Here is a 56916-nt window from a genome sequence, read left to right as displayed (position 1 = left end):
CATGGACGTTGCGGACCTTCGCCGCGGGGCGCCGTCGGCGAACCGGCTCTGGGGCAACTCGGTGGCCATCCTCGTGGGCGATTTCCTGTTCGCGCGCGCGTCGACGACCGTCGCCGAGCTGGGTGTCGAGTACGTGATGCTGCAGGCGGAGACTTTTGCCCGCCTCGCGCAGGGACAGATCGCCGAGACGAAGGGCCCGGCGGACGGACAGGACCCGTTGGAGCACTACATCCAGGTGATCGCGGACAAGACCGGGTCCCTCATCGCGGCATCCGCGCTGTTCGGCGGCATGGTGGCGGGCGCGGACCGGACCGTGCTGGAGGCGCTCGCGGCCTTCGGTGAGGAGGTCGGCCTGGTGTTCCAGCTCTCGGACGATCTCATCGACATCACCTCCACCAAGACGGGCAAGACTCCCGGGACAGACCTGCGGGAGGGCGTGCCGACGCTGCCGGTGCTCATGCTCCGCGCGTCGAAGGATCCGGCGGACGCCGAGTTGTTGGCCCTGATCGACGGAGACCTGAGCGGAGACGCAGCCCTCGCCCGGGTGCTGGCCGCTCTTCGCAGTCACCCCGTGATGCATCGGGCGAAGGCTGAGGTGGAGCGTCGCGCGGACCTCGCCCGCAACCACCTGGCACCGTTGCCCGACGGCGTCGCCAAGGATGCGCTGCTCAAGGTCTGCACGGACCTGGTGGACCGCACCGCCTGACTCCCCTCCGGTTGCCCTGAGGAACCACGGCGGGGGCCCGGCCGGCGTCACCAGATGGTGACGCGGTCCTCCTCGGGAAGCCAGAGGGCGTCCTCAGGGGTGACACCGAACGCCTCGTAGAAGGGGTCCAGGTTGCGCACGATCTGGTTGCAGCGGAACTCGCCGGGGGAGTGGGGGTCGGTGGCGAGGAGTACCTTCATCGCCTCGGGGCGGCGCTTGCCGCGCCACGCCTGGGCCCAGCCCACGAAGAAACGCTGTGCGGGGGTGAGCCCGTCGATCGGCTCCCCGTCAGGGTCCCCGCCGGCCAGCAGCCACGCGCGGTAGGCGATACCGAGCCCACCCAGGTCGCCGATGTTCTCACCGACGGTGAGCTTCCCGTTGACCGAGCCGCTGTCGACGCCCTCCGGCACCAGGCCGTCGAACTGCCCGGTGAGCCGGTCGGCGAGCGCTTCGAACGAGTCGCGGTCCGCAGGCTGCCACCAGTCGCGCAGCCGGCCGTCACCGTCGCACGTGGAACCCTTGTCGTCGAAACCGTGGCCGATCTCATGCCCGATCACCGCGCCGATGGCGCCGTAGTTGACCGCGTCGTCGGCGTCGGCGTTGAAGAACGGCGGCTGCAGGATGGCGGCCGGGAACACGATCTCGTTGCGCAGCGGGTGGTAGTAGGCGTTGACGGTCTGCGGGAACATCTGCCACTCGTCGCGATCCACGGGTGCGCCGATCCGGCCGAGCATGTAGTCCAACTCGAACGAGTTGGCCGCCAGCACGTTGGGCACCAGGGAGTCCGGAGACACCTCGAGGGCGGAGTAGTCGCGCCACTTCGACGGGTACCCCACCTTCGGGGTGAACTGGCCGAGCTTGCGGAGCGCCTCGGCGCGGGTCTCCTCCGTCATCCAGGTGAGCCGCTCGATGGACTCGCGGTATGCCGCCAGCAGGTTGGCGACGAGCACGTCCATCGCCTGCTTGGCCTCTGGCAGGAAGTGACGCGCCACGTAGGCCCGACCCACCGCCTCGCCGAGCACGCCCTCGACGAACGCGATGCCACGCTTCCAGCGCGGCCGCTGCTCCTCGTTGCCGTTGAGGGTGCGTTCGTAGAAGTCGAACCGGGCCTCGACGAACTCCGACGACAGGTACGGCGACAGTGCGGCGATCGCCTTCCAGCGTGCCCAGCTGCGCCACGCGTCCAGCGGCGTCGAGTCCAGCAGGGGGGCGGTGCCCTCGAGGAACGACGGCTGCGAGACGATCACCTCGGTCAGCTTCTCCCGGGGGATGCCTGCCCCGGCGAGGAATGCGTCCCAGTCGAAGCCGGGTGAGGCCGCCACGACGTCGTCGTAGGAGGTGGGGTTGTACATGGCGCGGAGGTCGCGGAGGCGGACGCGGTCCCAGTGGTGGGCCGCGATGGCGGTCTCCAGGTCCATGACCGCCCGGGCCTGGTCCGCGGCGTCGGCGAACCCGGCAAGTGCGAGGACCCGGGTCACGTGGGCGAGGTACAGCTCGCGGATCTCGGCGTGCCCCTCCTCGCGGTAGTACGCCTCGTCGGGCAGGCCGAGCCCACCCTGGGAGGAGAAGACGGCGTAGCGGGTGGGCTCGCCGGGGTCGGACTCTTCGTAGAGGTGGACCAGAGGGCTGAGGCCGTGGCGCAGCGACCAGCCGAGGTGGCCCGCCAGGTCGCTCGTCGAGCCGATGGCGTCGATCGCGGCGAACACGGGCTGCAGGGGCGTGGCGCCCAGGGCCTCGGCGCGCTCCGTGTCCATGAAGGACGCGTACAGGGCCGCGACCTTGCCCTCGTCGGTGGCGACATCTCCTGCCGGCAGCTCGGTGACGAGCGCCAGCACGTCCTTCTCTGCCTGCTCCACGAGATCGACGAAACCTCCCGCCGACGACCGGTCCGGCGCGATGGTCGCGCTGCGCAGCCAGGTCCCGTTGACGTGACGGAAGAGGTCGTCGCGGGGCCGGACGGCCGGGTCGAAGTGCTCGAAGGTGATGGCAGAAGTCATGCCCGCCAGCCTAGCGAGCGGGCGAAGCCCTGAACCGCGGCGACCGTCGGGGATCAGCGCTCGTCGGCCTCCCACGTGTCCGGGCCCGCGATCACAGCGGCCAGCGCGGCGCCCGTGTCTTCGGCCCGGACTGCCGCGATCTGGTCGCGCAGCAGGTCGTCGTAGCTGGGGCGGGGTACGCGGCGGAAGATGCCGATGGGCGCCTGCCGGAGGACGCCGGTCTCCGTGAGCCGCGACAATGCGAACGCCTGCGACGGGTCCGCCCGCGTCTCGTCGTGGATGACGATGCGGGATTGATCCGCGGTGGCGGTGTCGACGATCTTGAGGTCCCCGTCGGCGTCCCGGATCACGCACTGCTCGCCGCCGGCGAACACGATGGGCTGCCCGTGCTTGAGCGAGATCAGCGCGCCCTCGGGGCCCTTGAGCGTGGCGAAGGCGTCGTCGTTGAAGATGGGGCAGTTCTGGTAGATCTCCACCAGTGAGGCGCCGCGGTGCTGCGTGGCGGCAGTCAGCACCTCGGTCAGGTGCGCGCGGTCCGAGTCGATGGTGCGGGCCACGAACGAGGCCTCGGCGCCCAGCGCCAGCGACACCGGGTTGAAGGGCGTGTCCAGCGAACCGTACGGGGTGGACTTCGTGACCTTGCCCAGCTCGGAGGTGGGGGAGTACTGGCCCTTGGTCAGCCCGTAGATGCGGTTGTTGAACAGCATGATGGTGATGTTCACGTTGCGGCGCAGGGCGTGCACGAGGTGGTTGCCTCCGATGGACAGCGCGTCGCCGTCGCCGGTGACCACCCAGACGTTCAGATCCGGCCGGGTCACCGCGACACCGGTGGCGATGGCCGGCGCGCGCCCGTGGATCGAGTGCATCCCGTAGGTGTCCACGTAGTACGGGAACCGCGACGAGCAGCCGATGCCCGAGACGATGACGGTGTTCTCCCGCTTGATGCCGAACGTGGCCATCATCGACTGGAAGGTGGACAGGACGGCGTAGTCGCCGCACCCGGGGCACCAGCGCACCTCCTGGTCGCTGGTGTAGTCCTTCTTGCCCAGTGGCTGAAGGCTCAGCGGAACTCCGACGAGGCCGGTGGTCATCAGTTCTCCTCCTGAAGTGCGTCGATCTCGGCGATGAGGTCCACCTCGAGCTCGCTGAGCGAGATCGGGAGGCCGCGGACGCGCGAGTAGCTGGAGATCTCGACGAGATAGCGGGCCTGCAGGACGGAGGCGAGCTGGCCGAGGTTCATCTCCGGCACCACCACCTTGTCGTAGGCGCGCAGCACGTCGCCGAGGTTGGCGGGCATGGGGTTGAGGTGCCGCAGGTGGGCGAGCGCCACGTGGCGTCCGCTGAGGCGGACGCGGCGGGCGGCGGCGGTGATCGGCCCGTAGGTGGAGCCCCAGCCGAGCACGAGGACGCGCGCCTGTCCGCTGGGGTCGTCGACGACGACGTCTGGGATGTCGGCGACGATCCCGTCGATCTTGGCCTGCCGGGTGCGGGTCATGAGCTCGTGGTTGTCCGGGTCGTAGGACACGTTGCCGGTGCGGGCAGCCTTCTCGATGCCGCCGATGCGGTGCTCGAGGCCGGGGGTGCCGGGGACGGCCCAGGCGCGGGCGAGGGTGTCCGGGTCCCGGTCGTAGGGGAGGAAGACGTCCTTGCCCTTCTCGTCGGTGGCGTTGGGGCCGACGGCGAACCCGGGCTCGATGGGGGCGATGGCGTCCAGGTCGGGGATCTTCCACGGCTCGGCGCCGTTGGCGAGGTAGCCGTCGGAGAGCATGATGACGGGCGTGCGGTACTTCACCGCGATGCGCACCGCCTCGATGGCGGTCTCGAAGCAGTCCGTCGACGACTTGGCGGCCAGCACCGGCACGGGGGCCTCGCCGTTACGCCCGTGGAGCGCCTGCATGAGGTCCGCCTGCTCCGTCTTGGTGGGCATGCCGGTGGAGGGCCCGGAGCGCTGCACGTTCACGATCACCAAGGGCAGCTCGGTCATCACCGCCAGGCCGATGGCCTCACCCTTGAGTGCCATGCCTGGGCCCGACGTCGTGGTGACGCCCAGCGCGCCGGCGAACGAGGCGCCGATGGCAGCCCCCACGCCGGCGATCTCGTCCTCGGCCTGGAAGGTCATCACGCCGAGGTCCTTGCGCCGCGACAACTCGTGCAGGATGTCCGAGGCGGGGGTGATGGGATACGAGCCGAGGAACAGCTGCATCCCTGCCTTGTGGGCGCCGGTGATGAGGCCGTAGGCGGTGGCGATGTTGCCCGAGATCTGGCGGTAGCGGCCCTGTGGCATGGGGGCGGGCGCCACGTGGTAGCGCACCTCGAACGCCTCCGTCGTCTCGCCGAAGGCGTAGCCGGCGTTGAAAGCCGCGATGTTCGCGTCGCGGATGAGCGGCACCTTCGCGAACTTCTGCGTGAGGAACTTCACCGTGCCCTCCGTGGGGCGCGAGTACAGCCAGCTCAGCATCCCGAGGGCGAACATGTTCTTGGTGCGCGACGAGTCCTTGCGGGAGAGGTCGAACTCGGCGACGGCGCCGGTGGCCAGGCCCGTGAGGTCCAGGGCGTGTACCGAGTAGTTGGCGAGCGTGCCGTCCTCGAGCGGGTTGCTCGCCCATCCGATCTTGGCGAGGTTGCGCTTGGTGAAGTCCGCGGTGTCGACGATGATCACTCCGCCGCGGGGCAGGTCACGCAGGTTGGCCTTCAGCGCTGCGGGGTTCATCGCCACGAGCACGTCCGGCACGTCACCGGGGGTGACGATGTCGAAGTTGGCGAAGTGCAGCTGGAAGCTGGAGACGCCGGGAAGCGTGCCCTGGGGCGCGCGGATCTCGGCGGGGAAGTTGGGCAGCGTGGCAATGTCGTTGCCGAAGCTCGCCGTCTCTGCCGTGAACCGGTCGCCGGTGAGCTGCATGCCGTCGCCGGAATCGCCGGCGAAGCGGATGACTACTCGGTCGAGGGGGAGCTGGTCAGCCACGTGCTATCTACCTCAGGGAATCTCGGGGTCAGTCGTCTGGCCCAGTGTACGGTTCTCGCCCCCAACCCCCGGCCTCGTTGGTTGCGCTGAGGGTGAACGGGCAGAAGTAGACTGCCCCTCATGCTGGCTGCCCGCGACTGGTTCGACGACGCGACGGTGTTCGTCGTCGACGTGCCGTTGGCCTGCTGCGCGCTGGAGACGCAGGCCGCAGCGGGGGAGCGTCCCGCCGTCGATCCGTCGTCGATTCCGCCGGGCGCCGCCCTGGTCGTGACGCTGTCGGGCACCCTCACGGCGCCGCTCGTGCCCGCCGTGCAGGACGCCCTGGATCGGCTGCGGGTCGATCGGACGGTGGTGGCGTTCGGGGCGTGCGCCAGTGCCGGAGGCCCGTACTGGGACTCCTACTCCGTGCTCGCGGGGGCCGGGTCGGTGGTGGCCGTGGACCATTTCATCGCGGGCTGCCCGCCGCCGCCGGAGGCGCTCGACCACTTCCTCGAGGGGGTCCGCCGTGCGCGCCTCGACCTCTGAGCGCCTGGCCGCCCACCCGAACGTGGAGATGGTGGACGCGGGGGCGTGGCGCGGCAGGGTCGCCGCCGCGCGCGCCGAGGGGTTCACGTTCCTGGCCAACCTCACCGCCGTCGACGACGTGGGCCTCTCGGACCACATCCGCGTGCTGCTGTGGCTGGAGAACCCAGACGACGGCGCCCGCACCCACCTGGGCGTCCTCACTCCGCGCGACGATGCCCACCTGCCGGATGTCGCGGACCTGTACCCCGGTGCCGCGTGGCTGCAGCGCCAGGTGCACGACTTCTTCGGCGTGCAGTTCGACGGCGCGGACAACCGTCCGCTCATCCACCACGCCGGAGGTGCCCCGCTGCGCAAGGACGCCCTGCTGGAGCCCCGGCAGACCCGCCACTGGCCGGGGGCGCTGGAGCCCGGCGAGTCCGAGCAGTCGCCTGGCCGGCGGAAGCTGGTCCCACCCGGGGTCCCGGACCCCGCGGTCGTGGCGGATCCGGCCGCGACACCGGCCGACATCGCGCTGTCGGCGACCGGGAGCCGGGTCAGGAGGGTCACGTGAGCGTGGCCCACGGCTCCATCGCGCTGATCGAGGAGCGCTGTACGTCCTGCATGATCTGCGCGCGCGAGTGCCCCACGTGGTGCATCACGCTGACGTCCCACCTCGAGCAGAGCGTCCCAGCGCCCGGGGCTCGTCCCCGCACGCACAACGTGCTCGACACCTTCGCCATCGACTGGGCGCTGTGCATGTACTGCGGGGTGTGTATCGAGCAGTGCCCCACCGACGCCCTGGAGTGGGGAGGCGGTCACGTGCCCTCCGCGGACCGGTTGGTGGACCTGGTGCACCGCCGCGATCAGTTGGCCCCCCGACGGGAGGGCGGTGAGTAGCCCTCTCGCGCAGGCGGCCCGTGATCTCAGACAGGCGGCGTCCACGCGCGCCGTCTGGTTCGGCTTCATCGGCACCTTCGGCATCCTCCTCGGCTCGCTGAGCCCGGCCTATCTCCCGCAGGCCTCGCCCATGTGGGACGTGCTGCGCGGCCTGGGAATCGAGGGAGCCACCACGAAGGTCGTCGGCACCGTCACCACACTGGTGGGTCTGGCGCTGCTGCTGGAGGCCTGGTTCCGGCTGCGACCGGCCCGGCGCCGGGCGATGGGGCAGCCGCAGCTCAGGCACTGGGCGGTGCTCACCATCATGGCCCTGCCGTTGGCGGCCGGGCCGCCGATCTTCTCCCACGACGCGTACTCCTACGCCGCGCACGGGTGGCTGATCCACAACAACCTCAGCCCGTACCAGGTGGGACCCGGGATTCTCCCCGGGTACTACGCGGACCAGGTGGCGTGGGTGTGGCGGGAGACGACGGCGCCCTACGGGCCGCTGTCGCTGTGGATGAGCCACGGGATCGTCCTGGTGGCGGGCCTCGACCCGTTCGTGTCCGCCGTTCTCATGCGGGTGCCGGCGCTCGTGGGCGTGGTCCTGATCGGCGCGCTGGTGCCCCGGATCGCCCACCGGGTCGGGGTGGACCACGCCGCCGCCAGTTGGTTCGCCGTCCTCAACCCCATCCTGATCATCGACTTCGTGGGTGGCGCCCACAACGACGCGCTCATGGTGGGCCTGATGGTGCTGGGCATCTGGCTGGCGATGCGCTGGCGACGGTGGTGGGCGGCGGCGCTCGTCATCGGGGTGGCCGCCGCCATCAAGCAGCCCGCCTTCCTCGCGGCGGTGGCGTTGCCCTTCCTGGTCACGCCGTGGACGTCGTGGCATCCCCGCGACGTCGCCTGGGCGGCCGGGAAGGCACTCGCGTCGCTTGCGCTGGCCGTGGGGGTGTTCGCCCTCATCTCGGTGGGCTCAGGCATGGGATTCGGATGGATCAACGCCATGAACGTCCCCGGGATGGCCGAGACCGTCTCGCCCTTCACGCTGCTGGGGCACGCCCTCCAATACCCCGCCACGCTTCTGGGTCTGGACCCGAGCGGGCGGGCTGTGGTCACCGTCGTGCGCGCCGTCGGCGCCGTGGTGTCGGTGGCGGGCATCGCCGTGTTCGCGTACCGGCACCTGGGGCGCCGGCCGCTGCACTTCCTCGCGTACTCGTTCCTCTGGTTCGCCCTCTGCGCGCCGGCGCTGCACTCGTGGTACCTGCTGTGGGGGGCGGTGCTGCTGCCCATGGCGCACCCGTCGTCCAGGCTGTTGCGGGCAGCGATCGTCATCACGGTCGTCCTGCTGGGATTCGCGGCCATGACGTTCGGGCTGCGCAACGGCCCGTGGATCCTGGTGCTGGTCCTGTTCGCGGCGGCCTACTGGATGATGCACACCCATGAGCTGAGCCAACCGATGGAGGAGCCGCAGCCGGTCAGGGCGTGAGAGGCGTCGTCGGGGGCGCGTAGTCCACGACGACGGGGGAGTGGTCGCTGACGCGCTCGTCGTAGCTGGGCTCGCGGCCCACCCAGGCGGCCGTGGCGCTCCTGGCCAGCGCGGCCGAGGCCAGGTGGTAGTCGATGCGCCAGCCGGCGTCGTTGGCCCAGGCCTGGCCACGCCAGGACCACCAGCTGTACGGACCCTCCGCCTGCGGGTGCACGTGACGCACCACGTCGACGAGGCTCCGGGGGCTGAGGATGGAGCTGAACCACTCGCGCTCCTCCGGCAGGAACCCCTCGGACCGCTGGTTGGTGCGCCAGTTGCGCAGGTCCTGGCGGGTGTGGGCGATGTTGAAGTCCCCCATGACGAGGAACTCGCGCCCCTCGGCCGCCGCCTCCCGCCGCGACGACGTCAGGAGCCGGGCGAACCCGCGCATGAAGCGCATCTTGCGCTGGTACTTCACCTCGCCACCCTCCTCGTGGGGCCACGCGGCGCCCTTTGGGAGGTAGACCGACGCGACGCGCAGTGGTGCGTCGGCCAGGTCGACCTCGAGGTAGCGGCCCTCGGTGGCGAAGCGGGCGAGGTCGCGGTTGACGATGCGTTCGGCCGGCACGTACTCGGGCTGGAGGTCAGGTCCGAACTGGCACGCCGTGCCGTCGAGCGCCCGGACGCGTGCCGGCCTCACCCGGGTCAGTACCGCGACGCCGTTGCGCCCTGCCGTGAGTCCGGTGTCGAGGGTGACGTGGTAGCCGTGGAAGGCCTCGAGCGGCAGGTCGTCGACGCGGCACCGGACCTCCTGCAGGGCGATCACGTCCGCGGCGGTACGGTCCCAGTAGGGGCGGAACCCTCGCCTGAGGGCGGCGCGGATGCCGTTGACGTTATGGGTGCCGATGCGCATGGGGGAGAGTCAGCGGTAGTTGACGTACTGGACCGCGAAGTCGTAGTCCTGCTCCTTGATGAGCGTCTGCACGGTCTGGAGGTCGTCGCGGCTCTTTGAGGTGATGCGCAGTTCGTCGCCCTGAATCTGGCACTTGACGCCCTTGGGGCCCTGGTCGCGCAGCAGCTTCGAGATCTTCTTCGCGTCCTCCTGCTGGATGCCCTGCTTGGTGGTGGCGGTGATCTTCCACAGCTTGCCGGACGCGCGGGGCTCCCCGGCGTCGAGCGCCTTGAGGCTCACGCCCCGGCGCGCGAGCTTGGACTGGAACACGTCCAGGACGGCCTTGACCCGCTCCTCGGACACGGCCTCCATCTCGATGTTCTCGCCCGACCAGACGATTCTGGCGTCGGTGTTCTTGAAGTCGAAGCGCTGGCTGACCTCCTTGGCGGCCTGGTTGAGGGCGTTGTCGACCTCCTGACGGTCGACCTTGCTCACGACGTCGAACGAGCTGTCTGCGGCCATGGGTGTGCCTCCTGCGGGGCTCTGTAGGTGTCCGACCATTCTGCCAGCCGCGCGGGTGGGAGGGTGCGTTGGCGATGTGGCGCGGGCGCTGATATGCTCGTGCGTCGCCGGGATTCCCGGCATGGCAGGTTGCCCGAGTGGCCAAAGGGAGCGGTCTGTAAAACCGTCGGCGTAGCCTACGTTGGTTCAAATCCAACACCTGCCACTAGGCCTCGAATCGGATTGGTTCGGGGCCTAGTTCTGCTTCACCCACCGCCAGAGAGGGGCCGACGATGGCCACCCCACACATCGCCTGCGAGCCCGGCGACATCGCACCACTCGTGATCATGCCCGGAGACCCCCGGCGGGCCGAGCGCATCGCGAACACCCGCATGCGCGACGTCCGACTCGTCTCGGACGTCCGCGGCATCGCGGCCTGGACGGGCACCGTCGACGGGGTGCCGATGACGGCGATGGCCTCCGGCATGGGCGTTCCGTCACTGTCGATCTACGCCACCGAACTCTTCTCGCAGTTCGGCGTGAAGCGGATCTGCCGCGTCGGAACCTGCGGCGGCATCTCGTCGAAGGTCGCGGTGAAGGACGTGATCGTCGCGTCCTCGGCGCACACCAACTCGGCGGTGTCGACGATCGACATCCCGGGGGTGTCCCTGTCGCTGGCCGCGTCCTACGACATGCTGCGCGGCGCCGTCGAGTTCGCACGCGGCCAGGGTCGGCCGGTCCACGTGGGCGCCGTGTTCACCAGTGACCTCTTCTACTCCTCCCGCACGGACGTGATCCCCGGCCTCGACAGGTTGGGCACGCTGGGAGTCGAGATGGAGGCCGCCGGCCTGTACGCCTGCGCGTTGGCCAACAACGCCGAGGCGCTGGCCGTGCTGACCGTCTCGGATCACCTGAAGGACGGCTCCTCGGACCTCTCCGCGGACGAGCGGGAGACCTTGTTCCAGGGCGCCCTCGAGGTGGCGGTCGCGGCGTTGAAGGCCTGACCCACGGCGATTTGTGGCCGCTGGCGGACGGCGTGTATGGTTGGTCGTCGGCTGGCCCCTATAGCTCAGTAGGTAGAGCGTCTCCATGGTAAGGAGAAGGTCTGCGGTTCGATTCCGCATGGGGGCTCGGTTCTTTCCCGGAACATCGGGACGGAACTCTGACGGGGTAGCTCAGTCGGTAGAGCAAGCGGCTCATAATCGCTGTGTCGCGGGTTCGAATCCCGCCCTCGTCACCACAACCGCCACACCAGCGCTCCGCGCGAAGCCAACTAAGGAATGTGACCATGGCCAAGAAGAGTCAGGACGTTCGTCCGAAGATCACGCTCGCGTGCACCGAGTGCAAGGAGCGCAACTACATCACCAAGAAGAACCGCCGCAACGATCCTGATCGCCTCGAGATCAAGAAGTTCTGCCCGCGTTGCCGCACCCACAGGGCGCACCGCGAGACCCGCTGAGCTCCTCCCCCGCATACGCCGAGACCGGCCACCCCACGGTGGCCGGTCTCGTTGCGTATTACACGCCGACCGCGCAACTGTGCAGGGCCGACGCGGCGCCGCGGGTGCCGGTAGCCTTGCGCCCATGCCCATCACCTCCGAGCATGTCGGGCGCCGCTATCCGGCCGCCCCGCCCTATGTGGTCAGCCACGCCAAGATCGCCGAGTTCGCCGAAGCGCTGCGTGACGCCAACCCCGCCTACTCCGGGGAGGATCCCATCGCTCCGCCCACCTTCGCCGCCGTCATCGCGGCCCAGGCATGGGGGAGCCTCTTCGCCGACGACGAGCTGGGCCTGGCGCTCAACCGCACCATGCACACGGACCAGACGTTCACGTTTCACCGGCCGCTGCGCCCGGGGGACGCCGTCGTCGCCGAGCTCAGCATCGAGAAGGTGCGCGGGCGTGGCGCCCTGGACATGATCACGGTCCTGGTGGACCTCGCCGTGGACGGCGTCACGGCCTGTGAGGCCCGCTCCACCCTCATGCACACCCGGGAGGATGACGATGCCTGAGGCATACGCCGGCCTTGAGCTGCCGCCCCTGCGGGTCCGCGTCACCCGCTCGACGGTGGTGCGCTACTCCGGGGCCTCCACGGACTTCAACGAGATCCACTTCTCGGACCGCCACGCCCGCGCCATCGGACTGCCCGGAGTGGTGGCCCACGGGATGTGGACCATGGGGGCCGGCCTGACGGTGGTCACGGACTGGATCGGCGACCCGGCGCGCGTGGTCAGCTACTTCGTCCGCTTCACGCGCCCCGTCGTCGTGCCGGACACGGACGAGGGCACCGAGGTGCTGTACGCCGCGACGGTCACGCACGTGGCCGACGGCCTGGCCACCGTCTCGCTGACCGCCACGTGCGGCGACGAGGCGGTCCTGGGTGCGGCCAGGGTCCAGGTGCGGGTTGACTGAGTGCCGGATCGACCGGCTGTCGGTGGACACCGGCAGCCCGGAGGTCGCGGCCTCGGCCCGCCTGGCGGACCACACGACGCTGCGCGTCGGCGGTGAGGCCCGGCGGTTCGAGGTGGCGACGACGGAGCGCGAGCTGATCGACCTGGTCACGGCTTGCGACACCGCCGGAGAGCCGCTGCTCATCCTCGGCGGTGGCTCCAATCTGCTGGTCGCCGACGACGGCTTCCCCGGCACCGTGGTCCGGGTGGCGCTCAGCGGCCTCGACGCGGACGTGTCCACCTGCGGCGGGGCGGCGATCAGGGTCGCGGCGGGCGAGAACTGGGACGACGTGGTGGCGTACGCCGTCGAGCAGGAGTGGAGCGGGCTGGAGACGCTCTCCGGCATCCCGGGCTCGGTCGGTGCCACCCCCATCCAGAACGTCGGCGCCTACGGCGCGGACGTCTCGCAGACCATCACGTCGGTGCGCACCTGGGACCGCCGGGACCGCACCCAGCGCACATTTCCCCTCAGCGACTGCGGCTTCGCGTACCGCACATCCCGGTTCAAGCGCGAACCCGGCCGCTTCGTCGTGCTCGAGGTGGGCTTCCAGCTTCCCCTCGGGTCCCTCGGCGCGCCGATCGCCTATCCGGAGCTGGCCCGGCACCTGGGCACCGAACCCGGACGGCGCGCACCCGCGGCGCGGGTCCGCGAGTCGGTCCTGGCGATCAGGGCGGGCAAGGGCATGGTGCTCGACGAGGCCGATCACGACACGTGGAGCGCGGGGTCGTTCTTCACCAACCCGCTCCTCACCCCCGATCAGGCCGCCGCGCTGCCGGACGACGCCCCCCGCTACCCGACCGACGAGGGCACGGTCAAGACCAGCGCGGCGTGGCTCATCCAGCACGCCGGCTACGCCAGGGGGCACGGCAACGCCCGCGCCGCCCTGTCGTCGAAGCACGTGCTGGCCCTCACCAACCGGGGCTCCGCGACCGCGGCAGACCTGGTGGCGCTGGCCCGCGAGGTCCGCGACGGGGTGGAGCAGCGGTTCGGGGTCCGACTGGTCCCGGAGGTCAACCTGGTGGGGCTCAGCCTCTGACCCGGGATGCGGTGCGGGGCACGCGTCAGTCCCGACGCTCCAGCACCGCCTGCGCCGCCGCGACGTAGCCCGCTGCGAAGGTGTGCGCGGCGAGCCGCAACGCGTCCCGGCCGGGCAGGAAGGCGCCGTGGTGCAGGCCCACCCCGTCGGCCCGCCCCGTCCCGATGAAGCACATCACGGAGGCGGTGGCCAGGCCGTACTCCCCGAAGTCGTCCGAGCCGCAGGACCGGAACGGCGTCTCCGCCACGATGACGCCCATGGCCGCGAGGATGGGATCGAGCCGCCGCACCAGCCCCGGGTCGTTGACCAGCGCCGGCCCGCCGTGGATGAAGCGCGTCCCCGCCGCAGCGCCCCGCGCCAACGCCACGGCGTCGGCGGTGCGGGCGATGGCGTCGTGCAGGAGGGCGCGGTCGTCGTCGGAGTAGGTCCGGATGGTGCCACGGCAGCGGGCCTCGTCGGCGATGATGTTGGCCGCCGTCCCGCCGGAGATCTGGCCGATGGACACCACCGTTGGGTGGGTGGGGTCGATGATCCGCGTGGGCAGCCCGGAGACGGCGGTCACGATGCTGGCCAGTGTGGTGATGGGGTCGATGGCCACGTGCGGGTAGGCGCCGTGCCCCGGGCGCCCGCGCACCACGATCTCGAACTCGTCGTAGGCGGCGTTGACCGCGCCGGCGCCGGTGGACACCACGCCGCGTTCGACCTGCGGCTGGACGTGCACGCCGACCATGGCCTCGATCTCCTGATCGTCCAGCAGCCCGGAGGCGACGATGTCCCCGGCGCCCGCCGGGGTCACCTCCTCCCGGGGCTGCAGGATGGGCACCATGCCGACGGGCAGATCAAGATCCCGGGCCGCCGTGATCAGGGCCCAGAGCGCGCCGAGATGCACGTCGTGGCCGCAGGCGTGCATGACGCCCGGCCGCCGCGACTCCCATTCGATCCCCGTCGACTCCGTCACCGGGAGCGCGTCCAGTTCGGCGCGGAGCCCCACCGCCGGCCCCGCCGGCCCCAGCCGGGCCCAGGCGCCCGTGTGCGCCAGGTGGGTCCAGTGGGTCCACTCGGCCGCCCGGACGAACGTGTCGCGGGTGGGTTCCTCCTCGCCGCTCAGGTGCGGCTCGGCGTGAATGGCGCGCCGCAGCGCCGCCGCGTCGGGAAGCACCCGGTCGATGCCCTCGATGAGGGCGCTGAGCAGGGCCGACGTCATAGCCACCCAGTCTAGGCCTTCGACGATGAACGGGGGCCGCAGTAGCCTGTCCGGGTGCCTCAGCCCCTCACCAACCCGGTTCGCCCCGCCGCGCCCCGTCGCTCCAGCCTGGTGCGGTTGCTGCCCTACCTGCTGCCGTTCTGGCGGCAGTTCGCGCTGGCTCTGGCCCTGGCGCCCATCGGTGTGGCCATGGCCGTGCTCATCCCCCTGCTGCTGGGCCGCATCGTCGACGGCCCCATCGCCGGGCGGGATCCGTGGGGGGTGGCGCTGTACGCGCTGCTGATCCTGGCGGCCGGGGCCGTGGACGCGTCCATCAACCTGGCCCGGCGATGGATGCTCACCCGGGCCACGTCGTCCCTGGAGGCCAACATCCGCCTGGACCTGTTCGACACGCTGCAGGCCCTCCAACTCGGCTTCCACAAGCGCTGGGAGTCGGGGCAACTGCTGTCGCGGATCATGAGCGACCTCGGGTTGCTGCGCCGCTTCATGTCCTTCGGCGTGCTCATGCTCATCATGAACACCATCCAGATCGTGGTCGTGGTGTCCATCATGGTGGCCATGCACTGGCCGCTCGGGGTCGCGGTGCTGGTCTCGGTGGTGCCGGTGGTGGCGGCCACCACCTACCTCGTCCACCGCTTCGGGCTGGTGTCGCGGCAGGTGCAGGATCGCACCGGAGATGTGGCCTCCGCGGCGGAGGAGGCGCTGCACGGCGTCCGGGTGATCCGCTCCTTCGGCCGGGTGCCCTTCGCGTTCAGTGGTTTCGACCGCCGCGCCGTGGCGCTCCGCGACGCGGGGGTCCACAGGATGAGGCTCGCCTCCGTGCTCTGGACGCTGCTGGAGGTGTTCCCCTCGGTGCTGCTGGTGGTGGTGCTCGGCGGCGCCGCCGTCGCCTCAGCGGACGGGCTCCTGACGCTGGGCCAGGTGGTGGCGTTCGTCACCCTCCTGCTCTCGCTGGCGTGGCCCGTGGGGTCGCTGGGGTTCCTCCTGTCCTTCATGCGTGAGGCGCAGACCGCGGCGGACCGGGTGTGTGAGGTGTTCGACGCGCCCGTGACGATCACCTCCGGCACCCGCCGCATCGCGCGGCCGCGCGGCGCCCTGAGCCTGCGCCACGTCCAGTTCCGGTTCGACGACGCCGACGCTCCCACGCTCACGGACGTGACCCTCGACATCGCCCCCGGTGAGACCGTGGCCCTCGTCGGCGGCACCGGATCCGGCAAGTCCACGATCGTCTCGCTGATCCCGCGCCTTCAGGACGTCACGGGGGGAGCCATCCTCCTCGACGGCGTGGACATCCGTGAGCTGGAGCTCACCCAGCTGCGGTCCCTCGTCGCCACCGCCTTCGAGGACCCGATCCTCTTCTCCATGTCGGCCCGCGAGAACCTGACCCTGGGCCGGCCCGACGCGTCGGACGGGGACATCGCGGAGGCGCTCCGGGTGGCGTCGGCGGAGTTCGTCCACGACCTGCCGTGGGGCCTCGACACCAGGCTGGGCGAACAGGGTCTCAGCCTCTCCGGCGGCCAGCGCCAGCGGCTCGCCCTGGCCAGGGCCATCCTCGTCTCACCCAAGGTCCTCGTCCTCGACGACACCCTCAGCGCGCTGGACATCCACACCGAGGCCGAGGTGGAGGCCGCGCTCAAGGCCACCCTGGTGGGGGTGACCGGCATCGTCGTGGCCCACCGGGCCTCGACGGTGCTGCTCGCGGACCGCGTCGCGATGCTCGTCGAGGGCCGCATCGCCCACGTCGGCACGCACCAGGAACTCCTGGCGACCGTGCCGGAGTATCGAGAGCTGCTGTCCGCCGATTACAGCATCGAGCCCGACCTGGCAGAGGAGGCGGCCCGATGACCGATACCCGCGACACGGCGCTCGAGGACTGGCGCGGCGTCAAGCAGGAGATCTCGGAGGAGACCGACTCCACGGTGGCCCTCAGACCCGCGAGCCGGAGGCTGCTGGCGGACCTGGTCCGCCCCTACCGACGCTGGGGTGCCGTCCTCGTCGTCGCCGTGGTGCTGGAGTCGCTGGCTCGCCTCGCCGTCCCCGTCCTGGTCCAGCGCGTGCTCGACGACGGCATCCCGGCGCTGCAGGGCGGCGTGTCCTCGACGCTGGTCACCCTCCTCGGGGTGATGGTGGGCGCCATCGTCGTGCAGGTCACCTGCCGCTCGTTCTTCCTGCGGAGGTCCGGCGTGATCGGCAACGACCTGCTGCTGACCCTCCGCCGCCGGCTGTACCGGCAGTTCCAGCGGCTGAGCGTCGGGTTCCACGACCGGTACACCTCCGGCAGGGCGGTGTCGCGGATGACCAGCGACGTCGAGGCCGTCCAGGAACTCGTCCTCCAAGGCATCGACGTGGTGGTCGCGGCCCTGCTCACCATCGTCGGCTCCACCGTCATCCTGCTGCTGCTCGATTGGCGGCTGGCGCTGGTGGCGTTCTTCACCTATCCGTTGCTGTGGCTGCTCATGAGGTGGTTCGCCAAGGCGTCCACGCGGGCCTTCCGGCACGTGCGGACCCTGTCGGCCATCGTGATCGTCCAGTTCATCGAGACGATGACCGGCATCAAGGCCGTGCAGGCCTTCCGCCGCGAACCGCGCTCCCGCGAGATCTTCGAGGCGGTGGCGCTGCAGTACCGCGACGCCAACACCACGGCCCTGCGGGTGTTCGCGCGCGCCATGCCGGGCATCCAGTTCGTCGGTCACGTGGGCGTCGTGGTCGTGGTGGCGGTCGGTGGTTTCATGGCGCTCGGTGACCAGTTGAGCGTCGGCACCCTCGCGGCGTTCGTGCTGTACGTGAGGATGTTCTTCGATCCCATGCAGGACATCGGGCAGTTCATCTCGTCGCTGCAGTCCGCGCTCACCGCGCTGGAGAAGGTGGCGAGCGTGATGGACGAGGAGCCCGACGTCCGCGACCCTGAGCACCCCGTCGCCCTGCCGACCGCGCGCGGGGAGGTGGCGCTCGACGGCGTCACCTTCTCCTACATCGAGGGCGCCACCGTGCTCCCGGGGCTCTCGCTCTCCATCGACTCCGGCCAGACCGTCGCCCTCGTCGGGACCACCGGGGCGGGCAAGACCACCATCGCCAAGCTCGTGGCGCGGTTCTACGATCCCCAGGCGGGATCGGTGCATCTCGACGGCGTCGATGTGCGTCACCTCGCCGACGACACCCTGCGCCGCCACGTCACGCTCCTCACGCAGGAGAACTTCATCTTCGCCGGCTCCGTGGCGGACAACATCGCATTCGGCAGGCCCGGGGCAACCCGCGAGCAGGTGGTCGCGGCGGCCCGTGCGGTGGGGGCCGACACGTTCATCGAGGCCATGCCGAGGGGATACGACACGGACACCGGAAAGCGGGGGTCGCGGCTCTCGGCGGGCCAGCGCCAGCTGGTGGCCTTTGCCCGCGTGGTGCTGGCCGATCCGCGGGTCCTCATCCTCGACGAGGCCACGTCCTCGCTCGACGTCCCCACGGAGCGGCTCGTCCAGCGCGCGTTGCGCACCATCCTCGCGGATCGCACGGCGATCATCATCGCCCACCGTTTGTCGACGGTGGAGATCGCAGACCGCGTGCTCGTCCTCCAGCACGGCCGCGTGGTGGAGGACGGAAGCCCGGCGGACCTCGTCGCCGGCCAGGGAAGGTACGCGGATCTGCACCGGGCATGGCTGTCGTCACTGGCCTGACCTGGTTCGCATCTGGGGTGCAAACCGCATATAGTTGGGGATCACCGGTAGTTATTGCCATGGTCGTCGTGTGCTCAAAAGCACCCGGCGCGTGGCGGTCCAACCGCCAAAGGGTAGTAGCTCAATTGGCAGAGCAGCGGTCTCCAAAACCGCAGGTTGGGGGTTCGAGTCCCTCCTGCCCTGCTAGGTAGCCGTCGATTCCGGCCGCCTCGCACGCCTGCCGACACACGTGGTCGGTGAGGCATTTTGTTTGTATATGCGAAGGGAAGTCCAGCGTGAGCGACAAGTCGCGCGACGCAGAGCCGGAGGGCCAGGAGTTCGTCTCCGAGGACGCCAGCGCGCCCGACGCGGACGAGATCGTCGCTGACGAGGACGCCCTCGCGGCCGCCGAAGCCGACGCCATGGCAGCCGACGAGGACGTGACCCTTGTGGGCGCGGAGTCCGAGGACGAGATCATCGCCGGGCTCGAGCACGAGTTCGACGACGAGGACCTCGCCGCGGCGCCCGTCATCGCGCGCAAGACAGCCAAGGCGCCGGTGCGCAAGAGCGCCCCCACCCGGAAGCGCAACGCCGCCCTCGCGGAGGGCGAAGACCCGTACGCCGCCCACAACCCCGCCGAGTTCGTCCGGCAGTCCGCCGGCGAGCTCAAGAAGGTTGTCTGGCCCACATGGCCGCAACTCGTCACCATGTTCGGCGCGGTGCTGGTCTTCGTGCTCATCATGATTTTCTTCGTGGGAGTGCTGGACATGGCGTTCGGCTGGTCACTTCTGCAGATCTTTGGGAGCAATGCATGACCGACTCTGACAACAACGACATCAACTTCGAGATCGACCTCGGCAGCTTGGAGGACGCCGCCACCGACGACGTGGAGATCGACCTCGGCGACCTGTCGGCGGACGCTGACGCTGACGAGTCGCCCGTGCTGCTGGCCGAGGAGCCCGCCACGCCGGAGGAGGACCAGGCCGAACAGGACGCGGACGACGCGGTCGCGGCCGCACTGGCCGAGTTGCGCGAAGAGCTCGAGTCGAAGGTCGGCGAGTGGTACGTGATCCACACGTACTCGGGCATGGAGAACCGCGTGAAGCAGAACGTGGACTCCCGCGCGCAGACCCTCAACATGGAGGAGTTCATCTTCGAGACGGTCGTCCCCACCGAGGAAGTCGTCGAGATCCGCAACAACGCCCGCAAGACGGTCACGCGCTGCGTGCTGCCGGGCTACGTGCTCATCCGGATGGAACTGACCGACGACTCGTGGAGCGTCGTGCGCCAGACCCCCTCCGTCACCGGCTTCGTCGGCCACGGACAACAGCCGGTGGCGCTGTCCATCGACGAGGTCCTCAACATGCTGACCCCGTCCGTGCATGCGAAGGTGAACGCCGAGCAGGCGGGCGCCGCCGTCTCGCGGAAGCGCAAGGTGGAGGTCGTGGACTTCGCAGTCGGCGACTCCGTCATGGTGACCGACGGCCCCTTCACCGGGGTCCACGCCACGATCACCGAACTCAATCCGAACAATCAGCGGCTCATCGCCCTCGTCGAGATCCTGGGGCGCGAGACACCCGTCGACCTCGAATTCAAGCAGGTCGAGAAAGTCGTCTAAGATTGTGCGTTGCGCCCGCCTGCGGGCACTTCCACCCATTTAGGTAAAGGACCCACCCATGCCTCCCAAGAAGAAGGTCGCGGCCCTCGTCAAGGTCGCTCTGAACGCCGGCTCAGCCACGCCCGCGCCCCCGGTCGGTACCGCACTCGGTCCGCACGGTGTCAACATCATGGAGTTCGTGAAGGCGTACAACGCCGCCACGGAGTCCCAGCGCGGCAACGTCATCCCCGTCGAGATCACGATCTACGAGGACCGCACGTTCACCTTCATCACGAAGACGCCGCCCGCCGCTGAGCTGATCAAGAAGGCCGCCGGCATCAAGAGCGGTGCTGCGAACCCGCTGACCACCAAGGTCGGCAAGCTCTCCAAGGACCAGATCCGCGAGATCGCGCAGACCAAGCTCCCTGACCTCAACGCCAACGACATTGAGGCCGCCATGAAGATCGTCGAAGGCACCGCCCGCTCCATGGGCGTCACCGTCGACTGATCCACCCCCCGTTCACTCTCCCTGGTAGGGGACAGCACCCCGCACCAGAACTGGTGGACCGGCCTACGAGGCCGGCAGACAAGAAGGAACCAGCATGAAGCACAGCAAGGCATACCGAGGCGCCGCAGAGAAGCGCGCCGAAGCACAGGCGTACAGCCCCGACGAGGCGCTTCGCCTCGTCAAGGAGATGGCCTCGGCCAAGTTCGACGAGACCGTCGACGTCGCCGTCCGCCTGGGCGTCGACCCCCGCAAGGCGGACCAGATGATCCGCGGCACGGTCAACCTTCCGCACGGCACAGGCAAGACGGCTCGGGTCCTCGTCTTCGCCGCCGGTGACAAGGCTGACGCCGCCCGGGCCGCTGGCGCCGACGAGGTCGGCACCGACGAACTGATCGAGAAGGTGGCCGGCGGCTACCTGGACTTCGACGCCGTCGTCGCCACCCCGGATCTCATGGGCAAGGTCGGCCGCCTCGGGCGCGTCCTCGGCCCGCGCGGTCTGATGCCCAACCCCAAGACCGGCACCGTCACGATGGACGTCGCCAAGGCCGTGGCCGACATCAAGGGCGGCAAGATCGAGTTCCGCATCGACCGCCACGGGAACCTGCAGTTCCTCATCGGGAAGGTGTCGTTCACGCAGGAGCAACTCACGGACAACTACTTCGCGGTGATCGAGGAGATCGTGCGTCTGAAGCCGTCCGCGTCGAAGGGCCGCTACGTCCGCAAGATCGCGGTCTCGGCCACCATGAGCCCCAGCGTGCTCGTCGACACCTCGATGACCAAGCCCCCCGAGGCCTGAGCTCCACCACCCACACCGCGCTCTCGGGGCGGGCACCATCGCGGTGCCCGCCCCGAGGCGCGTCTGGTGACAGGATGGCCCCATGGCCACCGTCGACCTCCGCCGCCAGGGCAGCATCGCCGTCATCACGCTCAACAACCCCGGCAAGCGCAACGCGATGACCGACGACATGTGGCGCCGTGTGCCCGCGCTGATGCGGGACCTCGACGCAGATCCGGAGGTGGCCGTCGTGGTCCTCACCGGTGCGGAGGGAACCTTCTGCGCCGGGTCGGACATCGGTGGGCTCGATGAGCTCCACCATGCCGAGCGCCCCATCAACGCCGAACTGGCCATCGCCCGGAGCCCCAAGCCCGTCATCGCCGCCATCGAGGGCGCGTGCTACGGCGGGGGCCTGGAGTTGGCCCTGGGCTGCGACCTGAGGATCGCCGGGGCCACGGCCACCTTCTCCGTCCCCCCGGCCACGCTGGGGATCGTCTACCCGGTGTCGGCCACCGAGCGGATGATCCACCTCATGGGCCCAGCCGTGACCAAGGAGTTGCTGTTCACCGCGGCCCGCGTGGACGCGGAGCGCGCGCTGGCGGTGGGCCTGCTCAACCGGGTCGTGGACGCCGGAGACGCCCTGTCAGCGGCCATCGGAGTGGGTGAGCAGATGGCGGGCCTCTCGCAGCTCACGCTCCGGGCCTCCAAGGAGATCGTCGACGGCCTGGTCCACCGCGACCTGGAGGCGGAGACGGCCATCTCCTGGGTCCAGCGGGCGAACGCCGGCCCGGACAAGGAGGAGGGGATCGCCGCCTTCCGTGACCGCCGGCCGCCACGCTTCACCTGGCGGCCGGACTGACGCGCGTCCTGGCCGTGGGCGCGGCCGCGTCGTAGGGTGGGGGACCAGCACGACGGAAGGGACGCCCATGACCACTGTCGCCACCGAGGGCTCCGCGACGGGACCGGCCGAGATCGTCCTGGTCAGGCATGGCCAGAGTCTCGGCAACGTTGCCGACCACGCCGCCATAGCCGCCAAGGCGCACCGCCTCGACCTGCCCACCAACGACGAGCTGATCGACCTGTCGGGTGAAGGCCGGCGCCAGGCCGAGGCACTGGGGCGCCACATCGCCGCGCTCCCCGCCGGCGAGCGGCCCACCGTCGTCGTGAGCTCACCCTTTCGCCGAGCCCGAGCCACCGCAGAGCGCGCACTGGCGGCCTTGCAGGGGACGGAGATCCTGCTCGACGAGCGCCTTCGGGAGCGTGAACTCGGCATCTTCGACGGCGTGACGTGGTACGGCATCAAGGCGGAACACCCGGAGGAGTCCGAACGCCGCGACAGGGTGGGGAAGTTCTACTACCGGCCGCCCGGCGGCGAGTCCTGGGCAGACGTGATCCTGCGGATCCGCAGCCTCCTGGTGGAACTGCAGGCGCGCTACGCGGGGGAGCGGGTCTGGCTGTTCAGCCACGAGGCGGTCATCCTCGCCTTCCGCTACGTTCTGGAGGGTCTCGAGGCGGCGCAGGTGGTGGCCCTCCAGAAGGAGGAGCCCGTGGCCAACTGCTCCATGACGCGCTACATCGAGCGCGACGGCGCCCTGCAGCTGGCGGCCCGCGACGACGTGAGTGCGCTGCTGGGCAGCGGCGAGGCCCGCGTGACGCGCGAGCCCGGCCATGCCCGGGAGGGCGGCGACGGAGGCGCCGAGGCGCAGCCGTCGCGGAGGGGGGAGGGATGACCGACGCGCGGGACCGGCCGACCGTCATCACCCCTGCCGTGCTGCGCGACTGGCCCCTGCCGTCGCCGCGGGGGAGCAAGGACGCCCGGGGGCGCGCGCTGATCGTCGGTGGCAGCGTGCCCAATCCAGGCGGTGTGCTGCTGGCGGCGCGTGCCGCCATGCGATCGGGCGCTGGCAAGACCCAGCTCGTGGTGCCTGAGCCGGTGGCGGTGCCCATGGCCGTGGCGATGCCCGAGTCGCTGGTCCGCGGGGCGCAGTGCTCGGCGGAGGGCGATCTCACCTGGGCGGCCGCGACGGTGGTGGTCGACTACTCTCCGGGCGCGGACGCCACGCTGATCGGCCCCGGCATGCTCGACGTCGGCCGAGCGGTCGCGTTGATGGAGGCCGTGGCTCCCCTGCTCCGCGGGACCGTGGTGCTCGACGCCCTGGCGCTGGCCTGGCTCACGGAGGACCCGTCGCGAGGGGGTGCCCTCGACGCGCTGGTCCTCTCGCCCAACCTGAGCGAGCTGGCGTTGACCTTGGGCGTCGACGAGGAAGAGGTGCGCCGGGACCAGGGGGCCGCGGTCCTCCGCCTGGCCGAGGCCACCGGGGCCGTGGTGAGCTCAGGATCCTCCAGCACCTTCATCGGCACTCCCGACGGGCGGCTCTGGCGCAGCGACGAGGGCAACGCGGGGCTGGGAGTCGCGGGTTCGGGCGACGTGAAGGCCGGCATCGTGGTGGGTCTGTGCGCGCGGGGCGCGGAGCCGGCCCAGGCCGCGGTCTGGGCGGCCTATCTGCACGGCACGGTGGGCGGGAGGTTGGCGTCCAGATTCGGGCCGACGGGCTACCTCGCGGGCGAGTTGCCCTCCGAGATCCCGCTGGCCCTCCTCGAGATCGGCTGAAGCCCGGCGGCGGGTGCCCTCAGAGGACCTTGGCGAAGAAGTCCCGGGTGCGCTGCTGCTGTGGGTGGTCGATGACCTCGGCCGGGGTGCCGCGCTCGACGACGACGCCGTCGTCCATGAACACCACCTGGTCCGCCACCTCGCGGGCGAAACCCACCTCGTGGGTCACCACGATCATGGTCATGCCGCTGGCCGCCAGCTCCTGCATGACGCTCAACACCTCGCCCACCAGCTCGGGATCAAGGGCAGAGGTGGGCTCGTCGAACAGCATCAGCTCCGGCTCCATGGCCAGGGCGCGGGCGATCGCGACGCGCTGCTGCTGACCACCGGAGAGCTGGGACGGGTAGTGGTCCGAGCGGTCCGAGAGGCCCACGCGCTCGAGCTGGTCACGGGCCAGGGACTCGGCCGCGGGCTTGGACAGCCCGCGCACCTGACGTGGCGCCTCCATCACGTTCTCGAGAGCGGTCATGTGTGGGAACAGGTTGAAGCGCTGGAACACCATGCCCACCTTGGACCGCTGCTGCGCGATCTCCTTGTCGCTGCGGCGATGCAGGCGGCCGTTCACCTCGCGCAGCCCCATCAGCTCCCCGCCGACGAACATCCGGCCGGAACTGATCTGCTCCAGCTCGTTGATGCAACGGATCAGGGTGGACTTGCCGGACCCCGACGGGCCCAGCACCACGCACACTTCGCCCCTGCCGACGGTGAGGTCCACGCCCTTGAGGACGTGCAGGTGACCGAAGAGCTTGTGAACACCCCGTGCCTCGACCATCGCGCTCATGGGGTCACCTCCAGATTCGGATCGGTGTGCACCGTGCCCGCGGCGAGGATGGCCTGCTGCCGCCGTGACATGCCCTTGGCCGGCTTCGCGCGCCCCGTGGTGTCGGTGTCGAAGCCGCGACCGTAGTACGCCTCCAGGTAGGACTGGCCCACCATCAGGATCGACGTCACCACCAGGTAGTAGATCGCGGCGACGATGAGCAGCGGGACGGGGAGGAAGTTCTTGTTGCCGATGGCGTTGGTGACGAACGTCAGCTCCAGGCTGAACGGGACCGCGAGCACGAGCGAGGTGGTCTTCAGCATGGAGATGGTCTCGTTGCCGGTGGGCGGCACGATGACGCGCATGGCCTGCGGGATGATCACCCGGCGCAGCGTCGTGGAGCGCTTCATGCCCAGCGCCGTCGCAGCCTCCCACTGTCCCTTGTCCACTGAGTTGAGGCCCGAGCGCACGATCTCCGACAGGTACGCGCCCTCGTTGAGCCCCAGGCCCAGGATGGCCGCGACGCCCGCGTTGATGACGTCCTGCGTGGTGAACTCGAAGAACTCGGGGCCGAACGGGATGCCGAGGCTGAGCCGCGGGTAGAGCACCGGCAGCAGGCCCCAGAAGACCAGCTGGGTGTAGACGGGGGTGCCGCGGAAGAACCAGATGTAGGCCCATGCCACCGCCTGCAGGATGGGGTTGGTGCCCATCCGCATCATCGCCGTCGTCACCGCCAGCGTGATGCCCAATGCCATGGCGCCGACGGTGAGCAGCAGTGTCCAGCCCAGGCCGGAGATGATGCGCGGATCGAGCAGGTGCCCGGCGACCACGTCCCAGTGGTAATTGGGGTTGGTCAGCAGGCCGTGGACGAGCATGCCCACGAGCACCAGCACGACGCCGGCCCAGATCCACAGGCTGGGCCTGGGGACCGGGCGGGCGTGGATCAGCTCCGGCGTGGGCTGGCGCATGCTCAGGCCTGCGGGTGGATCTCGGCCATGTCGAGGCCGGCCTCGGTGACACCCCAGCTGTCGAGGATCGCGGCCCATGTGCCGTCGTCCATGAGCGACTGGACCGCCTGCTGGATGGCGGCGGTGAGCTCGACGTCGTCCTGCGCCACGACGATGCCCTGCGGGGCCGCGTCACGCACGCCCCCGACCACCTCGAGCTGGTCGTTGGTCAGCGCCACCGCGTAGGAGGCCACCGTCGAGTCCGCGTAGAAGGCCTTCACCTTGCCGCCCACGAGGTTGGTGGTGACGTCTGACTGCTTGGCGTAGGGGAGGACCTCGATGGGCTCCTGGCCCTCGTCCTCGCAGGCCTGCGTGAACCCGGCGAGTTCCTCCTCCTGCCAGGTACCGGTCTGGACGCCGATCGTCTGGCCGCACAGGTTCTCCGGGTCGAACGCCTCCGGGTTGCCCTTCTTCACGGCGAAGCTGGAGCCCACCGTGATGTAGGAGATCATCGTGAAGTTCGCGGTGCGCTCCTCGGTGACCGTGAACGAGGAGATGCCGATGTCGTACTTGGTGCCGATGCCGGGCAGCAGGGAGGCGAACTCACCGTCGACCACCTCGGTCTCGACCCCGAGCACCTTCCCGATCGCCTTGCCGAGGTCGACGTCGTAGCCGATGGCGGTGGTGAGATCGTCAGCGCGGAACTCGGCCGGCGCATAGTCGGTGGCGGCACCGATGGTCAGCGTGCCCTTGTCTGCGATCTCCTGCGGCAGCAGGGCTGCGATGTCGTCCACCTTTGCCACGCCTGAGACGTCGTAGGTGCGGTCGGTGGAGTCCGCCGGAGCGGAGGAGGGGTCGGTGGTGGTCGACGGGGCGCTGCAGGCGCTCACGGCGAGGGTGGCCAGTAGGCCGGCGGCGAGGATGCGACGCATGAGGGTCCTCTCGGAGTGGAACAGATCAACATGTCGAGGTTAGTGCACGCCGCTCAAGTCGACACGCCCGGGCTCACGGGGCAGCCCGCGTGCCCGATTTGGGGCGGCGTCGGCTCCTGGGTATAGTTCGCAGAGCCGAAGACCGCAGGTGGCATCCCAGCCATAAACGCCGCAAGGCACCCGCGCAGGTGTACGTGTCAGCTTCCCGTTCCACGGGTCGCCCCGCGCCGCCGGCGTCGGGGCGTTTTTTGCGTCACTGCACTTCGGCCCTCCCGCCGCCCACCCGGGCGGACGGAGGCTGTTAGACCGGAAGGAGACCACATGGCGAGGCCGGATAAGGCTGCCAAGGTCGCGGATCTCACTGACCAGTTCAGTAACTCCGCGGCGGCAGTGCTGACCGAGTACCGCGGTCTCACCGTCAAGGATCTGAAGACCCTTCGTCGATCCCTCGGTGAGAACGCAACCTACGCCGTTGCGAAGAACACCCTTGCGGCGATCGCAGCCAAGGAAGCCGGCATCGAGGGAATCGCAGACTCCCTCACCGGCCCCACAGGCATCGCGTTCGTCAGCGGTGATATCGCTGCCGCCACCAAGGGGCTGCGTGACTTCGCAAAGGCCCACCCGTCTCTGGCAATCAAGGGTGGTGTGCTCGAGGGAAAGTTCCTCGACGCCCAGGCCGTCCTGAAGCTCGCGGACCTCGAGTCCCGCGAGGTTCTGCTGGCCAAGATGGCCGGCGCACTGCAGGCCAACATGGCCAAGGCCGTCTACATGCTGGCCGCCCCGCTGTCGCAGGGTGCCCGCCTGTTCGGTGCTCTGCAGACCGCTGCCGAGGCCAACCCCTCCCTGATCGGTGGCGCCGGCTCCGCGCCTGCCGCCGACGCCACAGACGAGACCCCCGCCGCTGATGCGGCACCCGTTGCAGCTGACGCTGCGGAGTGATCCGTTGCAGCGCCGCTGCAATCACTGATCTTTCTACGAAAGGAAACGCCACCATGGCGAAGCTCACCACTGACGAGCTCCTTGACGCCTTCAAGGAGATGACCCTCATCGAGCTCTCTGAGTTCGTGAAGCTCTTCGAGGACACCTTCGGTGTCACCGCTGCCGCCCCCGTCGCGGTTGCCGCCGCTGCCGCCCCCGCGGCTGGCGACGACGCCGGTGCCGACGAGGAAGTCTCGGACAAGGTCGACGTCATCCTGACCTCCGGCGGCGAGAAGAAGATCGCCGTCATCAAGGAGGTGCGCGCTCTGACCTCCCTCGGCCTGAAGGAGGCCAAGGACCTCGTCGAGGGCGCCCCCAAGCCTGTGCTGGAGCAGGTCGACAAGGAGACCGCGGCCAAGGCCAAGGAGGCCCTCGAGGCCGCCGGCGGCTCGGTCGAGCTCAAGTGATCTGACCCCTCAGCTCACAGCGATCAACGGCCCGTCCCCTGCCGGGGGGCGGGCCGTTGCACGTGCTGCCGCGACGCGCCGGGGGCGGGGTTGCGCCGGCCGCCGCGGCCGCTATCATCGTGGCGTAGAGATCAAAGGGGATCGAAGTCGACCGCATGACCAGCAGGGCCTGCGGTAGTTGCCGTCCTGTGCCTATTGCTCTATAGTGGTTGTTTGCCCAGCTATGCGTTGCGCCCCGTGACTTGACACGGGAGCTTCGCCATGCACGGAAACATTTTGCTTCAAGCGTTCTTGGAAGGACCGTATCTTGGCCGCCTCGCGCTCTGCGTTGAAGAACACCAATGTCGTCTCATCCACCGGCCGAATCTCCTTCGCGAAGATTCATGAGCCGCTAGAGGTCCCCAACCTCCTGGATTTGCAGATCGACGCCTACAACTGGCTCATCGGTAACGAGGCCTGGGTGGAGAAGGTAGAGGGACAGCTGGCCGCTGGCCGTACCGACGTCAACACCCGCTCCGGCCTGGAGGAGATCTTTGCGGAGATCTCGCCCATCGAGGACTTCAACGAGACCATGTCTCTGTCGTTCCGGGACCACCGCTTCGAGAGCCCCAAGTGGACCATTGAGGAGTGCAAGGACCGGGACGTCACCTACGCGGCCCCCCTCTTCGTCACCGCGGAGTTCGTCAACAACGACACCGGCGAGATCAAGAGCCAGACGGTCTTCATCGGCGACTTCCCGCTCATGACGGATCGCGGCACCTTCATCATCAACGGCACCGAGCGCGTCGTCGTGTCGCAGCTGGTCCGTTCGCCCGGCGTGTACTTCGAGCAGACCCCGGACAAGACCTCGGACAAGGACATCTTCTCCTGCAAGGTGATCCCGTCGCGCGGTGCGTGGCTGGAGTTCGAGATCGACAAGCGCGACATGGTGTTCGTCCGCCTGGACCGCAAGCGCAAGCAGAACGTCACCGTTCTTCTCAAGGCCCTCGGCTGGTCCGAGGACAGGATCCTCGAGGAGTTCGGCGAGTACGAGTCCATGCGCCTGACGCTGGAGAAGGACTCCGTCAAGACCCAGGACGAGGCGCTGCTGGATATCTACCGCAAGCTGCGCCCTGGCGAACCGCCGGCGCGGGATGCCGCCCAGGCGCTGCTGGACAACTACTACTTCAACCCCAAGCGCTACGACACGGCCAAGGTCGGTCGCTACAAGATCAACAAGAAGCTCGGCCTCGACCTGCCGTTCGACCAGCAGGTCCTGACACTTGAGGACATCGGGGCCGCCATCCGCTACATCGTGGCGCTCCACGAGCACCGCGACACGCTGGGTGACCTTCCGGTGGAGCCTGACGACATCGACCACTTCGGTAACCGTCGTCTCCGCACGGTGGGCGAGCTCATCCAGAACCAGCTGCGCACCGGCCTCGGCCGCATGGAGCGCGTGGTGCGGGACCGCATGACCACGCAGGACATCGAGGCCATCACGCCGCAGACGCTGATCAACATCCGGCCCGTCACGGCGGCGCTCAAGGAGTTCTTCGGCACCTCGCAGCTGTCGCAGTTCATGGATCAGAACAACCCGCTCGCGGGCCTGACCCACAAGCGTCGCCTCTCCGCGCTCGGCCCCGGCGGTCTCTCCCGTGACCGCGCCGGCATGGAGGTCCGTGACGTCCACCCGTCGCACTACGGCCGCATGTGCCCCATCGAAACCCCTGAAGGCCCCAACATCGGCCTCATCGGCTCGCTGGCCTCCTTCGCCCGCGTCAACGCCTTCGGGTTCATCGAGACCCCGTACCGCAAGGTGGTCGAGGGCGTCGTCACGGACCAGATCGACTACCTCACCGCGGACGAGGAGGATCGCTACTCCATCGCGCAGGCCAACGCCCACGTCGGCAAGGACGGGCGGCTCTCCGAGGAGCGCGTGCTCGTGCGCCTCAAGCACGGTGACGTGGACCAGATCCCCGGCACGGACGTGGAGTACATGGACGTGTCGCCCCGGCAGATGGTCTCCATCGCCACGGCGCTGATCCCGTTCCTCGAGCACGACGACGCGTCGCGAGCCCTCATGGGCGCCAACATGCAGCGTCAGGCCGTCCCGCTGATCCGCAACGAGGCCCCCTTCGTCGGCACCGGCATGGAATACCGCGCGGCGGTGGACGTCGGCGACGTGACCCTGGCCAAGAAGCCGGGCGTGGTGACGACGGTCTCGGCCGATCTCCTCGAGATCGCCAACGACGACGGCACCTACCAGTCCTACAAGCTGGACAAGTTCGTCCGCTCCAACGCGGGCACCTGCATCAACCAGCGCCCGCTGGTGAAGCCGGGTGACCGCATCGAGGTGGGGACTCCGCTCGCGGACGGTCCCTGCACGGATCAGGGCGAGCTCGCCCTGGGCAAGAACCTGCTGGTTGCCTTCATGCCGTGGGAGGGCCTCAACTACGAGGACGCGATCATCCTCTCCCAGCGCATCGTCCAGGACGACGTCCTCACCTCGATCCACATCGAGGAGCACGAGGTCGACGCCCGCGACACGAAGCTGGGCGCGGAGGAGATCACCCGCGAGATCCCCAACGTCTCCGACGAGATGCTCGGAGATCTCGACGAGCGGGGCATCGTGCGCATCGGTGCCGAGGTCTCGGCCGGAGACATCCTGGTGGGCAAGGTCACGCCGAAGGGCGAGACCGAGCTGACGCCCGAGGAGCGCCTGCTGCGCGCCATCTTCGGCGAGAAGGCCCGCGAGGTGCGCGACACGTCCCTCAAGGTGCCCCACGGCGAGTCCGGCACGGTCATCGCGGTCCGCGTGTTCAACCGCGAGGACGACGACGAACTGCCTCCCGGCGTCAATGAGCTGGTGCGGGTGCACGTCGCCCAGAAGCGCAAGATCTCCGACGGCGACAAGCTCGCCGGCCGCCACGGTAACAAGGGCGTCATCTCGAAGATCCTGCCCATCGAGGACATGCCGTTCATGGAGGACGGCACCCCGGTGGACATCGTCCTCAACCCCCTGGGCGTCCCCTCCCGGATGAACGTGGGGCAGGTGCTGGAGAACCATCTCGGGTGGATCGCCAAGACCGGTTGGGACGTCTCCGAGGTGCAGGAGGAGTGGGCCGAGCGCCTGCGCGAGGTCGGCCTCGGCCGCATGGACGGCAACGCCAAGGTCGCCACCCCGGTGTTCGACGGCGCCTCCGAGGCCGAGATCAACGGGCTGCTGGCCAACTCGCTGGTCTCGCGTGACGGGGTACGCCTCGTCGACGGCGGCGGCAAGGCCCAGCTCTTCGACGGTCGCTCCGGCGAGCCCTACCCGCAGCGCGTCGGCGTGGGCTACATGTACCTGCTGAAGCTGCACCACCTCGTCGACGACAAGATCCACGCGCGCTCCACCGGCCCGTACTCCATGATCACGCAGCAGCCGCTGGGTGGTAAGGCCCAGTTCGGCGGTCAGCGGTTCGGCGAGATGGAGGTGTGGGCCCTCGAGGCCTACGGCGCCGCATGGGCTCTCCAGGAGCTCCTGACCATCAAGTCCGACGACGTGCCCGGCCGCGTGAAGGTCTACGAAGCGATCGTCAAGGGCGAGAACATCCCCGAACCGGGCATCCCGGAGTCGTTCAAGGTGCTCGTCAAGGAGATGAAGTCCCTCTGCCTGAACGTGGAGGTGCTCTCCGACGACGGCCGGGTCATCGACCTGCGCGATTCCGAGGACGACATGCGCTCTGCCGAGGACTTCGGCATCGACCTCGGCCGCCGCCCCGGCAGCGACAACTTCATGGATGTCGGCGAAGTCTGAGCGCACGGGGGGCGAGCCCCCCGTGGACCCCCCGGTGGGGGTCGATTCGCTCGAACATCGCTGAGGCCGTGGCAGGCGGACGACGTCCGCCTTCCACGAGGGGCTTCGCCCCCATCCTCCCCAGGACAACTTGAACCAGATTCACCCTGATCTCCAGGGCCCGTCACCGGCCACTGGAGGGGAAAGAGAAGCAACGTGCTGGACGTGAACTTCTACGACGAGCTGCGGATCGGTCTCGCCAACGCAGACCAGATCCGCGAGTGGTCGCACGGCGAGGTCAAGAAGCCGGAGACCATCAACTACCGCACGCTCAAGCCTGAGCGCGACGGTCTCTTCTGCGAGAAGATCTTCGGCCCCACCCGTGACTGGGAGTGCTACTGCGGCAAGTACAAGCGGGTCCGGTTCAAGGGCATCATCTGCGAGCGCTGCGGCGTCGAGGTGACTCGGTCCAACGTGCGCCGCGAGCGCATGGGCCACATCGAGCTCGCCGCCCCGGTGACGCACATCTGGTACTTCAAGGGCGTGCCGAGCCGGCTGGGCTACCTGCTGGACATCGCCCCGAAGGACCTCGAGAAGGTCATCTACTTCGCCGCGCACATGATCACCGCCGTCGACGAGGAGGCCCGTCACCGGGATCTCGCGTCCCTGCAGGCCAAGGTGGAGGTCGAGTCCAAGCAGGTCGCGTCCCGCCGCGACGCCGACATCGAGGCGCGCATGCGCAAGCTCGAAGAGGATCTCGCCCAGCTCGAGGACGAGGGCGCCAAGGCAGACATCAAGCGCAAGGTCCGCGAAGCGGCCGAGCGTGAGGCCGGCCAGATCCGCACCCGCGCGCAGCGTCAGCTGGACCGCATCGACGAGGTGTGGCAGCGCTTCAAGAGCCTGAAGGTCCAGGACCTCGAGGGCGACGAGATGCTCTACCGCGAGATGAAGAAGCGCTTCTCGAAGTACTTCGAGGGCTCCATGGGCGCCGAGGCCATCCAGAAGCGCCTCCAGTCCTTCGACCTCAAGGCCGAGTCCATCAACCTGCGCGAGATCATCGCCACCGGCAAGGGCCAGCGGAAGACCCGTGCGCTCAAGCGGCTCAAGGTGGTCGCGGCGTTCCTGTCCGGGCAGAACCATCCCTCGGCCATGGTGCTCGACGCCGTGCCGGTGATCCCGCCGGACCTGCGCCCCATGGTCCAGCTCGACGGTGGCCGTTTCGCCACCTCGGACCTCAACGACCTCTACCGTCGCGTGATCAACCGCAACAACCGCCTCAAGCGGCTGTTGGATCTCGGCGCGCCCGAGATCATCGTCAACAACGAGAAGCGGATGCTTCAGGAGGCCGTCGACTCGTTGTTCGACAACGGCCGCCGCGGCCGCCCCGTCACAGGACCGGGCAACCGCCCGCTCAAGTCCATCTCGGACATGCTCAAGGGCAAGCAGGGCCGGTTCCGCCAGAACCTCCTCGGCAAGCGCGTGGACTACTCGGGCCGTTCCGTCATCGTCGTGGGGCCGCAGCTCAAGCTGCACCAGTGCGGGCTGCCGAAGGCCATGGCGCTGGAGCTGTTCAAGCCCTTCGTCATGAAGCGCCTGGACGACCTCAACCACGCGCAGAACATCAAGGCCGCCAAGCGCATGGTGGAGCGTCAGCGCCCCGTCGTGTGGGACGTACTCGAAGAGGTCATCGCCGAGCACCCGGTGCTGCTCAACCGCGCACCCACGCTCCACCGCCTCGGCATCCAGGCCTTCGAGCCTCAGCTCATCGAGGGCAAGGCCATCCAGATCCACCCGCTCGTCTGCACCGCGTTCAACGCGGACTTCGACGGCGACCAGATGGCCGTGCACCTGCCGCTGTCAGCCGAGGCCCAGGCCGAGGCGCGGATCCTCATGCTGTCGACGAACAACATCCTCAAGCCCGCTGACGGTCGTCCGGTCACCATGCCCACGCAGGACATGATCATCGGCCACTACTTCCTGACGCTGCTGCGTCCGAGGGCAGGCGAGGGCCGCTCGTTCTCGTCGCTGGCCGAGGCCATCATGGCGTTCGACCGCGGGGACCTCGCGATCGGCTCGAACATCCACATCCGCCTGACGAACGTCGTCATCGACGGTGAGGAGGCGCGCCCCGACGGTTCGCACCTCGTGGCGACCACGCTCGGCCGCGCCCTCTTCAACGAGGCGCTGCCGGACGACTTCGCCTTCGTCAACACCGTCGTGGGCAAGAAGGTCCTCGGGCAGATCGTCAACGACCTGGCCGAGCGGTACCCGAAGGTGGTCGTTGCGGCAGCGCTGGACAACCTCAAGGACCTCGGTTTCAGGTGGGCCACGCAGTCCGGTGTGACGGTGTCCATCTCGGACGTCCAGACCCCGCCGCAGAAGGCCCAGATCCTCGAGGGTTACGAGGCCCGCGCGTCGAAGATCGACAAGCTCTACGAGCGCGGCACCGTGACGGAGGATGAGCGCCGCCAGGAGCTCATCGCGATCTGGACGGACGCGACAGCCGAGCTCACCGAGGCCATGAAGGCCAACTTCACGGCGGACAACCCCATCTTCATGATGGTGGACTCGGGGGCCCGAGGAAACATGACGCAGATGCGTCAGATCGCCGCCATGCGAGGGCTGGTGGCCAACCCCAAGGGCGACATCATCGCCCGCCCCATCAAGTCCAACTTCCGTGAGGGGCTGTCGGTCCTCGAGTACTTCATCTCGACGCACGGTGGTCGTAAGGGTCAGGCTGACACCGCTCTGCGTACCGCAGACTCGGGCTACCTGACCCGACGCCTCGTGGACGTCTCGCAGGATGTCATCATCCGCGAGGAGGACTGCGGCACCGAGCGCGGCCTGACCAAGGTCATCGCGAAGTGGACCAGGCCGGGCGCCGACGACATGGGTAAGCCGGTGCGGGTGGCGGCCGAGCCGTTCGCGGAGGGCGCCACGGTGGAGACCTCACCCGAGGTCGAGACCGCCGTCTACGCCCGTGCGCTGGCCGTCGACGCCGTCGACGCGGAGGGGACCGTCCTGGTCGAGGCCGGGACGGACCTGGGGGACGCTGAGATCAACGTCATGGTCGCGGCGGGCCTCACCGAGGTCAAGGTGCGTTCCGTCCTGACCTGTGAGTCCGCGTTCGGCACGTGCGCCCTGTGCTACGGCCGTTCGCTGGCCTCCGGCAAGGTGGTCGACGTCGGCGAGGCCATCGGCATCGTCGCGGCCCAGTCGATCGGCGAGCCCGGCACCCAGCTGACGATGCGTACCTTCCACACCGGTGGTGTGGCCGGGGACGACATCACGCAGGGTCTGCCCCGCGTGACGGAGCTCTTCGAGGCGCGTCAGCCCAAGGGCAAGGCCCCCATCGCGGAGGCCGACGGCGTGGTCCGGATCGAGGACGGTGACCGCAGCCGCAAGCTCGTCATCGTCCGCGACGACGGCGGCGAGGACCTCGAGTACCCGGTGGCGCGCCGCGCCCGCCTGGAGTTCGAGGACCACCACGGCAACCGGACTCACATCGAGGACGGCGTGCGCGTCAGCATCGGTCAGCAGCTGACCGCCGGCCAGGTGGATCCGCAGGACGTCCTGCGGATCCGGGGCCTGCGGAAGGTGCAGGAGCACCTCGTGGAAGAGGTCCAGCGGGTGTACCGCACCCAGGGCGCCCCCATCCACGACAAGCACATCGAGATCATCATCCGGCAGATGCTCCGTCGCGTGACGGTCATCGACTCCGGAGAGACGTCGATGATGCCAGGTGAGCTCGTGGACCGCGCCTCCTACGAGGCGGCCAACCGTCAGGCGTTGACCGAAGGCGCCAAGCCGGCCGAGGGTCGCCCGGTCCTCATGGGCATCACCAAGGCGTCGCTGGCCACCGAGTCCTGGCTGTCGGCGGCCTCGTTCCAGGAGACCACCAAGGTCCTCACGGACGCGGCCATCCAGGGCAAGAGCGACACGCTCAAGGGCCTCAAGGAGAACGTCATCCTGGGCAAGCTGATCCCGGCCGGTACCGGTCTCGAGCGGTACCGCAACATCCGGGTGGAGCCCACCGAGGAGGCCCGCGCGAGCGCCTACACCATGAGCTACGACCCGTACGACTACTCGTTCGGTTCCGATGTGGTCGGCCCCGCCGTCCCGCTCGACGAGATGGACTTCGGCGAGATTCGCTGACACCGTCCCATGGGGAGGGCTCCGGACTCGCGTCCGGGGCCCTCTTCCCTGTTTTGACCCTGGTGACGCGCTGGAGTAACCTTGTGAGGCGTGCCCGGTTGCTCGGGCCCATTTGTGCGTGCCCTGGCATGATCCTGGCGCTCTTATTCGTTGCGAAGAGACCAGACCTGTGCGGAGTTCGCACGGCAACTCGATGCGTCGTGAGGCTGGAAACGGTGACCTTGCCCCCCGCCGACCAGAGTTGCGCCAGGGAAAACCAACGTCCGCCCAGACAACGAAAGTGATACCAACAGGTGCCAACTATTCAGCAGCTGGTCCGCAAGGGCCGCACCGACAAAGTCTCGAAGAACAAGACGCCCGCGTTGAAGGGTTCCCCTCAGCGCCGTGGCGTGTGCACCCGTGTGTACACCACCACCCCCAAGAAGCCGAACTCCGCGCTGCGCAAGGTCGCTCGTGTGCGCCTGAGCTCCGGCATCGAAGTCACCGCCTACATTCCGGGTGTCGGCCACAACCTGCAGGAGCACTCGATGGTGCTCGTGCGCGGTGGCCGTGTGAAGGACCTGCCCGGCGTTCGCTACAAGATCATCCGCGGCTCCCTTGACACCCAGGGCGTCAAGGGCCGCAAGCAGGCCCGCAGCCGCTACGGCGCGAAGAAGGAGAAGTAATGCCTCGCAAGGGTCCCGCCCCGAAGCGCCCGGTCATCATCGACCCGGTGTACGGCTCCCCGCTCGTCTCTCAGCTCGTGAGCAAGATCCTGCTCGACGGGAAGAAGACCATCGCGCAGTCCATCGTCTACGACGCCCTGGAGGGCACGCGCACCAAGACCGGGACGGATCCGGTGCAGACGCTCAAGCGCGCGCTGGACAACGTCAAGCCGTCCGTCGAGGTGAAGTCCCGTCGCGTCGGTGGCGCCACCTACCAGGTGCCGATCGAGGTCAAGCCGGGCCGCCAGAACACCCTGGCCATGCGCTGGCTCGTGAGCTTCTCCCGCGCCCGCCGCGAGAAGACCATGACCGAGCGCCTCATGAACGAGATCCTCGACGCGTCCAACGGCCTCGGTGCCTCGGTGAAGCGTCGCGAGGACACGCACAAGATGGCTGAGGCCAACCGCGCCTTCGCGCACTACCGCTGGTGATCGGATGCCCCCGGGTTTCAACCCCGGGGGCCTTCACCGTCTACTACCCAGAGACATAAGGACTGCACAGTGATCGACCTTTCCAAGGTTCGCAACATCGGCATCATGGCGCACATCGACGCCGGCAAGACCACCACCACCGAGCGCATCTTGTTCTACACCGGCAAGACCTACAAGATCGGTGAGGTTCACGAGGGCGCCGCCGTGATGGACTGGATGGAGCAGGAGCAGGAGCGCGGCATCACGATCACGTCGGCCGCCACGACCTGTTTCTGGAAAGACAACCTGATCAACATCATCGACACCCCCGGGCACGTCGACTTCACCGTCGAGGTGGAGCGTTCGCTCCGCGTGCTCGACGGCGCCGTCGCGGTGTTCGACGGCGTGGCCGGCGTTGAGCCGCAGTCGATGACGGTGTGGCGTCAGGCCTCCAAGTACGGTGTGCCGCGCATCTGCTACATCAACAAGCTGGACCGCACGGGCGCCTCGTTCGACCACTGCGTCAAGACCATCCGTGAGCGCCTGAACACCGATCCGGTGCTCCTGCAGCTCCCGATCGGCTCCGAGGGCGGCTTCCTGGGTGTCGTGGACCTCGTGGAGATGCGGGCGCTCACGTGGCGTGGCGAGACCACGATGGGTGAGGACTACACCGTCGAGGAGATCCCCGCCGACCTCAAGGAGGCCGCTGAGGCCGCCCACGCCATACTGATCGAGCGCGTCGCGGACGTCGACGACGACATCATGGAGCTCTACATGGAGGGCGAGGAGCCCACGGTCGCGCAGGTCAAGGCGGCCGTCCGCAAGGGCGTCATCACCAACACGTTCACCGCTGTGGTCTGCGGCTCGTCGTTCAAGAACAAGGGCGTCCAGCCCCTGCTCGACGCCGTGGTGGCCTACCTGCCGTCCCCGCTCGACGTGCCCGCCATCGAGGGGTTCAAGCCCAACGACGAGTCGGTCCGCATGGAGCGCCACCCGGCCGAGGACGAGCCGCTGTCGATCCTGGCCTTCAAGGTGGCCGCCGATCCGCACCTCGGGCGCCTGACCTTCGTGCGCATCTACTCCGGTGTGCTGCACTCGGGGTCCCAGGTGCTCAACGCCACGAAGGGTCGCAAGGAGCGCATCGGCAAGATCTACCAGATGCACGCCAACAAGCGCGAGGAGATCGAGCAGATCGGCGCCGGCATGATCTGCGCGGTGATGGGCCTCAAGGACACCACCACCGGTGAGACCCTGTGCGACCCGGCCAACCCGATCGTGCTGGAGTCGATGACCTTCCCCAACCCGGTCATCGAACAGGCCATCGAGCCCAAGACCAAGTCGGACCAGGAGAAGCTCTCCAACGCCATCCAGCGCCTGGCGGAGGAGGACCCGACCTTCCGCGTCCACACGGACGAGGAGACCGGCCAGACCATCATCGCCGGCATGGGCGAGCTCCACCTCGACGTCCTCATCGACCGCATGCGTCGCGAGTTCAAGGTCGAGGCCAACATCGGCAAGCCCCAGGTGGCCTACCGCGAGACCCTCCGCAAGAAGGTGGAGAAGGTCGAGTACACCCACAAGAAGCAGACCGGTGGCTCGGGTCAGTTCGCCCGCGTCATCATCGACCTCGAGCCGACGGAGCCGGGTTCGGGATACGAGTTCGTCAACGGCGTCACCGGCGGCCGCATCCCGCGGGAGTACATCCCCGCGGTCGACGCCGGGATCAAGGACGCGCTGCACTTCGGTGTCCTGGCCGGTTACCCCGTGGACAACATCAAGGTGACGCTGACCGACGGCGCCTACCACGACGTCGACTCCTCCGAGCTGGCCTTCAAGCTGGCCGGCGCGCAGGCGTTCAAGGAGGCCGCCCGCCGTGCGGACCCGGCCATTCTCGAGCCCGTCATGGCCGTCGAGGTGACCACGCCCGAGGACTACATGGGCACCGTCATCGGCGACCTCAACTCCCGTCGCGGCCACATCCAGTCGATGGACGAGGCTCACGGCAACCGCGTCGTGCGGGCGCTCGTGCCGCTGTCTGAGATGTTCGGCTACGTCGGTGACCTCCGGTCGAAGACCTCGGGCCAGGCGTCGTACTCGATGGAGTTCGATTCCTACGCCGAGACCCCGAAGGCCATCTCCGAGGAGATCGTCGCCAAGGCCCGCGGGGGCGAGTGACCCCGGTCGCGGCGCACGGCGTCGCGCAGTGACACACGGATGGCCGGGGGAGACCCCGGCCATCCGGCGTTGTCCGCCCGGCCTCGGCCGGCGACGGCTGCGCGATGAACCCGGTTTGACTGAGAACGGTGCTCCTATAGGATTGGTCAGGTATGCGTTTGGGCGCTAAGCTCAGATGCTGACCTCTACTGAGGAACCACAAGCGACGCCCCGCAACCAGCGAGGCGAGATCCCAAGAAGGAGCCCTCGTGGCAAAGGCCAAGTTTGAGCGGACTAAGCCGCACTGCAACATCGGCACCATTGGACACGTCGACCACGGCAAGACCACTCTGACCGCGGCGATCACCAAGGTGCTCCACGACAAGTACCCCCAGTGGAATGCTGTGTCGGCGTTCGACCAGATCGACAAGGCGCCCGAGGAGCGTCAGCGCGGTATCACCATCTCCATCGCGCACGTCGAGTACCAGACCGAGAAGCGTCACTACGCGCACGTCGACTGCCCCGGCCACGCGGACTACGTCAAGAACATGATCACCGGTGCTGCCCAGATGGATGGCGCGATCCTCGTCGTGGCCGCCACTGACGGCCCGATGGCCCAGACCCACGAGCACATCCTCCTGGCCCGCCAGGTCGGCGTTCCTGCCATGGTCGTCGCCCTCAACAAGTGCGACATGATCGACGACGCGGACGCTGACCTGATCGAACTGGTCGAGATGGAACTCGACGAGATCCTGACGGCTCAGGGCTTCGAGGACACCAAGGTCGTCCGCGTCGCCGCGTTCCCCGCGCTCCAGGGCGACGAGAAGTGGAGCGCGACCATCCTCGAGCTCATGGACGCCGTCGACGAGTACATCCCGCAGCCCGCGCGTGACACCGAGAAGCCCTTCCTGATGCCCGTGGAGGACGTCTTCACGATCACCGGTCGTGGCACCGTCATCACCGGCCGCATCGAGCGCGGCATCGTCAAGACCGGCGAGACGGTCGACATCATCGGCATCCGTGAGACCAAGCAGTCCTCCACGGTCACCGGTGTGGAGATGTTCCGCAAGATCCTCGACGAGGGTCGCGCGGGCGAGAACGTCGGCCTTCTGCTTCGCGGCACCAAGAAGGAAGACGTGGAGCGCGGCATGGTTGTCATCAAGCCCGGTTCCACCACGCCGCACACGGACTTCGAGGCCAACGTCTACGTGCTGGCGAAGGAGGAGGGTGGCCGTCACAAGCCGTTCTTCTCGAACTACTCCCCCCAGTTCTACTTCCGCACCACGGACGTGACCGGGGTCGTCCAGCTGCCTGCCGGCACCGAGATGGTCATGCCTGGTGACAACACCGAGATGACCGTGCACCTCAACAAGCCGATCGCCATGGAGGAGAACCTCAAGTTCGCCATCCGTGAGGGCGGCCGCACCGTGGGTGCAGGCAACGTCGTCAAGATCCTCAAGTGATCTTGGCCTGAAAAGCCCGAAGAGGGCCGTGCAGCTTCCGCTGCACGGCCCTCTTCGCGTTCCCGGCGGGGAGGGCTCAGCCCCGCTTCTGGATGGCCACCCACTCATCCCGCAGGCCCACGGTGCGATGGAAGTGCATCGGCTCGTCCAGATCCGCGGCGAAGTAGCCCAGGCGCTCGAACTGCACCACCTCACCGGGCCGCGCGTCGAGCAGCGCCGCCTCAACCTTGGCCCCGGCGAGCACCTCGCGTGAGTCGGGGTTGAGGTCGTCCAGGGCCTCGCCCGTCGCGTCGCCCGGAGCCTCGGCGGTGAACAGCCGCCCGTACAGCGCCACGGTGGCCGACACCGCGTGCGGCGCCGACACCCAGTGCATCGTGGACTTGACCTTGCGGCCGTCGGGTGAGTTGCCACCCTTGGAGGCCGGGTCGTAGGTGGCGAGCACCTCCACGACGTTGCCCTCCTCGTCCTTCACGACGTCGGTGGCGGTCACGAAGTAGGCCCCCCGGAGGCGCACCTCGCGGCCGGGCGAGAGCCGGAAGTACTTCGGCGGGGGCACCTCCTGGAAGTCCTCCCGCTCGATCCAGAGGTCGCCGCTGAACGCGACGCTGCGGGTGCCGTCGTCGGCCCGCTCCGGATTGTTCGCCAGCTCGAAGTGCTCCACCACGGGCTGGCCGGCCTCGTCGACCGGCCAGTTGGTGATACGCAGCTTGAGCGGGCGGATGACCGCCATCCGGCGCTGGGCAGACGTGTTGAGTTCGCGTCGGACGTAGCTTTCGAGGGCCTCGATGGACTGGCGCGAGTTGGTGCGCGTGGTGCCCACCTCTCGGCAGAAGGCGCGGATGGCGGCCGCAGGGTAGCCCCGCCTGCGCAGGCCGCGCAGGGTGGGCATCCGGGCGTCGTCCCACCCGTCCACCACCCCGTCCATCACGAGCCTGGCCAACCGTCGCTTCGACGTGACGGTGTGGGTGAGCTCGAGGCGGGCGAACTCGTACTGGCGTGGGGGCTCGTCGACGCCGAGCCGGGCGAGGAACCAGTCGTAGAGGGGGCGGTGGGACTCGAACTCCAGCGTGCAGATCGAGTGGGTGACGCCCTCGATGGCATCGGACTGGCCGTGGGCCCAGTCGTAGGTGGGGTAGATGGACCACGCGTCCCCGGTGCGGTGATGCACCACCCGGCGGATGCGGTACATGATCGGGTCGCGCATCTGCATGTTCTCGTGGGACATGTCGATCCTGGCGCGCAGAACGCGGGATCCGTCGGCGAACTCGCCGGCGCGCATCCGGCGGAACAGGTCGAGGTTCACCTCCGCGGACCGGGTGCGGAACGGAGAGTCCACACCGGGCCTGCCGAAGCCACCCCGGCCGGCCGAGATGGCCTCGCCGTCCTGGTCGTCGACATAGGCATGGCCCTCGGCGATGAGCTGCTCAGCCCAGCGGTAGAGCTGCTCGAAGTAGTCCGAGGCGTAGCGGACGTCCGCCGGCTCGTAGCCGAGCCACTCGATGTCCTCGACTATGCCCTCGACGAAGCTGGTGTCCTCGGTCTCGGGGTTGGTGTCGTCGAGGCGGAGGATGCAGATGCCGCCGAAGTCCGCCGCCACGCCGAAATCGACGACGATGGCCTTGGCGTGACCGATGTGCAGGAATCCGTTGGGTTCGGGTGGGAACCTCGTCTGCACGCGTCCGCCCCGCTTCCCCACGACGACGTCGGATCTGACGGCGTCGTAGATGAAGTTGGAGGGGGCGGGGGAGGGGTCGGTCATGCCGGTAAGTTAGCATGCCCCCCGCGTCGCGGACGCTCAGCCGGCGGTGGCGATGAGCTGGTTGACTCCAAGGATCACGACGACGGGGATCGCGACGATGACGGCGAGCAGGACGAGCGCGAGGCCGCCCACTCCCATCCAGTACTTGACCGATGCCTGGCGCACCAGCTCGCGGTTCTCGATGGTGCGGTTGAGCAGCCTGAGGTTCTTCTTGTTGGATCTGAAGGCCACGTCGAAGAAGGCGCCGATGAACGGCACCATGCCCACCAGCCAGTCCAGCACCGAGTTGCCGACCATGCGGGTCAGCACCGGGAGCGGGGCCCGGAGGCGGATGGCGTCGACGAGGACCACCCCGCCGAACACGGCGCCCACCGCGGTGCCGGCCCAGGGGATCAGCGACAGCACGGGGTCCAGCCCCACGCGCACCTTGGTACCGGGCACCTGCACCAGGTCGTCGAGCAGGTAGCTGAACGCGCGGGTGAGCTGCGCCGGCTTCGGGGGCGGCGCGTCGGCGAGGTCCGCGCGGATCTTCCCGCGTGCGGCGTCACCCACCACGCCCTGCGCGTGCTGGAGTGCCTTGGCGGGGGTGGGGCCCGGTTCGGTCGTCATGGGTCCAAGTTTGCCCGATAGGGTGAAGCCACTATGAGCGCCACTCCCAGCCCCGCCCGAACCCGCGTCGCACCCTCACCTACCGGCGACCCCCACGTCGGCACCGCCTTCATGGCGCTCTTCGACCTGGCGTGGGCCCGCAAGACCGGTGGCGCATTCGTGCTGCGCATCGAGGACACCGATCGCAACCGCCTGGTGGAGGGTAGCGAGCAGCAGATCTACGACTCGCTCGAGTGGCTCGGTCTGCGGGCCGATGAGGGCCCGCACATCGGTGGCGAGTACGGGCCTTACCGGCAGTCGGAGCGACTGGACACCTACCGCCCGTTCGTGGACCAGCTCCTCGCCGAGGGACATGCCTACCACTGCTGGTGCTCGCCGGAGCGCCTGGCGGAGCTCCGGAAGGAGCAGGAGGCGCTGAAGCTGTCGGTGACCGGGTACGACCGGTTGTGTGTGGGGAAATCGCGCGAGGAGCGGGCAGCGCTGCCGGGCTTCTCGGAGACTCCTGTGGTGCGGATGCTCATCCCCGACGACGTGCCGCTGGAGTTCGAGGACATCGTGCGCGGCATCGTCAGGGCACCTCGGCCGGATGACCAGGTGATCCTCAAGGCCGACGGCTTCCCCACCTACCACCTGGCGGTCGTGGTCGACGATCACCTCATGGGGATCGACACGGTGGTGCGTGGGGAGGAGTGGATCTCGTCCACGCCCAAGCATGTCCTGCTCTACGACTGGCTCGGCTGGGAGCGGCCCGCGTTCGCGCACATGCCGCTGCTGCGCAACACCGACAAGTCCAAGATCTCCAAGCGGAAGAACCCCGCCGCGCGCCTCATGTGGTTCAAGGAGCAGGGCTATCTCCCGGAGGCCGTGCGCAACTTCCTGCAGCTCCTCGGCTACGCCGGCGACGAGGACGCCGAGGTCAAGAGCTTCGACGAGTTCGTGGCCGACTTCTCGTGGGACAAGGTCAACACCGTCGGGCCCATCTTCGACCTCAAGAAGCTGGACTGGCTCAACGGGCACTACATCCGCGCCCTCAGCGCCGGTGAGTTGGCCGACCGCATCCTGGAGTTCGAGCGGGAACGGTGGGCCCCGACTGCGGAACAGGCCGAGCTCCTGCGTCGCGCCGTCCCGATCATCCAGGAGCGCCTCGTCCTGCTCAAGGACGCGCTGCCCCAGCTGGACTACCTGTTCGTCGACGACGCCGCGCTGAGCCTCGAGGAGGAGGCCGTGGCCGCCCTCCCGGACAGCGCCGGGGCGGTCCTGGATGCCGCCGTCGCCGTCGCGGAGTCGGTGCCGTTCGACGCGGCCTCCATCCAGGCCGCGTTGAAGGAGCGCATCGTCGAGGGGATGGGGATCAAGGCGAAGTTCGCGTTCGCGCCGATCCGTGTCGCGGTGTCGGGGCGCCGGGTGTCGCCGCCGCTGTTCGAGTCGATGGAACTGCTGGGCCGCGAGTCGTCCCTGGCGCGCCTGAAAGCCCTGAGCGCAACCCTGCGCTAGGCAACGTCGACGTCCGACGTCACTCCCGGCATCTCCAAGGCGTGAGAGAGCGATCAGTCACGATGCGCCCACCTACTCGTCGAGGCCGCCGGCCCGACCCCGTCCCGCCCTGCCGGTGAACTCGCCTGCTTCATTTCCCCTGCGAAGCTGAGCGCGCCTCGGTCTGCTCGATGATGCGCCAGATGCCGTTGATCCAGTTGGACGACAGCGCGTCCTTCGCACCGTCCAGATCCTTGTTGATGAGGCAGGTGGCGATCGTCTCGTGCTCCACCGCGTGACGACGGATCTTCGACCCCGAGTCGACGATCTCGTACTCGTAGCGGTGTTCGGCCAGCTTGAGGGAGCGCAGGAGGGAGAGCAGTCGTTCGTTGGGGCAGGCGCTGGTGAGGAGCTCGTGCCAGTCGGCGTCCCGCATCGTCACCTCGCGGTGATCGGCCACGGAAGCCGGGAAATCGCGTGCCCACTCGAGTAGCTGGGGAGCGATGCGGTCCCACTCGTCCTCAGGGGTGAGGTCCAGAGCGAGGCATTCGAGCTGGGCGATGATGGGGGCCAATTGTGCGAGCTCGTCGATGCTGGCGGGCGCGAAACGGAAGCCCTTGCCCATCTCCGATTCGATCTGCCCTTCGGTCTCCAGCGCGATCAGCGCCTCCCGCAGTGGGGTGCGGCTGACTCCCAGCTCCGCGGCCAGCGCGGCCTCATTGATGCCGGTGCCCGGCGGGATCGACCCGCGCCGCAGCCGGTTGAGAAGCTCGTCGCGCACCTGCACCCGCAGGGTCTGCCTCTGAATCAGCACTCTTGCTCCGTTTCAGGGCCGCCTGCGTCCCTCCCGGGTTCCGGCGGCCACACATCAGTTTTGTGAAACCGGGGTCTGGGCCCTGGTCCACAGTGTACCGTGCTCCTACATTCAGTATACAAAATTCAGAATGCGAGGAGCTCCGATGAAGAAGCCCACGTTCGTCCTCACCACCGTCGCCGCCGCAGCAGTGCTTCTGTCAGGGTGCGCCATGGGCGGCACGGGGACCACTCCGCAGAGCGCGCCAAGCGTCGCCGTCAGCCCCTCCGGGGAGGTCTCCGGCGAGATCACCGTCTGGAGCTGGGACGTCGCGGCCGCTGCCCTGACGCGCTACGCCGAGGACTACGTTGCAGAGCACCCGGGCACCACGATCGATGTCGTCGATGTCGGGTACGACAACGCCTACGACAAGATCTCCGTCGGCCTGCAGGCCGGCACGGGATTGCCGGACCTGATCACCATGGAGACGGAGCGGATGCCCGGCTACCTCGAATCCTTCCCCGGCGAATTCGTCGACCTGACCCCCGCCATCGGAGCGGATGAGGCCGACTTCGACCCGTCCAAGTGGGCCGCGGCATCTGTCGACGGCAAGATCTACGCGATGCCGTGGGACTCCGGCACCGTCGCCCTCTACTACCGCTCCGACTACCTCGCCGAGGTGGGGGCCACCCCAGCGGACATCACCACGTGGGCCGATCTGACCGCGGTGGCCGAGAAGATCCATGCCAAGAACGGCGCCACGTTGCTGGACGCCGACCTCTCGACGGGCTCGATGTTCCTGCGCCTGCTGCAGCAGCAGGGGGCAGGTATCTTCGACGAGGCCGGAGACATCGTGATCAACTCCGACAAGGCTGTTTCGACCCTGACCTGGATGCAGGAGTTGCGGAGCAAGAACCTCATCAACAACGTCAAGGGCTGGGACGCCCGCGTCACCGCAGCGAAGGCGGGCAAGTCCGCCTTCCTCCCCGAGGCGGTCTGGTGGATGGGCACGCTCAAGGGCGACGCGCCCGAACTGAGCGGCACGTACGGGGTCGCGCCGCTGCCCACGTTCAACGCCGACGACCTCACGACCTCGAACAACGGTGGCTCCAACCTGGTCATCCCCGCCCAGGCGGCCAATGCCGAGCTCGCCATCGACTTCGCGTCCTACGTGCTCATGGATGTCCCGAGGCAGGTGGAGATGTCCGAGACTGACGGGCTGTTCCCGGCCTACCTCCCCGCCCTGCAGGACGCCGCCTTCGAGGCCGAGGACGAGTACTTCGGCGGGCAGCAGGCCTTGAAGGTCTTCGCCGACCTCACCGCGAGCATCCCGCCCGTCTACTTCACCGGCGACTACGCCAAGGCCAGCGAGATCGTGGCCAACGCGACGGTGGAGGCGATCCTGAACGGGACGGATGCCAAGGCTGCGCTGGACGGTGCCGCAGAGGCGATCGCGCAGCAGACCGGACGCACGGTCAGCTGAGGTCCGTGACCACCGCCATGGCGACGGGGCAGAGATCCCAGGCGACGCGGAGATCGCGTCTGTCCCGTCGCACCGCCCGCTCCGGTTGGCTCTTCGCGTCGCCCGCCGTGGTCCTGTTCGCGGTCTTCTTCGTCTACCCCCTGGCGGCCTCCCTGCTGCAGAGTCTGTACACCAGCGACAGGGGCGTCGCGGTGTGGGCAGGGGCCGGCAACTACGTGAAGCTGATGGGCGACGCACAGTTCCGCACCAGCATCGCCAACGCCCTGCTGCTGCTGGTCATCCAGGTCCCACTAATGGTGGGCCTGGCGCTGGGGCTGGCGACGCTGCTCAACCAGGCGTGGCTCAAGTTCCGCACCATGTTCCGGTTGATCCACTTCCTGCCGGCGGTGACCACCCTCGTCGCCTACTCGCTGGTCTTCCGGCTGATGCTGCAGACCGACGGCGGCATCGTCAACCAGTTCCTGGCCCTGTTCGGGGCGGCGCCGATCGACTTCCTCAACAACCCGCTCTGGGCCAAGGCGTCGCTGATCGCTTCCATGACCTGGCGTTGGACCGGCTACAACATGGTGCTCGTGCTCGCTGGTCTGCAGGCCATCGCCCACGAACTCTACGAATCGGCGGCCCTCGACGGCGCCGACGGGTGGCGCACCTTCCGGCATGTGGTCATCCCCGGGGTCAAGCCCGTGCTGCTCTTCGTGTCCATCACGTCGACCATCGGCACGCTGCAACTCTTCGACGAGAACTACACCCTCACCGGCGGGGGACCCTCCGATGCCACACTCACCCCGGTGCTGTACCTGTACCGAGTGGGCTTCCGGCAGTTCGACTTCGGCTACGCCTCGGCCATCGCCTGGGCAGTGGTGCTGATCATCATGGTGCTGTCCCTCGTCCAGTTCTGGCTCACGAGGGGCAGCGATGACTAGCCACGCCCATCCCATGGTCAAGGTCGTCAGCTACCTGGTGCTCCTGGGGGGTGCCGTCGCGTCGATGGTGCCGTTCGCCTGGATGATCATCGCTGCCACCCACACCACCGCTGACCTGTTCGGTACCCCGCCGCCGTTGGTGCCGGGCGACCAGTTCCTCGTCAACCTGGTGCGCCTGCAGGAGTCGACGGGGTTCGCGCGTGTGATGGTCAACTCGCTGCTGATCGCCGTCGTCTACACGGTGTTCAGCTCGCTGGTGTCGGCCATGGCCGGGTTCGCCCTGGCCAAGTACCAGTTCCGGGGCCGGAACCTCGTGTTCCTGTTCATCATGGCCACCATGATGATCCCGATGCAGGTGCTCCTGGTGCCGCTGTTCCAGATCATGGCCTCGCTGGGATGGATCAATACCTACCAGGCTGTCATCATGCCCTTCCTGGCGAGCGCGTTCGGGATCTTCCTCATGCGGCAGTCGTTCCTGAACTTCCCCACGTCGATCATCGAGGCGGCCCGGATCGATGGGGCCAGCGATCTGCGCATCTTCTTCACCACGGTGCTCCCGATCGCCCGGCCGCAACTGGGCGCACTGATGATCTACACGTTCATGTCCCAGTGGAATTCGTTCCTGTGGCCGCTCCTGATGCTCAACGACGAGGCCATGTACACCATCCCGGTGGCCCTCAACACCATGGTGGGCCTGTCCCGCGTCGACTACTCCGGCCTGATGATGGGCTCTCTGCTCACCACCATCCCCATGCTCGTCATCTTCCTGCTGTTCCAGAAGCAGTTCGTCGCCGGCCTACTCGGCGGCGCAGTCAAGGGCTGACTCTCTCCCACCCAACCACGACTCGAAGGACCCGCCATGGCAGTTGTCCATCCCTATATCCCCAACAGCGCGCCGCAGGCCAAGCGGGCCATGCTGGCCGCGGTCCAAGCTGAGTCGGTGGAGGACTTCTACGCCGAGATCCCCTCGCATCTGCGTTTCGACGGCGTGCTGGACCTTCCGCCGGCCATCCTCACCGAGCACGAACTGCGTCGACACTTCACCCAGCTCATCAGCGTCAACTCATCCTCCGACGAGGTGCTGAGCTTCCTCGGACAGGGCACCTACCCGCACGCGGTGCCCGCCGTGGTCACCGAGGTGATCAACCGCGGGGAGTTCCTCACTGCTTACGCGGGCGAGCCCTACGAGGACCACGGGCGATTCCAGGCGTTGTGGGAGTACACCTCACAGCTTGCGGAGGTGCTGCAGACCGACGTGGTCACGGTCCCCACCTACGACGGCTACCAGGCCACGGCCACCTCCCTCGCGATCGCGGGCCGGGCCACGGGGCGGCGACGGGTGCTGCAGGTCAGCGACGTGCTCGACGACAAGCTCGCGCGGGTGCGCGACTTCGTCGACCCGAACCTGGACCTCGTCCCGGTTGCCCCCAAGGACGGGGTGGCGGACCTCGATGCCGCTCGCAGCGCGGTGGCGGACGACCTGGCAGCGATCTGGGTGGAGTCGCCGTCCGCGCACGGTGCGGTGGAACCGAACCTGCGCGAGCTGGCCGCCCTGGCCCATTCCGTCGGGGCGCTCCTGATCGTCGGCACAGACCCCATCGTCCACGGCGTGCTGGAACCGCCGGCCGGTCAGGGCGCCGACATCACTTGCGGTGACATCCAGTCCCTCGGCCTCGGGCAATGGTTCGGCGGCGCACACGCGGGCTTCATCGCCATGGCCGACGACCCGCGCCTCGTGATGGAACTGCCCGCCCGCCTGTTCGGCCTGGTGGCCACGTCCGTGCCCGGCGAGTACGGATTCGGCGACGTGGCCTACGAGCGCACCTCGTTCGCCGTCCGGGAAGACGGCAAGGAATGGGTGGGCACAGCCGCAGCGCTGTGGGGGATCGCGGCCGGGGTCTACCTCTCGCTCATGGGCCCCGACGGGATGGCGGAACTCGGCGAGACGCTGGTGCTGCGCACGCGGTACGCCCAGACCCGGCTCGCGGACGCAGGGTTCCCCACCACCGACGACGCGCTGCACATCCGGGAGTTCAGGGTGCGCACGCCCGTGCCGGCGGCCGAGCTGGTCGCCGCCGCCAGGAGCCGGGGCGTTGAGCCGGGCGTCGTGACCGGCGAACACCTCTTGACGATCTGCATCACCGAAATCCACACCCAGGCCGACATCGACCTGCTCGTCGCCACCCTGGCCGCGGCCGCGAAGGAGAACTGACATGACCGACACCCCAGGACTGCCCGTCGCGGCGAAGCCGGGCCTGCGCCGGTTCCACCAGGCCCGCTGGGACGAGCCGCTGGTGTTCGAGCTCTCGGCCCCCGGCGAGCGCGGCGTGCTGGTCGCCCGGCCCGAGGAGGAGGTCGTGGCCACCACCGGCGGCCTCGACGCGGTGCTGCCCCCGGAGCTGAGGCGCACCAGCCCGATGGGTCTCCCCGAGATGGGCCAGATGCGGGTCCTGCGCCACTACGACCGACTCTCGCAGGAGAACCTGGGCGCCGACCTGAACGTGGACATCGGACAGGGCACCTGCACCATGAAGTACTCGCCCAAGGTCAACGACCAGCTGGTCAACACGCCGAAGCTGCGCGACCTGCATCCGCTGCAGGACCCGGACTCCGTCCAGGGTGCCCTGGCGTTGTTCTGGGAGACCGAGCAGATGATGTGTGCGATCTCGGGCATGGCCAGGGCCAGCATGCAGACCTCCGGCGGCTCGGGCGCCATCTGGGCCAACGTGGCCATGATCCGGGCGTATCACGCTGCCAACGGGGAAGCCGACCAGCGCCGCGAGGTGATCACGACGATCTTCAGCCATCCCAGCAACGCCGCGGCCGCCAAGACCGCGGGCTACGACGTCATCACGCTCTACCCCGATGCTGACGGCTACCCGGACCTGGATGCGCTCAGGTCGGCCATCGGCCCGCAGACGGCGGCGCTGCTGATCACGAACCCGGAGGACACGGGCATCTACAACCCGCGCATCCGCGAGTTCGTCGAGGCCGTGCACGAGGTGGGGGCTCTGGCCTGCTACGACCAGGCCAACGCCAACGGCATCCTCGGCATCACCCGCGCCCGCGATGCGGGCTTCGACCTGTGCCACTTCAACCTGCACAAGACCTTCTCCACGCCCCACGGCTGTGGCGGGCCCGGCGGTGGCGTCAGCGCGGTGGCCGAGCACCTCGTCGACTTTCTGCCCTACCCGTTGATCACCAAGGTGGGGGAGCGCTACGAGCTCGACTACGACCGGCCGCGGTCGATCGGCAAGATCGGTCCCTTCTACGGGGTGACGCCGGTGATCGGCCGCGCCTACGCCTGGATCCGCGCGCTGGGGCCCGAGGGGCTTCGCGCGGTCAGTGAGATCGCCGTGCTCAACAACAACTATCTCCTCAAGCGGGTGCTGGAGATCCCCGGCGCGTCGGCCCCCTACGCCGCAGGGCGGCGGCGGATCGAGCAGGTGCGCTACTCGTGGCAGGAGTTGTACGAGGACACGGGGATCAGCACGGAGCAGATCGGGATCCGCATGTCGGACTACGGCATGCACTACTGGTCCAGCCACCATCCGTTCGTCGTCCCCCAACCCTTCACGCTGGAGCCCACCGAGGCGTACTCCATGGCGGAGCTCGACGAGTACGTGGCGACCCTGGCGGAGGTGGCGCGGCAGGCCCGCGAGGAACCGCGCACGGTGATCGACGCCCCTCACCGCCAGACGATCCACCGGATGGTCAACGAGGAGGCGGACCTCGACGACCCCTCGCGGTGGGCCGTGACCTGGCGGGCGTACCAGCGCAAGTACGGGCAGCCGGGGTGACGCGGCGTCAGCAGGTGATCGGGCTGGTGGTCAACCCGGTGGCCGGGATCGGCGGGCCGGCCGCCCTGAAGGGCAGCGACGGGGCCCGGGTGCAGTCGCTTGCCCGCGACCGTGGATCCTCGTCCCGAGCTCAGGCGCGGGCGACAGAGGCGATCCGGAACCTGCACGGCCCCCTGCTCACGTCGGCCGGGCCGATGGGGGAGATCAGCGTGCTTGACGCAGGGCTGCCAGCCGAGGTGGTGCATGCCGCCGTCGGGCCCGAGACCTCGGCGGCAGACACCTCCGCCGCGGTGCGGGCGCTGGCCGACGCGGGAGCGACGCTGATCCTGTTCGCCGGTGGTGACGGCACTGCGGGCGACGTCGCGGCCGCGATGGAGGGCCGCTCCGGCGTCGCGGCGCTAGGCATACCCTGCGGGGTCAAGATGTACTCCCCGGTGTTCGCGGTCAGCCCCGCCGTGGCCGGCCGCATGGCCGCGGCCTGGCAGGGCGCAGCCGCACCCCGCACGGAGATCAAGGCGGTGCTCGACATCGATGAGGACGAGGTGCGCGCCGGTCGCGTCGTGCCCCGGCCGCGTGGGGAGCTGCGGGTGCCCGTCGCCGGGGGCCGGACTCAGGCGCGGAAGGTCGCCGCCGAGCAGGGCCCGGGGTCCATCCCGGCTGGCATCGCCTCTGCCGTGGCGGACCGCCTCCGACTGGGGAGCTGGCTGCTCGGACCGGGCAGCACGATGGAGGCCGTCGCCGCCGAACTGGGCATCGCCAAGACGCCCCTCGGAGTCGACGTCGTGCACGACGGCACCGTCGTGCTGGCCGACGCGGACGAGGAGCAACTTGTGGCATGGACGGCGGAGCACCCGTCCCGGGCGGTGCTGACCGTCATCGGGGGACAGGGCTTCCTGCTGGGCCGCGGCAACCAGCAGCTGTCAGGTCGGGTGCTCGCCCACCTCGCTACCCCGGCGCTCCTGGTGGTGGCGACCCCCGACAAGCTCCGCGGCCTTGCCGGGCCACTGCTCATCGACACCGGCGACGACCGGGTCGACGCCGCGTTGAGCGGCTACCACCGCATCATCACCGGGGTCCAGGACACCGCCGTCGTGCGGGCCGTGGCCGCCTCGACAGATCAGACACTCAGAGAGGAGTGAGCATGCTGTTGCTCAACAAGCGCGCCATCGTGACCGGGGGCGCAGGAGGAATCGGCGCTGCCACCTGCCGGGCCATGGCACGCGAGGGCGCCGCCGTCGCAGTGGTGGACCTGAACCGGGCGGCAGCCGAAGCCGTGGCGCAGAGCATCGTCGCCGAGGGCGGGCGGGCCGTCGGCATCGGTGCCGACGTCTCCGACGAGGCCGCGGTGGAGAGCGTGGTGGCGCGGGTTGCGGACGAGTTCGGCGGGGTGGACGTGGTGTTCAACAACGCGGGGATCGTGCGGCGGACCACAGCGGTGGAGACTGCGGTGGAGGACTGGGACCTCAGCTTCGCAGTCAACGTGCGGGCCATCTTCCTCATGGTGAAGCACACCGTGCCCCTCCTCGAGGCCGCCGGTGGTGGGTCGATCATCAACACCGGGTCCGGGTGGGGCCTCAAAGGCGGGGGCCGGGCGCTTCCGTACTGCGCCAGCAAGGGCGCCGTGGTGAACATGACGCGCGCCATGGCGATCGACCACGGCCCGGCCAACATCAGGGTCAACTCCGTCAACCCGGGTGACACCGACACCCCCATGCTGGCCGCGGAGGCCGACCAGATCGGGTGGGACATGCGCTCGTTCCTCGCCGACGCGGCGGATCGGCCACTGCGCCGCGTCGGGCTCCCCTCTGAGATCGCCGACGTGGTGGTCTGGCTGGCGAGCGACCGGTCGAGCTTCGTCACCGGCGCCGTCATCCTCGCGGACGGGGGCGGCAACGCCTGACCGGACGCCGTCGAAGGCTCCTGGATTCCAAGGTCGCGACGTTGAGTCTCCTCCGCTCAAGGGGCTTGACCTTGTAGTTGAGCGAGGTACACTCAAGGCAAAGAGTCCGGCACTCATGACACAGAAAGGACACGCACATGCCTGGCTTCGACCCCTTCCGCGACATCGACCGCCTCCTGAGCGACGTCTCTCGCACTCCGGCCTCCGTGGCGATGCCGATGGACCTCTACCGCACCGGCGACGAGTTCGTCGCGCACATCGATCTGCCCGGAGTGGATCCGGGGAGCATCGACATCGACATGGACGGCGCCACCGTGACCGTCCGTGCGGAACGCAAGTCGCCCGTCGAGGACGAGGGCGCGCAGTGGCTCACCCGTGAGCGGGCACTGGGCACCTTCGCCCGCCAGCTGACACTCGGCCGAGGCCTGGCCACGGACAGGATCAGCGCCTCGTACTCCGACGGCGTCCTGAAGCTCACCATCCCGGTGGCGGAGACCGCCAAGCCCCGCAAGATCGAGGTGCAGCACTCCGCGCAGGTCAACCAGATCGAGGGCAGCGTCGACGAGTCGCAAGCCGCGAGCTGATCGCTCCCGCAACGGCGGGGCGTCCCATCGGGGGCGCCCCGCCGTCGTGTCCCCGTGGTGTCAGCCGCGACCGTGGGGCGAGGCCCACCCACTCAGGTCCGGCCCCTTGGGCACGATGCTGAGCGGGTTGAGATCCGTGTGCACCACGTAGTAGTGCCGCTTGATCTGCTCGAAGTCCACGTTGGTGCCGAAACCCGGCGTCTGGTAGAGGTCGCGGGCGTAGCCCCAGAGGTTGGGCAGCTCGGTGAGCTTGGAGCGGTTGCACTTGAAGTGGCCGTGGTAGACGGGGTCGAAGCGCACCAGCGTGGTGAACAGCCGCACGTCGGCCTCGGTGATCGTGTCTCCCATGAGGTAGCGGCGCTCCGCCAGCCGCTCCTCGAGCCAGTCCATCGCCGTCCAGAGCCGGTCGTAGGCCGCGTCGTAGGCCTCCTGCGAGCCGGCGAAGCCGCACCGGTAGACGCCGTTGTTGACCTCGGTGTAGACACGGCGCATCACCTGCTCCATCTCGTCGCGGAGGTGCGCGGGCCACAGGTCCGGGGCGTCCTGCTTGTGGAACGCTCTCCACTCGAAGAAGAGGTCCTCGGTGATCTGCGGGAAGTCGTTGGTCACCACTTTCCCCGTGGGCACGTCGACGATGACCGGGACGGTGATGCCGCGCGGGTAGCCCGGGAAGCGCTTCTCGTAGGCGTCCTTGATCCGTGGGATGCCCAGGACCGGGTCCACGCCCCCGGGGTCCAGGTCGAAGGTCCAGGAGTCCGAATCATGCGTGGGGCCCGGCGTGCCCAGGGAGATCACGTCCTCCAGACCGAGGAGGTCGCGGACGATGATGCTGCGGTTGGCCCAGGGGCAGGCGTAGGCCGCGATCAGGCGGTAGCGCCCGGGCTCGACGGGGTGGTCGTCGGTGCCAGGGCGAGGCTCCGCCACGATGCGGGTGTCGATGTAGGTGGAATCGCGGGTGAACTCCCGGCCCTTGACGGAGTAGACGCCGCCGGTGGAGTGTTCGTCGTGCTCGCTCATGCCCCCACGATAACCGTCCCGGCAGCGCGTCAGCCGCGAAGCCAGGCCCGGACGGCCGTGACGCGGTCGTCGACCTCACTCTGCGAGGCCTGGGCAAGCGAGGGGCCGCCGCATTCGCGCCGCAGGTCCGCGTGCACGTGGCTGTGCGGCACCCCCTTGGCGCGCGCGTACTGCGCCACCAGCGAGTTGAGCTCCTTGCGCTTCGACGACAGGGCCCGGTGCAGCGCCACCTCCGGCTCGGCCTTGCGGTCGTCGCGCTCACGCCGCCTCAGCTGCCGGCGCTGCCGGTCCGCCAGCAGGGCGCTGACCTGGGCGGGCTCCAGCAGGCCGGGCAGCCCGAGGTAGTCCTGCTCGTCGGCGGAGGTGGGCTCGGCGTGCATGCCGAAGGCCTGGGAGTCGAACAGCACGTGGTCGAACGTGGCCGATGATTCGAGCGCCTCGAACTGGCCGAGCAGATCGTCGGACGCGGAGTCTCCGCGGTTGGCCTGCTCGATGAGGGCCTCCGTCTCGGCCCAGATGTCGACGGCATCACCGGACTTCGGCCTGCCGAGGACGTGGTCGCGTTGCCGCTCGAGGGTCGCGGCGTGCGCCAGCAGGACCGGGACGGTGGGCAGGAAGACGGTGGCCACCTCACCGCGGCGACGGCTGCGGACGAACCGGCCGACGGCCTGGGCGAAGAACAGCGGGGTGGAGGTGGCGGTGGCGTACACCCCCACGGCGAGGCGTGGCACGTCGACGCCCTCCGACACCATCCGCACCGCCACCATCCACCGCTCCTCCGAGGTGGAGAAGGTGTCGATGCGGGCGGTGGCCTTGGTGTCGTCGGAGAGCACGACGCAGGGCTTGGTGCCGGTCATCTCGTGCAGGAGACGGGCGTAGGCGCGCGCGGTGGTCTGGTTGGTGGCGATGACGAGGCCGGCCGCGTCGGGGACGTGCCGCCGGACCTCGGTGAGCCGCCGGTCGGCTGCCCGCAGCACGGCGGGGATCCACTCCCCGGTGGGCGCCAGGGCGGTGCGCCACGCGTGCGCGGTCAGGTCCCGGGTCATGGGCACGCCCAGGTCCGCGCCCAACTCGTCGCCCGACTTCGTCCGCCAGCGCATCTGCCCGCCGTAGTTCATGAACAGCACCGGCCGCACGACGTGGTCGGCGAGGGCCTCGGTGTAGCCGTACGTGTAGTCCGCCCGTGACTGCTGCACCCCGGGCGCCACATCGTCGTAGGCGACGAACGGGATGGGATGGTCGTCGGAGCGGAACGGTGTGCCCGTCAGCGCCACCCGACGGGTGGCGTGGGAGAACGCGTAGGTGATGGCCTCGCCCCAGCTCTTGGAGTCTCCCGCGTGGTGGATCTCGTCGAAGATCACCAGGGTCTCCTTCGAGTGGCAGAGCGCCTCGTACACGTAGGCGCGGGCCGCGACGCCCGCGTAGGTCACGGCCGAGCCGTGGTACTCCTTGGCCCGGCCGCGGCGCGACGAACCGCCCAGGCCCGGGTCCAGCTGGATGCCCACGCGGGCGGCGGCGTCGGCCCACTGGACCTTCAGGTGTTCGGTGGGCGTGACCACGACGATGCGGCGGATGGTGCGCGACGCCAGGAGGGCCGTCGCGATGCGCAGCGCGAAGGTGGTCTTGCCGGCGCCGGGGGTGGCCACGCACAGGAAGTCACGGGGCTGGTCCCGCTCGTACTGATCCAGCGCCGACGCCTGCCACGCGCGGAGCGATGACGCGGTGCCCCACGCCGCGCGTTGCGGGAAGGCGGGAGACAGGTGGTCCAGCGCGGAGGAAGACATACGGTCGGTGACTCTAGCCAAGAGGTGCGTCGGGGCCCAAGCCCCGACACGCCCGGGACACCCGGATCAGCGCCCCTGGGAGGCGCGCATCGACTCGTACGCGGCGAGGGCCCGGGCGCGGCCGTCGCTCAACGCGATCGTGGGTTCGCTGCGTTCGGTGAGGTCGACGTGCCACGAGACGGGGGCTGCAGCGGCGAACCGCCGGGCGCCTTCCGCCGACGGCGAGAGCCAGTGGCGGCGGTACGCGCCGCGCGGGTCGAACCTGGTGGCCTGGGTGTCGGGGTTGAAGATCCGGAAGTACGGGGAGGCGTCGGGTCCGCAGCCGGCCACCCACTGCCAGTTCATGGCGTTGGACGCCGGGTCCCAGTCGGTGAGCGTCCGTTCGA

Annotated in this window: 51 protein-coding genes and 4 tRNA genes (2 of these 55 running past the window's edge); 40 read left to right on the top strand and 15 right to left on the bottom strand. The window is 68.9% G+C overall.

Features of this window, described 5'->3' with window-relative positions; all coding sequences use genetic code 11:
* A protein-coding gene (locus ACZK5N_RS06915) for a polyprenyl synthetase family protein (protein WP_459020334.1) crosses the window boundary here: on the top strand, window positions 1-706 show its 3' portion. It extends 260 nt beyond the left edge of the window; the window shows 706 of its 966 coding nt (coding positions 261-966); its start codon lies beyond the left edge, outside the window; the stop codon is at window positions 704-706.
* Window positions 707-753: 47 nt separating this feature from the next.
* Here the strand turns inward: ACZK5N_RS06915 and ACZK5N_RS06910 are convergent, their stop codons facing one another.
* From ACZK5N_RS06910 to ACZK5N_RS06900, 3 genes are read right to left on the bottom strand one after another with little or no spacing between them, the layout of a single operon-like run.
* Window positions 754-2703: a M13 family metallopeptidase gene (locus ACZK5N_RS06910; protein ID WP_459020333.1), complete on the bottom strand. Its 1950-nt coding sequence runs from the start codon at window positions 2701-2703 to the stop codon at window positions 754-756.
* 53 nt (window positions 2704-2756) lie between these two features.
* On the bottom strand, window positions 2757-3794 hold the full coding sequence (locus tag ACZK5N_RS06905) for a 2-oxoacid:ferredoxin oxidoreductase subunit beta (protein WP_459020332.1): 1038 nt from the start codon (window positions 3792-3794) through the stop codon (window positions 2757-2759).
* A complete protein-coding gene (locus tag ACZK5N_RS06900; RefSeq protein ID WP_459020331.1) occupies window positions 3794-5665 on the bottom strand; it encodes a 2-oxoacid:acceptor oxidoreductase subunit alpha in 1872 nt (623 codons plus the stop codon). The genes ACZK5N_RS06905 and ACZK5N_RS06900 overlap by 1 nt, the downstream gene beginning before the upstream one ends.
* Window positions 5666-5785: 120 nt before the next feature.
* Between ACZK5N_RS06900 and ACZK5N_RS06895 the strand changes: the two genes are divergently transcribed.
* From ACZK5N_RS06895 to mptB, 4 genes are read left to right on the top strand one after another with little or no spacing between them, the layout of a single operon-like run.
* On the top strand, window positions 5786-6190 hold the full coding sequence (locus tag ACZK5N_RS06895; RefSeq protein ID WP_459020330.1) for an NADH-quinone oxidoreductase subunit B: 405 nt from the start codon (window positions 5786-5788) through the stop codon (window positions 6188-6190).
* Window positions 6171-6740 carry an NADH-quinone oxidoreductase subunit C gene (locus ACZK5N_RS06890; RefSeq protein ID WP_459020329.1) on the top strand — a complete coding sequence of 190 codons (570 nt, stop codon included), beginning with the start codon at window positions 6171-6173 and terminating at the stop codon, window positions 6738-6740. Before ACZK5N_RS06895 ends, ACZK5N_RS06890 begins: the two co-directional genes overlap by 20 nt.
* A gap of 2 nt (window positions 6741-6742) precedes the next feature.
* Entirely contained in the window at window positions 6743-7066 is a 324-nt protein-coding gene (locus ACZK5N_RS06885; protein ID WP_459020419.1) for a 4Fe-4S binding protein, read from the top strand.
* Window positions 7059-8537 carry a polyprenol phosphomannose-dependent alpha 1,6 mannosyltransferase MptB gene (gene mptB, locus ACZK5N_RS06880; RefSeq protein WP_459020328.1) on the top strand — a complete coding sequence of 493 codons (1479 nt, stop codon included), beginning with the start codon at window positions 7059-7061 and terminating at the stop codon, window positions 8535-8537. Before ACZK5N_RS06885 ends, mptB begins: the two co-directional genes overlap by 8 nt.
* Here mptB and ACZK5N_RS06875 read toward each other — a convergent pair.
* Together ACZK5N_RS06875 and ACZK5N_RS06870 are read right to left on the bottom strand one after the other, a co-directional pair.
* The gene (locus ACZK5N_RS06875; protein ID WP_459020327.1) at window positions 8527-9429 is read right to left on the bottom strand and encodes an exodeoxyribonuclease III; all 903 of its coding nucleotides are present in this window, start codon (window positions 9427-9429) and stop codon (window positions 8527-8529) included. The genes mptB and ACZK5N_RS06875 overlap by 11 nt on opposite strands.
* A 9-nt stretch (window positions 9430-9438) precedes the next feature.
* On the bottom strand, window positions 9439-9930 hold the full coding sequence (locus ACZK5N_RS06870; RefSeq protein WP_459020326.1) for a YajQ family cyclic di-GMP-binding protein: 492 nt from the start codon (window positions 9928-9930) through the stop codon (window positions 9439-9441).
* Between the two features lie 123 nt (window positions 9931-10053).
* Between ACZK5N_RS06870 and ACZK5N_RS06865 the strand changes: the two genes are divergently transcribed.
* From ACZK5N_RS06865 to ACZK5N_RS06830, 8 genes are all read left to right on the top strand, one after another.
* Window positions 10054-10135, top strand: a tRNA-Tyr gene (locus tag ACZK5N_RS06865).
* Between the two features lie 67 nt (window positions 10136-10202).
* A complete protein-coding gene (gene deoD / locus ACZK5N_RS06860) occupies window positions 10203-10913 on the top strand; it encodes a purine-nucleoside phosphorylase (protein WP_459020325.1) in 711 nt (236 codons plus the stop codon).
* A 54-nt stretch (window positions 10914-10967) separates the two neighbouring features.
* A tRNA-Thr gene (locus ACZK5N_RS06855) sits at window positions 10968-11040 on the top strand.
* Window positions 11041-11073: 33 nt separating this feature from the next.
* Window positions 11074-11149 (top strand) — tRNA-Met (locus ACZK5N_RS06850).
* A gap of 48 nt (window positions 11150-11197) precedes the next feature.
* On the top strand, window positions 11198-11368 hold the full coding sequence (rpmG, locus tag ACZK5N_RS06845; protein ID WP_458994554.1) for a 50S ribosomal protein L33: 171 nt from the start codon (window positions 11198-11200) through the stop codon (window positions 11366-11368).
* 124 nt (window positions 11369-11492) lie between these two features.
* Window positions 11493-11918: an FAS1-like dehydratase domain-containing protein gene (locus tag ACZK5N_RS06840; RefSeq protein ID WP_459020324.1), complete on the top strand. Its 426-nt coding sequence runs from the start codon at window positions 11493-11495 to the stop codon at window positions 11916-11918.
* Complete coding sequence (locus ACZK5N_RS06835; protein WP_459020323.1) at window positions 11911-12318, top strand: MaoC/PaaZ C-terminal domain-containing protein; 408 nt, start codon at window positions 11911-11913, stop codon at window positions 12316-12318. Before ACZK5N_RS06840 ends, ACZK5N_RS06835 begins: the two co-directional genes overlap by 8 nt.
* 7 nt (window positions 12319-12325) lie before the next feature.
* Window positions 12326-13393, top strand: a complete 1068-nt coding sequence (locus tag ACZK5N_RS06830) for a UDP-N-acetylmuramate dehydrogenase (RefSeq protein ID WP_459020418.1) — start codon at window positions 12326-12328, stop codon at window positions 13391-13393.
* A gap of 25 nt (window positions 13394-13418) precedes the next feature.
* On the opposite strand, the gene ACZK5N_RS06825 is transcribed toward ACZK5N_RS06830, so the two are convergent.
* On the bottom strand, window positions 13419-14597 hold the full coding sequence (locus tag ACZK5N_RS06825; protein WP_459020322.1) for a M20 metallopeptidase family protein: 1179 nt from the start codon (window positions 14595-14597) through the stop codon (window positions 13419-13421).
* 54 nt (window positions 14598-14651) lie between these two features.
* On the opposite strand from ACZK5N_RS06825, the gene ACZK5N_RS06820 reads away from it, so the two are divergent.
* The 10 genes from ACZK5N_RS06820 to ACZK5N_RS06775 all read left to right on the top strand — a co-directional run bounded on the left by ACZK5N_RS06820 (window position 14652) and on the right by ACZK5N_RS06775 (window position 23735).
* Window positions 14652-16442 carry an ABC transporter ATP-binding protein gene (locus tag ACZK5N_RS06820; RefSeq protein ID WP_459020321.1) on the top strand — a complete coding sequence of 597 codons (1791 nt, stop codon included), beginning with the start codon at window positions 14652-14654 and terminating at the stop codon, window positions 16440-16442.
* Entirely contained in the window at window positions 16439-18265 is a 1827-nt protein-coding gene (locus ACZK5N_RS06815) for an ABC transporter ATP-binding protein (protein ID WP_459020320.1), read from the top strand. Before ACZK5N_RS06820 ends, ACZK5N_RS06815 begins: the two co-directional genes overlap by 4 nt.
* A 110-nt stretch (window positions 18266-18375) precedes the next feature.
* A tRNA-Trp gene (locus ACZK5N_RS06810) sits at window positions 18376-18448 on the top strand.
* A gap of 92 nt (window positions 18449-18540) precedes the next feature.
* Complete coding sequence (secE, locus tag ACZK5N_RS06805) at window positions 18541-19059, top strand: preprotein translocase subunit SecE (RefSeq protein ID WP_459020319.1); 519 nt, start codon at window positions 18541-18543, stop codon at window positions 19057-19059.
* A complete protein-coding gene (nusG, locus tag ACZK5N_RS06800) occupies window positions 19056-19862 on the top strand; it encodes a transcription termination/antitermination protein NusG (RefSeq protein ID WP_459020318.1) in 807 nt (268 codons plus the stop codon). The genes secE and nusG overlap by 4 nt, the downstream gene beginning before the upstream one ends.
* Window positions 19863-19920: 58 nt before the next feature.
* Window positions 19921-20349 (top strand): 50S ribosomal protein L11, encoded by a 429-nt coding sequence (gene rplK / locus ACZK5N_RS06795; protein WP_459020317.1) that lies wholly within the window; start codon window positions 19921-19923, stop codon window positions 20347-20349.
* Between the two features lie 94 nt (window positions 20350-20443).
* On the top strand, window positions 20444-21145 hold the full coding sequence (gene rplA / locus ACZK5N_RS06790; protein WP_459020316.1) for a 50S ribosomal protein L1: 702 nt from the start codon (window positions 20444-20446) through the stop codon (window positions 21143-21145).
* Between the two features lie 82 nt (window positions 21146-21227).
* Window positions 21228-21983: an enoyl-CoA hydratase/isomerase family protein gene (locus tag ACZK5N_RS06785; protein ID WP_459020315.1), complete on the top strand. Its 756-nt coding sequence runs from the start codon at window positions 21228-21230 to the stop codon at window positions 21981-21983.
* A gap of 67 nt (window positions 21984-22050) precedes the next feature.
* On the top strand, window positions 22051-22854 hold the full coding sequence (locus tag ACZK5N_RS06780; RefSeq protein ID WP_459020314.1) for a histidine phosphatase family protein: 804 nt from the start codon (window positions 22051-22053) through the stop codon (window positions 22852-22854).
* Window positions 22851-23735 carry an ADP-dependent NAD(P)H-hydrate dehydratase gene (locus ACZK5N_RS06775; RefSeq protein ID WP_459020313.1) on the top strand — a complete coding sequence of 295 codons (885 nt, stop codon included), beginning with the start codon at window positions 22851-22853 and terminating at the stop codon, window positions 23733-23735. Before ACZK5N_RS06780 ends, ACZK5N_RS06775 begins: the two co-directional genes overlap by 4 nt.
* Window positions 23736-23754: 19 nt before the next feature.
* Here ACZK5N_RS06775 and ACZK5N_RS06770 read toward each other — a convergent pair whose 3' ends face one another.
* The 3 genes from ACZK5N_RS06770 to ACZK5N_RS06760 all read right to left on the bottom strand — a co-directional run bounded on the left by ACZK5N_RS06770 (window position 23755) and on the right by ACZK5N_RS06760 (window position 26374).
* Complete coding sequence (locus ACZK5N_RS06770) at window positions 23755-24507, bottom strand: amino acid ABC transporter ATP-binding protein (RefSeq protein ID WP_459020417.1); 753 nt, start codon at window positions 24505-24507, stop codon at window positions 23755-23757.
* Between the two features lie 5 nt (window positions 24508-24512).
* The gene (locus tag ACZK5N_RS06765; RefSeq protein WP_459020416.1) at window positions 24513-25370 is read right to left on the bottom strand and encodes an amino acid ABC transporter permease; all 858 of its coding nucleotides are present in this window, start codon (window positions 25368-25370) and stop codon (window positions 24513-24515) included.
* A gap of 95 nt (window positions 25371-25465) precedes the next feature.
* On the bottom strand, window positions 25466-26374 hold the full coding sequence (locus ACZK5N_RS06760) for an ABC transporter substrate-binding protein (protein ID WP_459020312.1): 909 nt from the start codon (window positions 26372-26374) through the stop codon (window positions 25466-25468).
* A gap of 321 nt (window positions 26375-26695) precedes the next feature.
* On the opposite strand from ACZK5N_RS06760, the gene rplJ reads away from it, so the two are divergent.
* The 8 genes from rplJ (at window position 26696) to tuf (ending at window position 40405) form a co-directional block, all read left to right on the top strand.
* The gene (gene rplJ, locus ACZK5N_RS06755; protein ID WP_459020311.1) at window positions 26696-27313 is read left to right on the top strand and encodes a 50S ribosomal protein L10; all 618 of its coding nucleotides are present in this window, start codon (window positions 26696-26698) and stop codon (window positions 27311-27313) included.
* A 53-nt stretch (window positions 27314-27366) separates the two neighbouring features.
* Complete coding sequence (rplL, locus tag ACZK5N_RS06750; RefSeq protein WP_459020310.1) at window positions 27367-27759, top strand: 50S ribosomal protein L7/L12; 393 nt, start codon at window positions 27367-27369, stop codon at window positions 27757-27759.
* 307 nt (window positions 27760-28066) lie between these two features.
* Window positions 28067-31540: a DNA-directed RNA polymerase subunit beta gene (rpoB, locus tag ACZK5N_RS06745; RefSeq protein ID WP_459020309.1), complete on the top strand. Its 3474-nt coding sequence runs from the start codon at window positions 28067-28069 to the stop codon at window positions 31538-31540.
* Between the two features lie 195 nt (window positions 31541-31735).
* Window positions 31736-35674, top strand: coding sequence for a DNA-directed RNA polymerase subunit beta' (gene rpoC / locus ACZK5N_RS06740; RefSeq protein WP_459020308.1), 3939 nt, complete (start codon window positions 31736-31738; stop codon window positions 35672-35674).
* A gap of 293 nt (window positions 35675-35967) precedes the next feature.
* Window positions 35968-36339, top strand: a complete 372-nt coding sequence (gene rpsL / locus ACZK5N_RS06735) for a 30S ribosomal protein S12 (protein WP_077340453.1) — start codon at window positions 35968-35970, stop codon at window positions 36337-36339.
* Complete coding sequence (rpsG, locus tag ACZK5N_RS06730; protein WP_459020307.1) at window positions 36339-36809, top strand: 30S ribosomal protein S7; 471 nt, start codon at window positions 36339-36341, stop codon at window positions 36807-36809. The genes rpsL and rpsG overlap by 1 nt, the downstream gene beginning before the upstream one ends.
* 105 nt (window positions 36810-36914) lie before the next feature.
* A complete protein-coding gene (fusA, locus tag ACZK5N_RS06725) occupies window positions 36915-38963 on the top strand; it encodes an elongation factor G (protein ID WP_459020415.1) in 2049 nt (682 codons plus the stop codon).
* Between the two features lie 248 nt (window positions 38964-39211).
* Window positions 39212-40405, top strand: a complete 1194-nt coding sequence (gene tuf / locus ACZK5N_RS06720; protein ID WP_459020306.1) for an elongation factor Tu — start codon at window positions 39212-39214, stop codon at window positions 40403-40405.
* 76 nt (window positions 40406-40481) lie between these two features.
* On the opposite strand, the gene ACZK5N_RS06715 is transcribed toward tuf, so the two are convergent.
* Both ACZK5N_RS06715 and ACZK5N_RS06710 read right to left on the bottom strand, forming a co-directional pair.
* A complete protein-coding gene (locus ACZK5N_RS06715) occupies window positions 40482-42164 on the bottom strand; it encodes a glutamine--tRNA ligase/YqeY domain fusion protein (RefSeq protein WP_459020305.1) in 1683 nt (560 codons plus the stop codon).
* A 36-nt stretch (window positions 42165-42200) separates the two neighbouring features.
* A complete protein-coding gene (locus ACZK5N_RS06710) occupies window positions 42201-42773 on the bottom strand; it encodes a DUF4112 domain-containing protein (RefSeq protein ID WP_459020304.1) in 573 nt (190 codons plus the stop codon).
* A gap of 33 nt (window positions 42774-42806) precedes the next feature.
* Between ACZK5N_RS06710 and gltX the strand changes: the two genes are divergently transcribed.
* The gene (gltX, locus tag ACZK5N_RS06705) at window positions 42807-44267 is read left to right on the top strand and encodes a glutamate--tRNA ligase (RefSeq protein WP_459020303.1); all 1461 of its coding nucleotides are present in this window, start codon (window positions 42807-42809) and stop codon (window positions 44265-44267) included.
* 130 nt (window positions 44268-44397) lie between these two features.
* Here the strand turns inward: gltX and ACZK5N_RS06700 are convergent, their stop codons facing one another.
* On the bottom strand, window positions 44398-45060 hold the full coding sequence (locus ACZK5N_RS06700) for a GntR family transcriptional regulator (protein ID WP_459020302.1): 663 nt from the start codon (window positions 45058-45060) through the stop codon (window positions 44398-44400).
* A gap of 145 nt (window positions 45061-45205) precedes the next feature.
* Here ACZK5N_RS06700 and ACZK5N_RS06695 point away from each other — a divergent pair, with 145 nt between their 5' ends.
* The 8 genes from ACZK5N_RS06695 (at window position 45206) to ACZK5N_RS06660 (ending at window position 53729) form a co-directional block, all read left to right on the top strand.
* Complete coding sequence (locus tag ACZK5N_RS06695; protein WP_459020301.1) at window positions 45206-46522, top strand: ABC transporter substrate-binding protein; 1317 nt, start codon at window positions 45206-45208, stop codon at window positions 46520-46522.
* A gap of 5 nt (window positions 46523-46527) precedes the next feature.
* The gene (locus ACZK5N_RS06690) at window positions 46528-47445 is read left to right on the top strand and encodes a carbohydrate ABC transporter permease (protein WP_459020300.1); all 918 of its coding nucleotides are present in this window, start codon (window positions 46528-46530) and stop codon (window positions 47443-47445) included.
* Complete coding sequence (locus ACZK5N_RS06685; RefSeq protein WP_459020299.1) at window positions 47438-48268, top strand: carbohydrate ABC transporter permease; 831 nt, start codon at window positions 47438-47440, stop codon at window positions 48266-48268. The genes ACZK5N_RS06690 and ACZK5N_RS06685 overlap by 8 nt, the downstream gene beginning before the upstream one ends.
* Before the next feature lie 36 nt (window positions 48269-48304).
* Window positions 48305-49657: an aminomethyl-transferring glycine dehydrogenase subunit GcvPA gene (gcvPA, locus tag ACZK5N_RS06680; RefSeq protein WP_459020298.1), complete on the top strand. Its 1353-nt coding sequence runs from the start codon at window positions 48305-48307 to the stop codon at window positions 49655-49657.
* 1 nt (window position 49658) lies between these two features.
* Window positions 49659-51245, top strand: coding sequence for an aminomethyl-transferring glycine dehydrogenase subunit GcvPB (gene gcvPB, locus ACZK5N_RS06675; protein ID WP_459020297.1), 1587 nt, complete (start codon window positions 49659-49661; stop codon window positions 51243-51245).
* Complete coding sequence (locus tag ACZK5N_RS06670; RefSeq protein ID WP_463624714.1) at window positions 51242-52384, top strand: ATP-NAD kinase family protein; 1143 nt, start codon at window positions 51242-51244, stop codon at window positions 52382-52384. The genes gcvPB and ACZK5N_RS06670 overlap by 4 nt, the downstream gene beginning before the upstream one ends.
* Window positions 52385-52386: 2 nt before the next feature.
* Window positions 52387-53145, top strand: coding sequence for an SDR family NAD(P)-dependent oxidoreductase (locus ACZK5N_RS06665; protein WP_463624713.1), 759 nt, complete (start codon window positions 52387-52389; stop codon window positions 53143-53145).
* A gap of 137 nt (window positions 53146-53282) precedes the next feature.
* Window positions 53283-53729: an Hsp20/alpha crystallin family protein gene (locus ACZK5N_RS06660; protein WP_459020294.1), complete on the top strand. Its 447-nt coding sequence runs from the start codon at window positions 53283-53285 to the stop codon at window positions 53727-53729.
* Window positions 53730-53789: 60 nt separating this feature from the next.
* Here the strand turns inward: ACZK5N_RS06660 and ACZK5N_RS06655 are convergent, their stop codons facing one another.
* The 3 genes from ACZK5N_RS06655 to ACZK5N_RS06645 all read right to left on the bottom strand — a co-directional run.
* Window positions 53790-54746, bottom strand: coding sequence for a glutathione S-transferase family protein (locus ACZK5N_RS06655; RefSeq protein WP_463624712.1), 957 nt, complete (start codon window positions 54744-54746; stop codon window positions 53790-53792).
* A 29-nt stretch (window positions 54747-54775) separates the two neighbouring features.
* Complete coding sequence (locus ACZK5N_RS06650; RefSeq protein ID WP_459020292.1) at window positions 54776-56530, bottom strand: DEAD/DEAH box helicase; 1755 nt, start codon at window positions 56528-56530, stop codon at window positions 54776-54778.
* Between the two features lie 66 nt (window positions 56531-56596).
* Window positions 56597-56916: the 3' end of a cryptochrome/photolyase family protein gene (locus ACZK5N_RS06645; RefSeq protein WP_463624711.1), read on the bottom strand. It continues 1066 nt past the right edge of the window; the window shows 320 of its 1386 coding nt (coding positions 1067-1386); its start codon lies off the right edge, out of view; it ends in the stop codon at window positions 56597-56599.

Source organism: Tessaracoccus pujii (genome assembly GCF_055326215.1).
This window is presented reverse-complemented; position numbering and strand designations above follow the sequence as displayed.

What these genes read in the sequence shown, in the direction of transcription:
- ACZK5N_RS06910 (WP_459020333.1), bottom strand. Translation starts at nt 2,703, where the DNA reads ATGACTTCTGCCATCACCTTCGAGCACTTCGACCCGGCCGTCCGGCCC.
- ACZK5N_RS06905 (WP_459020332.1), bottom strand. Translation starts at nt 3,794, where the DNA reads ATGACCACCGGCCTCGTCGGAGTTCCGCTGAGCCTTCAGCCACTGGGC.
- ACZK5N_RS06895 (WP_459020330.1), top strand. Translation starts at nt 5,786, where the DNA reads ATGCTGGCTGCCCGCGACTGGTTCGACGACGCGACGGTGTTCGTCGTC.
- ACZK5N_RS06875 (WP_459020327.1), bottom strand. Translation starts at nt 9,429, where the DNA reads ATGCGCATCGGCACCCATAACGTCAACGGCATCCGCGCCGCCCTCAGG.
- ACZK5N_RS06870 (WP_459020326.1), bottom strand. Translation starts at nt 9,930, where the DNA reads ATGGCCGCAGACAGCTCGTTCGACGTCGTGAGCAAGGTCGACCGTCAG.
- deoD (WP_459020325.1), top strand. Translation starts at nt 10,203, where the DNA reads ATGGCCACCCCACACATCGCCTGCGAGCCCGGCGACATCGCACCACTC.
- rpmG (WP_458994554.1), top strand. Translation starts at nt 11,198, where the DNA reads ATGGCCAAGAAGAGTCAGGACGTTCGTCCGAAGATCACGCTCGCGTGC.
- ACZK5N_RS06840 (WP_459020324.1), top strand. Translation starts at nt 11,493, where the DNA reads ATGCCCATCACCTCCGAGCATGTCGGGCGCCGCTATCCGGCCGCCCCG.
- ACZK5N_RS06835 (WP_459020323.1), top strand. Translation starts at nt 11,911, where the DNA reads ATGCCTGAGGCATACGCCGGCCTTGAGCTGCCGCCCCTGCGGGTCCGC.
- ACZK5N_RS06825 (WP_459020322.1), bottom strand. Translation starts at nt 14,597, where the DNA reads ATGACGTCGGCCCTGCTCAGCGCCCTCATCGAGGGCATCGACCGGGTG.
- ACZK5N_RS06815 (WP_459020320.1), top strand. Translation starts at nt 16,439, where the DNA reads ATGACCGATACCCGCGACACGGCGCTCGAGGACTGGCGCGGCGTCAAG.
- nusG (WP_459020318.1), top strand. Translation starts at nt 19,056, where the DNA reads ATGACCGACTCTGACAACAACGACATCAACTTCGAGATCGACCTCGGC.
- rplK (WP_459020317.1), top strand. Translation starts at nt 19,921, where the DNA reads ATGCCTCCCAAGAAGAAGGTCGCGGCCCTCGTCAAGGTCGCTCTGAAC.
- rplA (WP_459020316.1), top strand. Translation starts at nt 20,444, where the DNA reads ATGAAGCACAGCAAGGCATACCGAGGCGCCGCAGAGAAGCGCGCCGAA.
- ACZK5N_RS06785 (WP_459020315.1), top strand. Translation starts at nt 21,228, where the DNA reads ATGGCCACCGTCGACCTCCGCCGCCAGGGCAGCATCGCCGTCATCACG.
- ACZK5N_RS06780 (WP_459020314.1), top strand. Translation starts at nt 22,051, where the DNA reads ATGACCACTGTCGCCACCGAGGGCTCCGCGACGGGACCGGCCGAGATC.
- ACZK5N_RS06775 (WP_459020313.1), top strand. Translation starts at nt 22,851, where the DNA reads ATGACCGACGCGCGGGACCGGCCGACCGTCATCACCCCTGCCGTGCTG.
- ACZK5N_RS06770 (WP_459020417.1), bottom strand. Translation starts at nt 24,507, where the DNA reads ATGGTCGAGGCACGGGGTGTTCACAAGCTCTTCGGTCACCTGCACGTC.
- ACZK5N_RS06765 (WP_459020416.1), bottom strand. Translation starts at nt 25,370, where the DNA reads ATGCTCGTCCACGGCCTGCTGACCAACCCCAATTACCACTGGGACGTG.
- ACZK5N_RS06760 (WP_459020312.1), bottom strand. Translation starts at nt 26,374, where the DNA reads ATGCGTCGCATCCTCGCCGCCGGCCTACTGGCCACCCTCGCCGTGAGC.
- rplJ (WP_459020311.1), top strand. Translation starts at nt 26,696, where the DNA reads ATGGCGAGGCCGGATAAGGCTGCCAAGGTCGCGGATCTCACTGACCAG.
- rplL (WP_459020310.1), top strand. Translation starts at nt 27,367, where the DNA reads ATGGCGAAGCTCACCACTGACGAGCTCCTTGACGCCTTCAAGGAGATG.
- rpsG (WP_459020307.1), top strand. Translation starts at nt 36,339, where the DNA reads ATGCCTCGCAAGGGTCCCGCCCCGAAGCGCCCGGTCATCATCGACCCG.
- fusA (WP_459020415.1), top strand. Translation starts at nt 36,915, where the DNA reads ATGGCGCACATCGACGCCGGCAAGACCACCACCACCGAGCGCATCTTG.
- ACZK5N_RS06715 (WP_459020305.1), bottom strand. Translation starts at nt 42,164, where the DNA reads ATGACCGACCCCTCCCCCGCCCCCTCCAACTTCATCTACGACGCCGTC.
- ACZK5N_RS06710 (WP_459020304.1), bottom strand. Translation starts at nt 42,773, where the DNA reads ATGACGACCGAACCGGGCCCCACCCCCGCCAAGGCACTCCAGCACGCG.
- gltX (WP_459020303.1), top strand. Translation starts at nt 42,807, where the DNA reads ATGAGCGCCACTCCCAGCCCCGCCCGAACCCGCGTCGCACCCTCACCT.
- ACZK5N_RS06695 (WP_459020301.1), top strand. Translation starts at nt 45,206, where the DNA reads ATGAAGAAGCCCACGTTCGTCCTCACCACCGTCGCCGCCGCAGCAGTG.
- ACZK5N_RS06685 (WP_459020299.1), top strand. Translation starts at nt 47,438, where the DNA reads ATGACTAGCCACGCCCATCCCATGGTCAAGGTCGTCAGCTACCTGGTG.
- gcvPA (WP_459020298.1), top strand. Translation starts at nt 48,305, where the DNA reads ATGGCAGTTGTCCATCCCTATATCCCCAACAGCGCGCCGCAGGCCAAG.
- gcvPB (WP_459020297.1), top strand. Translation starts at nt 49,659, where the DNA reads ATGACCGACACCCCAGGACTGCCCGTCGCGGCGAAGCCGGGCCTGCGC.
- ACZK5N_RS06665 (WP_463624713.1), top strand. Translation starts at nt 52,387, where the DNA reads ATGCTGTTGCTCAACAAGCGCGCCATCGTGACCGGGGGCGCAGGAGGA.
- ACZK5N_RS06660 (WP_459020294.1), top strand. Translation starts at nt 53,283, where the DNA reads ATGCCTGGCTTCGACCCCTTCCGCGACATCGACCGCCTCCTGAGCGAC.
- ACZK5N_RS06655 (WP_463624712.1), bottom strand. Translation starts at nt 54,746, where the DNA reads ATGAGCGAGCACGACGAACACTCCACCGGCGGCGTCTACTCCGTCAAG.
- ACZK5N_RS06650 (WP_459020292.1), bottom strand. Translation starts at nt 56,530, where the DNA reads ATGTCTTCCTCCGCGCTGGACCACCTGTCTCCCGCCTTCCCGCAACGC.